The following is a 57,671-nucleotide window of genomic DNA, read 5'->3' as shown; positions in this document are numbered from 1 at the left end:
TCTGAATTATTCAAAGAAGTGGATTTGGTTAAGCCATATATTGATGACTTGGTTAATGTTATCGACATGCAAGCCATTCAAAATGCAAATATTAAGATCGGAGTGGATCCTCTCGGGGGATCTGGGATTGATTATTGGCGTCAAATCGCTAAAGAGTACGCATTAGATCTTACCCTAGTGAGTGAGTCCATCGATCCTTCTTTCCAGTTCATGTCACTTGATAAAGATGGCGTGATTCGAATGGATTGTTCATCGCCGTATGCGATGTCTAGCTTATTAGCGCTAAAAAATGATTATGACCTCGCGTTTGGTAATGACCCTGACTACGATCGGCATGGAATTGTGACGCCTAAAGGGCTCATGAATCCAAACCATTTCCTTGCTGTGTGTATTGATTACTTATACCGTCACCGTGAGGGGTGGGGTAAGGATGTTGCAGTAGGGAAAACATTGGTTTCCAGTGCATTGATTGATCGTGTTGTTGCCGACTTAGGTCGCACACTATGCGAAGTGCCTGTTGGGTTCAAATGGTTTGTTGATGGTTTGTATTCTGGTGAGTTTGGCTTTGGTGGTGAAGAAAGTGCGGGGGCATCTTTCCTTCGTAAGGATGGCACACCTTGGTCCACAGACAAAGATGGCATTATTCTTTGCTTGCTTGCCGCTGAGATTACAGCGGTAACGGGGAAGAACCCTCAGGAGTATTATGAAGAACTGGCTGCGAAACATGGTGAATCCCAATACAATAGGATTCAAGCCGTTGCCAATACTGAGCAAAAAAATATTCTGAAGAAACTGTCACCTGAAATGGTATCGGCCAAAACATTGGCTGGTGATGAAATTACGGCGCGTTTGACTCATGCACCTGGTAACGGTGCGGCAATTGGTGGTTTAAAAGTGACCACAGAAAATGGTTGGTTTGCTGCTCGTCCATCAGGCACCGAAGATATTTACAAGATTTACTGTGAGAGCTTCAAAGGTGAAGAGCACCTAAAAGCCATTGAAGAAGAGGCTCAGGAAATCGTAAACCAAGTGTTTAAAAGCGCAGGTTTATAATTCACTGAAGTATGTTTTGAAAAGGTGGTGAAAGCCACCTTGTTTGATGCAATAAGCAAAAAATAAATCAGTTGTTAGGCCATTGGTTGTGAACAATAAACCAGTACTGTCCTTTCTCCGATTGGCAATGCACAAACTTATTGATCTCCCCTGTAAACAACAACGATTCATCACGCCTGCCCGTCGCCCAATCTTTTTTTTCCAAGACATAAAGTTTGTCAGTAATAAGGTGTTTTTGATGGTCATAGCACCAATAACCTTTAATACGTGATGGATTGATCGGATGGTCGAGACAATTTTGCGGAATGTCTTCATCATGAAATGGGTTTATATAAAGTCTACCTTGCATAAGCAAGTGCTCACTACTATCTTTCCATTTTGGACATTGGAGCTGGAATGCCTGAGAAGACGACATTTTCAGTTGGTGGCTCAGCATTCTATCGAGTTTTAAATCAAGCCTGTCTTTCGCGTTGGGACCATACCAAAACGTGTTATGAAGCAAATAAAATTTGATAGCGACTTCCCAATGTTCAATGGTTTGGCTTTCTCTATTTTCAAGGATAAAGTCGATGGAACCCAGTGTGCGCCCATCTTGCTGCAGTTGAATTTCTTCTCCTAACAGCTTGTATTTGCTGCTTGTTTGGAACAAACAGCGACAAGCATATTGATAGACAAAGCCAAGGCGTTGATTCCCAGTATAAACGTTCATACGGGAAGGTATATCTTGCGAGAATGGAGAATTTTCACATACAGGTGGACTTAGATTGAACAGAGTTGGGGTAGAGGCTACCCAATGAAGGAGTTTGTTGAGTTCGGGTTTAGATAGCATTGATTTTTCTCCATTTCGTTTCGACATTCTAACCTTAAATTGCTATAAACGCGCTAAAAGCAGATAAATCAGCGGATGAATAAAATGAACAATTTTCAGCTCGAATCGATTCTCAACGAGAAGCTGTCACCTCACTTGCTCAAAGACTACAGCCCGAATGGTATGCAGGTGGAAGGGACACCTGAAGTAAAGCGCATCGTGACTGGTGTGACGGCTTCTCAAGCGTTGATTGAAAAGGCGATCGCATTAAAAGCCGATGCTTTACTCGTTCATCATGGATACTTTTGGAAAGGGGAGCCCGAGCCTATCAAAGGCATGAAAGGCAAACGCATCCGAAGCTTAATTAAGTCCGACATTAACTTATATGGTTATCATCTACCGTTGGATATTCATCCAGAGCTTGGGAACAACGCTCGCCTTGCTGAACTCTTGGATATAGACGTTCAAGGTGGCTTAGAAGGACATGCTCAATCGGTGGCTATGTTCGGGAAATTGCGTACCCCTATGTCTGGTAAAGCGTTTTCCCAAAAAATAGAGCACGCCCTAAATCGTGCGCCTCTCCATATCTCGCCAGATGATGAAGATAAAATAATAGAAACTATTGGATGGTGTACTGGGGGAGGACAAGATTTTATCGAATTGGCCGTCGCACACAGCTTAGATGCCTTTGTTTCTGGGGAAGTATCGGAAAGAACCACCTATACAGCCCGTGAACAAAATATTCATTACTTTGCCGCTGGGCATCATGCGACCGAGAGATATGGTGTCAAAGCGCTAGGGGAGTGGTTAGCTTCTGAACATGGGTTGGATGTTACGTTTATCGATATCGATAATCCCGTTTAAAGTAACTTGGCGTTAGGTTTATACAATCAAAAAGGTCGAAGTGAGTACTTCGACCTTTTGTTTTTATTCAATCATTATAAAAATCAATGAATTGAATACTATTCTCTTTCATGAAGAGGTTGGAAATCACGCGATTTCTTACCTGTGTACAACTGACGAGGACGACCGATACGGTTGTTAGGATCGCTGTGCATTTCATTCCAATGTGCAATCCAGCCAATTGTACGCGACATCGCGAAGATAACCGTGAACATAGAGATTGGAATGCCAATGGCTTTCAGGATGATACCTGAGTAGAAATCGACATTAGGGTACAGTTTCTTCTCAACAAAGTACTCATCAGACAAGGCGATACGCTCTAGTTCCATTGCTACGTCGAGCAGAGGATCTTGAATGTTTAACTCCTCAAGCACTTCGTGGCATGCTTCGCGCATAACGGTTGCACGTGGATCGTAGTTTTTGTAAACACGGTGACCAAAGCCCATTAGGCGGAACGGGTCATCTTTGTCTTTCGCACGATCAATGTATTCAGGGATATTGTCGACACTGCCGATTTCTTCCAGCATACGCAAACAGGCTTCATTAGCACCACCGTGAGCAGGTCCCCAAAGAGAAGCGATACCTGCAGCGATACATGCAAATGGGTTTGCCCCCGAGGAACCAGACAAACGAACCGTAGAGGTTGACGCGTTTTGCTCATGATCCGCGTGTAGTGTAAAGATCTTGTCCATTGCGCGAGCAACAACAGGGTTAACACTGTACTCTTCACATGGGTTCGCAAACATCATATGCAAGAAGTTTTCTGCATAGCTCAGTTCGTTACGCGGGTAGATAAACGGTTGACCGATTGAATACTTGTAACACATTGCTGCCAGTGTTGGCATTTTTGAAAGCAATCGGTATGCCGCGATTTCGCGGTGCTTATCATTGTTGATGTCTAGAGAGTCGTGGTAGAAAGCAGCCAGTGCGCCAACTACACCACACATTACGGCCATTGGGTGAGCGTCTCTACGGAATCCGTGGAAGAAACTTGCGATCTGCTCATGAACCATGGTGTGACGCGTTACGGTCTCTTTGAATTGTTCATATTGTTTACGATTTGGGGCTTCGCCATACAGAAGGATGTAACACACTTCCAAGTAATCTGCGTTATTGGCAAGTTGGTCGATAGGGAAACCTCTGTGAAGGAGGATACCTTTCGCACCGTCAATATAAGTGATTTGGGATTCACAAGATGCAGTGGCAAGAAAACCGGGGTCAAAAGTAAAGTAACCATTGGCTCCTAGTTTACGAACATCGATTACTTCAGGTCCAATAGTACCTTCCATAATCGGCAGCTCGATTGGCGCTTTACCTTCAATATGAAGGGTCGCTTTCTTATCTGCCATAACATTCTCCTTTGTTTATTATTAATCCATCCAGGATATTTTGTGTGCCGTTTTTTTACTGAGTATCTAAAGTAAAGTCAATTTTTCTCCTCTTTTGTGTGCACTCGTTTTGATTTTTCATATGAAAAAAGTTAAAAATCTGTTCTGTGTAGCATTATTTGTTACGTCAATTGTATTAATATGTTACCGCCCGTATAGTGGCGCAGAAAATTTTTGTGGAAACCTTATAAATTCAAGGCTAGACAGAAAATCTAACCTATAATAACAGATATAAACATAACAAGTTATTTACATTTATCTCGCTCAATATGAGCTGAATGAGTTAGTTAAATGTTAATTTTTATCGGTTTCCTACTAAAATTTGGTTTATAACTATAAATGCTCTAAGGAGCTGAGTGAGCAAGCCCGTGAAAGAAAGAAAGTCTAGACCTGTTAATTTAGATTTACAGACAGTCCACTTTCCAATTTCTGCAATCGCATCCATCCTGCATCGAATTTCAGGTGTTATTACGTTTGTAGCAATTGGAATTTTACTCTGGTTACTATCCATTTCCCTCTCTTCTCCCCTAGGATTCGCTAAAGCAGCTGATATCGTTGACGGCTTTTTCGTGTCGTTCATCCTTTGGGGTATTCTTACTGCACTCGCATATCATATAGTAGGTGGTATTCGTCACTTATTCATGGATATGGGGTATTTTGAAGAGTTAGATACGGGTACGTTGAGCGCAAAAGTCTCTTTTGTCGTAACAGCAGTATTATCGCTACTTGCGGGGGTAATGGTATGGTAAAGCATGTATCATCGCTAGGGCGCAATGGCGTTCATGATTTTCTATTGATCCGCGCAAGTGCGATCATATTAACCCTATACACAATCTATCTTGTTGGCTTCTGTGCCTTCAACGAAATTACTTACATGTCTTGGACCGCGTTTTTTGGCGGTACGTTTACTAAAGTCTTTACTATGCTTGCATTAGTTTGTGTGCTTGTTCATGCATGGATTGGCTTGTGGCAGGTTTTAACGGATTACATCAAGCACGTCTTATTGCGTGGTGTCATTCAAGTCGCCATTATTGCCGTTTTGATCGCCTATTTCTTCTCTGGCCTGTTTGTATTGTGGGGTGTGTAAGTGACTATTCCAGTTCGTGAATTTGATACCGTTGTAATCGGTGCTGGCGGTGCAGGCATGCGTGCTGCTCTGCAAATTTCGGAGCAAGGCCTAACATGTGCTTTGCTTTCCAAAGTATTTCCTACTCGTTCACATACCGTTTCCGCTCAGGGCGGTATTACAGTAGCTCTTGGTAACTCTCATAAAGATGATTGGCAATGGCACATGTACGATACGGTAAAAGGTTCCGATTATATCGGAGACCAGAATGCTATCGAGTACATGTGTAAAACAGGTCCAGAATCGGTTATTGAACTAGAGAAAATGGGGTTACCTTTCTCCCGTTTTGAAAACGGAAGCATTTATCAACGTCCATTTGGCGGTCAATCCAAAGAGTTTGGCGGCGAGCAAGCGGCTCGTACTGCCGCCGCGGCTGACCGAACAGGTCATGCGCTACTTCATACGTTGTATCAACAAAACATCAAACACAAAACCACCATTTTCTCTGAATGGTATGCTCTTGATTTGGTGAAAAACCAAGATGGTGTCATTCTAGGTTGTACTGCGATTTGCATGGAAACCGGTGAAATGTGCTACTTCAAGTCAAAAGCAACCGTACTGGCGACGGGAGGAGCAGGGCGTATTTATGCATCGACAACCAATGCGCACATCAACACAGGTGATGGTGTTGGTATGGCACTTCGTGCTGGTGTGCCAATGCAAGACATGGAGATGTGGCAGTTCCACCCAACGGGCATCGCTGGAGCGGGCGTACTGGTTACCGAAGGTTGCCGTGGTGAAGGTGGTTACCTACTTAATAAAGATGGTGAGCGCTTTATGGAGCGTTATGCACCTAATGCGAAAGACCTTGCTGGCCGTGATGTTGTTGCGCGTTCAATGATGATTGAGATCCGTGAAGGTCGTGGTTGTGATGGTCCTTGGGGACCTCATATCAAACTTAAAATGGACCACCTCGGTAAGGAAGTCCTTGAATCTCGTCTTCCTGGTATTTGCGAACTTTCCCGAACGTTTGCGCATGTCGATCCTGTCCATGAACCCATTCCAGTTATCCCAACTTGTCACTATATGATGGGGGGGATACCAACACAGGTGTCGGGTCAAGCAATTAAACAAAACGCTGACGGAAGTGAGCAGGAAATCCAAGGCTTATTTGCGTGTGGTGAAATTGCATCTGTATCTGTACACGGTGCCAACCGCCTAGGTGGTAATTCACTGCTAGACTTAGTTGTGTTCGGTCGTGCGACGGGGCTGCATCTGGGCGAAACATTGGCGGCACAAGTTGAAGCGCGCCCAGCAACGGAATCCGACATTGAAGAATCTTTATCTCGCACCATGCGTTGGGAAAACAGCACAAGTGGCGAAAACCCAGCTCAAATCCGTAAAGATCTTCAAAGCTGCATGCAGAACAGCTTTTCGGTATTCCGAGAAGGTGAGGCAATGGCTACCGGGTTAGAAGAGTTAAAAGTGATTCGTGAGCGTTTGAAAGACGCACACTTGGCTGACAAGTCAACCGAGTTTAATACAGAACGAATTGAGTGTTTGGAGCTGGATAACTTGATGGAAACTGCGTTCTCAACAGCTGTAGCAGCGAACTATCGTACTGAAAGCCGTGGTGCACATGCTCGCTTCGATTTTCCTGATCGTGATGATGAAAATTGGCTATGCCACTCCATCTACAATCCGGAAACGGAAGCAATGACTAAGCGTGATGTGAACATGAATCCAGTTCATCGTGACGCATTTCCGCCAAAAGCACGTACATACTAAAGGGAGGTACATATAATGAAACTGAATTTCTCTCTTTATCGTTACAATCCGGATACAGATAAAAAGCCTTATATGAAGGACTATGTCCTTGAAGTAGAAGAAGGTTCAGACATGATGGTGCTTGATGCACTCATCTTGCTGAAAGAGCAAGACCCATCAATCTCATTCAGACGTTCATGCCGAGAAGGTGTGTGTGGTTCAGATGGTCTGAACATGAATGGGAAAAATGGCTTGGCTTGTATCACACCTCTTTCTGCTTTAATGGACAAAAATACGATCATCATTCGTCCGTTACCGGGTTTGCCTGTTGTGCGAGACTTGATTGTTGATATGACACAATTCTACGACAACTACGCGAAAGTGAAGCCGTTCCTGATTTCGGATGGTAACTTGCCACCGTCGCGTGAAAACTTACAGCTACCGGAAGATCGTGCTCATTTAGACGGTCTGTATGAATGCATCATGTGTGCATGTTGTACGACGTCATGCCCATCATTTTGGTGGAACCCAGATAAGTTTATCGGTCCAGCAGGTCTGTTAGCTGCTTACCGTTGGTTAATTGATAGCCGTGATACGGCTACAGACGAACGTTTATCTAATCTTGATGATGCTTTTAGCGTTTTTCGTTGCCATAGCATTATGAATTGTGTAAGTGTTTGTCCTAAGGGATTAAATCCTACGAAGGCGATTGGTCATATCAAGACCATGTTATTGAATCGTTCGGTTTAATGGATTCAAAATTGCCGACCCTTATGTAAAGCCTTTGGGTCGGCTTTATTAATAGCTCGGCATAAGACCGATGCGAACGTGAAACCTACTGGTTAAGGGAAAATATGCACAACGGCGTGATGAAGGCATGGCTCGAGTCTTCACACTTGGCTGGCGCCAATGCAACTTATGTAGAAGAACTCTACGAACTGTATCTTAGTGATCCCGATCTGGTGAGTGAGGAATGGAAACGAGTATTTGAAGGGTTGCCTACGCAGTCCGACGCGGTCGATCAACCGCATTCTCGTGTCCGTGATTACTTCCGTCGATTAGCGAAAGAAACAAAGCATTACAATGTCCAAGTTAGTGATCCCGATGTCGATGCTAAACAAGTAAAAGTACTACAGCTTATTAATGCCTACCGTTTCCGCGGGCATGAAGCTGCCAACCTCGACCCTCTTGGTCTTTGGGAAAGAGATCCAGTCGCTGAACTGAACCCTACTTTCCATGCCCTCACTGAAGAAGATTTAGATGAAACTTTCAACGTAGGTTCTTTTGCCAACGGGCAAGAAACGATGGTGTTGAGAGATCTTCATAAAGCCCTCAAGCAAACTTACTGTGGCTCCGTCGGTGCCGAATATATGCACATGACAAACACAGAGCAAAAACGTTGGATTCAGCAGCGTTTGGAATCTGTGTCTGGTCAGGTGTCGTTTAGTCATGAAGAGAAAAAAACCTTCCTTCACGAACTGACTGCGGCAGAAGGCTTAGAGCGTTATCTCGGGGCTAAATTCCCTGGTGCGAAACGTTTCTCCCTAGAAGGTGGCGATGCAATGATTCCTATGACTAAGGAAATCATTCGTAGTGCTGGTTCTCAAGGTATCCGAGAAGTGGTTATCGGCATGGCCCACCGTGGTCGCTTGAATATGCTGGTCAACGTACTGGGTAAGAAGCCACAAGATTTGTTCGATGAATTCGCGGGCAAACACGATGAAACCTGGGGTACCGGTGATGTTAAATATCACCAAGGCTTTTCTGCCGATTTTGCAACGCCAGGTGGCGATGTACACTTAGCGCTCGCATTTAACCCGTCTCACCTAGAAATTGTTAACCCTGTTGTCATCGGTTCGGTTCGAGCTCGTCAGGATCGTCTTGGGGATAAAGATGGCAGCAGCGTTCTGCCTATTACCATTCATGGAGACTCTGCTATAGCCGGACAGGGCGTTGTTCAAGAAACGTTCAATATGTCTCAAGCTCGCGGTTTCTGTGTGGGGGGGACGGTACGAATTGTTGTAAATAACCAAGTTGGTTTTACGACGTCGAACCCTCGTGATACTCGATCAACGATGTACTGTACCGATATTGCCAAGATGGTACAGGCGCCGATATTCCATGTGAACGCTGATGATCCTGAAGCTGTGGCTTTTGTTGCTCGCTTAGCTGTTGATTACCGTAATACGTTCAAACGTGATGTTGTGATTGATTTGGTTTGTTACCGTCGTCACGGTCACAACGAAGCGGATGAGCCGAATGCGACTCAACCATTGATGTATCAAAAAATCAAAAAGCACCCAACTCCTCGTAAGCTTTACGCAGACGTTCTCATAGAGCGCGGTGAATTCGATATTGAAACAGCGACACTGTTAGTGAACGAGTACCGAGATGCACTTGATCACGGTGAAGTTGTGGTGAAAGAATGGCGCCCAATGGCATTGCATTCCGTAGATTGGTCACCCTATATTGGTCACGATTGGGATACGGATTGGGATTCGAATTTCGACATCAAGCGCTTGAAAGAACTAGGGCAGCGTTTGTGCCAATATCCGGAAAGCCACAAGCTGCATAGTCGTGTCAATAAGCTTTACAACGATCGTATCTCCATGATTAATGGTGAGAAACAACTCGATTGGGGTATGGCTGAAACATTGGCGTACGCAACTCTGGTTGATGATGGCAAACGCATTCGTATTTCTGGTCAAGATTCAGGGCGTGGTACTTTCTTCCACCGTCATTCTGTATTGCATAACCAAACGGATGCGAGCACCTATGTTCCATTAGCGAATATCCATGATAAACAGGGACCTTTCCAAGTCTTTGACTCAGTTCTATCTGAAGAGGCGGTGTTGGCATTTGAGTACGGTTACGCGACGGCAGAACCAGGTGGTTTAACCTTATGGGAAGCCCAGTTTGGTGATTTCGCGAACGGTGCGCAGGTTGTCATCGACCAGTTTATCTCTTCAGGAGAGCAAAAGTGGGCTCGTCTGTGTGGTTTGACGATGCTTCTGCCTCACGGCTATGAAGGTCAAGGTCCAGAGCACTCCTCGGCGCGTTTGGAGCGTTACTTGCAATTGTGTGCTGAACAAAACATGCAAGTTGTTGTGCCTTCTACACCTGCGCAGGTTTATCACATGCTCCGCCGTCAAGTGGTACGTCCAATGCGTCGTCCACTGATTGTTATGTCGCCTAAGTCTTTGTTGCGTCATCCGCTTTGTACGTCTTCTTTAGAAGAGTTGGCGGAGGGTACGTTCCAAGCTGCGATTGGTGAAATCGATACACTGGAAGCGTCTAAAGTTAAGCGTGTTGTTTTTTGTTCTGGCAAGGTTTATTACGACCTACTTGAGCAGCGTCGCAACAACGAACAAGATGATGTGGCGATCATTCGTATTGAACAGTTGTACCCATTCCCGTTGGAAGAAGTACAAGCTACGATTGCGCAATACACAAATGCAGTGGATTATGTTTGGTGTCAGGAAGAACCTCAAAACCAAGGTGCTTGGTATTCTAGCCAACATAACTTCCGTGCCGCGATTCCAGCTGGTGCTGATTTGAAATACGCAGGTCGTCCGGCTTCGGCATCACCTGCAGTTGGATACATGTCAGTACACATGAAACAACAGAAAGCGTTGATTAGCGACGCACTTACCCTAGATTAAGAACTAGAAGAAAAAGGACGAAACAGACATGACAATTGAAATTCTGGTTCCAGACTTACCTGAATCTGTAGCGGATGCGACAGTTGCAACGTGGCATAAGAAACCAGGCGATGCAATCGAGCGTGACGAAGTCATTGTTGATATTGAGACAGATAAAGTGGTACTGGAAGTACCAGCTCCTGAGGCCGGTGTACTGGAAGCTATCCTTGAAGAAGAAGGTGCCACAGTACTGGGTCGCCAAGTTCTTGCAAAATTGAAACCTGGCGCTGTCGCTGGTGAACCAACAGCTGATCGTACGGATGGTACTGAAGCTTCTCCAGACAAACGCCATAAGGCTTCTTTGGTTGAAGAATCTAACGATGCGTTAAGCCCAGCGGTTCGCCGTTTACTTGCAGAGCACAACCTTGAAGCAAGCCAAGTGAAAGGAACAGGTGTTGGTGGTCGTATCACACGTGAAGATATTGATGCGCACCTAGCCGCCGCGAAATCTGCCCCTGCCGCCGCTGAGCAGCCAGAAATTGAAGCACCTGCCGCCGCTCGTACTCAGAAGCGCGTGCCAATGACGCGTCTGCGTAAAACGGTCGCGAAGCGTCTTCTTGAAGCGAAAAACAGCACAGCAATGCTGACCACGTTTAATGAAGTGAACATGAAGCCTATCATGGATCTTCGTAAGCAATACAAGGACCAGTTTGAAGAGCGCCACGGGACACGTTTAGGGTTCATGTCTTTCTACGTGAAAGCCGTGACAGAAGCATTGAAGCGTTACCCAGAAGTGAATGCATCGATTGATGGTGATGATATTGTCTATCACAACTATTTCGATATCAGCATGGCGGTTTCGACGCCACGCGGTTTGGTTACACCAGTATTGAAAGATTGTGATACGTTGGGTTTTGCTGAAATTGAAAAGGGCATCAAGGAGTTGGCAATCAAAGGTCGTGATGGCAAGCTAACCGTTGATGAGCTAATGGGGGGGAACTTTACCATCACTAACGGTGGTGTATTCGGTTCATTGATGTCTACCCCTATCATCAACCCGCCTCAATCAGCGATTCTTGGTATGCATAAGATTCAAGATCGTCCAATGGCGGTTGATGGCAAGGTCGAGATTCTTCCGATGATGTACTTGGCTCTTTCTTACGATCACCGTTTGATTGATGGTCGTGAGTCGGTTGGTTTCTTAGTAACGATTAAAGAGTTGCTAGAAGACCCAGCTCGTCTATTGTTAGACGTATAGTCCGCTAAGCAAAAGCATAAAAATTGAGCCAGGCTCTTAGTGTCTGGCTCTTTGTTGCGAGATCGTCTCGCGTGCTCAAGACTAAACCCCTACATACGTGCGTCGTCTATCAGAAGTGATAACGCGTCGATGGAAATAATAAATCCCCAGAGGGATAAACAAACGGAATAACACAATGAATTTGCATGAATACCAAGCCAAACAGCTGTTTGCAGAATTCGGTTTGCCTGTACCAGAAGGTTTCGCATGTGATACAGCACAAGAAGCTTTTGAAGCTGCTGGTCGCATCAGTACAGCGAAGAAAGTCGTCAAATGTCAGGTACACGCTGGTGGTCGCGGTAAAGCGGGCGGCGTTGAACTGCACGATACCAAAGAAGGTGTAAAAGAGTTTGCACAAAAGTGGCTAGGTAAAAACCTTGTTACTTACCAAACAGACGCTAACGGTCAGCCAGTTACGAAAATCCTAGTCGAAGAAGCATCGAATATTGCTAATGAGCTGTACCTAGGTGCCGTTGTTGACCGTGCAAGCCGTAAAATTGTATTCATGGCCTCAACAGAAGGCGGTGTGGACATTGAGAAAATTGCTGAAGAAACACCAGAGTTGATCCATAAAGCGGCAATCGACCCACTCGTTGGTCCTCAAGCATACCAAGGTCGTGAACTGGCGTTCAAACTTGGTCTCGCTGGCGATCAAATCAAACAATTTGTTAAGATCTTTATGGGTCTTGGCAACATGTTCTCTCAGTATGATCTGGCTCTTCTAGAAATTAACCCTCTTGTTGTGACAGGGGAAGGCAACCTTTTATGCCTAGATGGTAAAATCAACATCGATTCAAACGCGATGTACCGTCAGCCTAAGCTTCGCGAAATGCACGATCCATCTCAAGAAGATGAGCGTGAAGCGCACGCTGCACAGTGGGAACTGAACTACGTAGCACTGGATGGTAACGTTGGCTGTATGGTTAACGGTGCAGGTCTCGCTATGGGGACAATGGACATCGTCAACCTGCATGGCGGTAAGCCTGCTAACTTCCTAGATGTAGGTGGCGGCGCAACAAAAGAGCGCGTAGCAGAAGCATTCAAAATCATTCTTTCTGATGACAATGTGAAAGCGGTTCTTGTAAACATCTTCGGGGGTATTGTTCGCTGTGACATGATTGCTGAAGGTATTATCGGTGCAGTGAAAGAAGTGGGCGTAACCGTCCCAGTTATTGTTCGTCTTGAAGGTACTAACGCCGATCTCGGTCGTGAAGTGCTTGCTAATTCTGATGTTGATATCATTGCTGCTGAGTCGTTATCAGATGCTGCTCAGAAAGTTGTTGCTGCTGCGGAGGCTAAATAATGTCTGTACTAATTAACAAAGACACCAAAGTAATCTGTCAGGGCTTCACTGGTGGTCAGGGTACATTCCACTCCGACCAAGCGATTGCTTACGGCACGCAAATGGTTGGTGGTGTTTCTCCTGGTAAAGGCGGTCAAACTCATCTCGGTCTACCGGTGTTTAATACTGTCCGTGAAGCAGTAGAAGCGACGGGCGCAACTGCTACCGTTATCTACGTACCCGCTCCATTCTGTAAAGATGCGATTCTAGAAGCGATCGATGCTGGTATTGAACTTATCGTTACTATCACAGAAGGCATTCCGACAACGGATATGATTGATGTGAAAGTGAAGTTAGAAGAAACAGGCGTTCGCATGATCGGTCCTAACTGTCCAGGCGTGATTACGCCGGATGAGTGTAAGATTGGTATTATGCCGGGTCACATCCACAAGAAAGGTAAAGTGGGTATCGTATCGCGTTCAGGTACGCTAACTTATGAAGCTGTTAAACAAACGACGGACGAAGGTTTTGGTCAGTCGACTTGTGTCGGTATTGGCGGTGACCCAATTCCAGGATCAAACTTCATTGATATTCTGAAGTTATTCCAAGAAGATCCAGAAACAGAAGCTATCGTTATGATCGGTGAGATCGGCGGAACAGCGGAAGAAGAAGCGGCAGCGTTCATCAAAGAGAACGTAACCAAACCAGTGGTTTCTTACATCGCAGGTGTCACGGCTCCTCCTGGTAAGCGTATGGGGCACGCAGGTGCAATCATCTCTGGTGGTAAAGGTACTGCGGAAGACAAATTTGCAGCGTTAGAAGCCGCTGGCGTGAAGACGACGAAGTCTCTCGCTGAAATCGGTAAAGCACTTCGTGAAGTGACTGGCTGGTAAGAAAGCTCAATGAATACAAAACCGGAGCCAATGTGCTCCGGTTTTTTTGTGCTTTCTGTTTCGGCTTCTGTTGCTACCACATCTTCAAAATCATCAAAGCTTAAAGCATCATCAAAGTCTAAAGCACCATCAAAATGGGATTTTAAGCGACTTTAGAATTTGTGCCGCATTTAGGTCATCTAAACCATCAACATTGACGGTATTAGTTCCTAGCAAGCCGTATCGCTCTATCGATGTATGAGTGTAGAGCCCAATACAGTTTGCACCAGCGGCATCCGCCAAATGCAAAGGTCCGGTATCGCAACAAATAAACCCATCCATTTGTTTGAGTACGGCAGCAAGAATGCGCATGTCTTTTGATTGATAGGTTTGCGTTTCGATGTTGAGTGGGGCTGGAATATCTGGGCTCAATATTTCGATCCAGTTAATTTGCTTCCCAGTTACCTCGTCAAACTGAGTTAACACGGTTTGCCAAGTCGCTTCATCAAGTTGCTTTTCTCCACGTGCTCCACGAAAGTACGCCAACGTAATAGGCTTCTTTCCTTGTCGTAATTGCTGAGAAATTTGCTGTGCCTTTTCTGTCTCTTCTTGAGAAAACGCCATTGTATGATCGTATTCGGTATCGAGCTTGATTCCCATGCCTTTTAGCACATCCAAACTTTCTAAGGCAGCATGTGGGTGTCTGATGGGCAGTGGCGTTGAATGAGGTGCCGCAGGTAATCTGTTTTCTGCGTACTCCGAGACCTTATTCCGAGCATCTAGCATCGATGACATCATGCTGTCCGTTACCGATGAGTAGGGCACGAGAACCAAGTCGTATGTGTTTTTTCTTAAACGGACAATACATCGCAACCAGCTAATAATGTGTTTGAAAGAGAAACTGGAGTAGTCAAATCTGCCCAGCCCCATATTTTGGAAAAATTGCCCCTGCCATGGCTCGCGCAGTAGCAAGTCTATGGTTGCCTCTGGGTATTGCTTTTTAAGTTCGCGAATAAAGGGCAACATAAAAAACATGTTGCCGATGCGCTTATTGTTACGAATCAGTAAGATATGTTTGACATCCGCACTGGCTAAAAGCTCTGGTTCAAGTGACTTATTATTACGGAGTAATTGGTACAGTACTATTTCAGATGAATTCATTTTGTCACGGCGGTAGCTGTCAAACCGACGCAATGCATTTCGTATGGTCATAAATAAATTTTGATTCTCATTTGGCAACTGTCGCGCACAGAAATGAGGGACTTTATCAAGCATTCTCCAGCAAATCCAGCAGCAGTTTTGATGACAAAAATACAATACACTGATGGAATTAATGGTAACCTAGCGCAAAAATTTTCACGAAACCCTTATGACTGTCATTAAAGATAAGAAAAGTATCGAACAATTTAAGCGATTACTTCCCTACATCAGTGTTTATAAACTGGCGATAGGCGGAGCAATTGTGGCATTGGCGATTAACGCCTTAAGTGACATCTATATGCTGTCTTTACTCAAACCCATTTTGGATGAAGGTTTTGGTGATCTCGAATCCAATTACCTCAAGATACTCCCATTCATCATATTAGGTACGGCACTTTTACGCGGATGCAGCGGGTTTGTCTACGGCTACCTACTCAGTTGGGTTTCAAGCAACATTGTCATGACGTTGCGCCGAGAACTTTTCAACCATTTGATGAAAATGCCTGTTTCGTATTTCAGCAAAGAGTCCACAGGTACGTTGCTTTCTAAGATTACTTACGATACCGAACAGGTTGCCGGAGCAACCAGCAGCACTTTGATCACTCTTGTTCGAGAAATCGTGACCATTTTCGGTTTGCTTGGGCTCATGTTTTGGACCAGTTGGCAGCTCTCTTCTGTTCTTCTTATTGTTTGTCCCGTTATTGGTGTATTAATCAGTGTCATTTCCAAACGCCTGAAAAAAGTCAGCCACAGTATTCAAAATGAAATGGGTAATTTGGCGACGAGTTCGGAGCAAATGTTGAAAGGGCACAAAGAAGTCTTGAGCTTCGGCGGGCAAAAAAAAGAAGTGAGCCGCTTTGAGGGTGTAACCAATCAAGTTCGCCAGCAAAACATGAAATTGATAATTGCACAGCAAGTCTCTAGCCCTGTTATTCAAACCATTGCGTCATTTGCGTTAGTGGCGGTGTTGTACATTGCGAGTATGGACAACGTTCATAATCAGCTTTCGGCTGGTACATTTACGGTTGTATTTGCGTCGATGTATAGCCTTCTTCGTCCTTTGCGCGGTCTAACCAATGTGCTTTCAGAGTTTCAACGAGGTATGGCCGCGTGCGAATCTCTGTTTGAAATATTGGATAAGCCCACTGAGCGCAATGTGGGAAAACACACTCAGGACTCTACAGAAGGAAACATCCGTTTCGATGGTGTGAGTTTTAGCTACGAAGGCGCATCAGGTAAAGCGTTAGACAATGTTTCTGTCGATATCCCGACGAATAAAATGACCGCGATAGTGGGCCGCTCTGGGTCGGGGAAAAGTACGTTGGTTCAGCTCCTTCCAAGGCTGTATTCCGTTGATTCTGGTTCCGTATTACTTGATGGTGTGAATGTGGAGGATTACGAGCTTTCTAACCTGCGCACGCACATTAGCTCAGTGTCTCAAGATATTCATTTATTCAGCGATAGCATCGCCAATAACATTGCCTATCCTGCATTAGAGAACGCGAAACGCTCAGACATAGAGAACGCAGCCAAATTGGCGAATGCCCATGAATTTATTGTTCAGTTACCAGAGGGTTACGATACTGAAATTGGTCAAAATGGGGTGACCCTTTCTGGAGGGCAGCGCCAGCGCCTGGCGATTGCAAGAGCTTTGTTGAAAAAATCGAAGGTTCTGATTCTGGATGAAGCGACGTCCGCTCTTGATACGGAATCGGAAAGAGCAATACAGAAAGCTTTGGTGAATATTCAAAAAGAGAAGACATTAGTGGTGATTGCGCATCGCTTATCAACGATAGAGCATGCCGATAACATTATTGTTATTGATCAAGGGAAGGTGTCTGGTCAAGGGGCTCACCAAGACCTTTTAAACTCCGATCCTGTCTACTCAAAGCTTTACCAAAGCCTCAAATCAAAAGAACAGAAGACGCAGGCATCGCCTGATTCCTTAGTCTGAAGACGCTACTGAATGCAAAAAAGGGAAGCGAGGCTTCCCTTTTGTGATCTTCAATTGAGGTTGTTGTTTAGTGCACTACTTTTTTGAATTGAGACAATATAAAAATAATGGCGGCACTAATCACAACAGAAGGACCAGCGGGCGTATCCAAATTCCAGGAAAATGATAGACCACACAATACTGCAATCACGCCAAACACCGAAGATAGCATCGCCATTTGCTCTGGTGTGCGTGAAAACCGACGAGCGGCGGCAGCAGGGATAATCATAAGTGACGTGATCAGAAGGGCGCCGACAAATTTCATTCCGACCGCAATCACCACACCAACCAATAACATCAAGACAAGTCGCATGAGATCAGTATTGATCCCCTCAATACTTGCCAATTCTTCATTGACGCTGCTCGACAGCAGAGGGTGCCAAAAATACATAAGTGTCGCGACAATGAATGTTCCACCAGCAAATATAAAGATTAAGTCTTGCGGCGATACTGCCAGCAGATCGCCAAACAAATACCCCATTAAATCGACACGCACATTATCGAAAAAGCTGATTGCCACCAATCCGAGTGATAGTGAGCTATGAGCCAAAATACCTAATAGCGTGTCGGTTGCAACAACTTCTTGTTTTTGAAGGGTGACAAGAATAGCGGCAAGGGCAATACAGCAAATAACCAAAGCCAAGTAGATATTAATATCGAGCAAAAACCCCAAAGATAAACCCAGTAACGAAGCGTGCGCTAGGGTATCGCCAAAGTAGGCCATTTTGCGCCAAACGACAAAAGAGCCCAACGGTCCAGCAATCAGCGCGATAGCAATGCCAGCAAGAATAGAAGGAAGAAGAAACTCAATCATGTTTGTGACCGTGTTGAATATGTTGGCACGCATCTGCGTCTCCAGCGACGGGGTCGCCGGATAGGTCATGATGGTGGTGATGATCGTGTTGATAAAAAGCCAAAGATTCACGGCTACGATGACCAAACAGCTCAATATAAGAGGGATGTTCGCTGACGGCAGCAGGGGTACCGGAACAACACACATGGTGATGTAAACAGACCACATAATCTGTTTTTGCCATGACGAGATGCAGATCGTGTGACACCATCAATACAGCGCAATGAAATCGATGCCTCAAATGGTCGATTAAGTTATAAAGGTCTATTTGACCTTGTACATCAACGCCTTGTGCTGGCTCATCCAATACAAGCAGATCAGGTCGCTGAAGCAATGCTCTTGCGAGCAAAACACGCTGATTTTCACCACCGGACAGCCGATGCATATTGTTATCCAGTAGATGGGCAGCACCGACCAGTTTTAAAGCTTCGAGTCGTTCTTGTTTGCTGTATTTTCCTGCAAGTTTGAGAAATCGTTCGACACTAAGAGGAAGAGTGTCATTTAACCTGAGTTTTTGTGGAACGTACCCTATTTTGGGTTTGCCTATAAATGATAATGTGCCATCAAATCGTTTGTTTAGCCCAAGAAGTACTTTTACTAACGTTGATTTTCCTGCCCCATTGGGACCAATCAACGTAGTAATATGACCTTTATGTAGGTCTAGATTGATGTTGTCGAGAACAGGCTTATCACCAAATTGTACCCGTATCGATTTGAGAGAAACGAGAAGAGTCATTATAAACCGCTATTGCAATACTGATGTGTTATAAAGTAACATTTACCCCTGTTTACGCCAAGTATTGAATACCCCGAGGATAAAATGCCACGTTTTGGTCATGTATTTTTGTTGTTAGGTCTGATGCCTTCTATTGTCAGCGCTGCCAACGTTCTAAGCTCTATCAAGCCGATTCAACTCATTACGAATGAAATTACGCAGGGAGTATCTACGTCAGACGTTCTGCTGTCTACAAATACTTCACCTCATGATTACGCGTTGAAGCCATCTGACATAAAAAAAATCAAGGAAGCCGATTTAGTGGTTTGGATCGGTGAAGACATGGAAACTTTCCTTACTGGCGTAATGGACAATCATTCCGGTGCGTTCGCATTGCAAGAACAACCGGAAATTCAGTTAAGAGAATACGGTGATTGTGGATGTGATGAAGATGAATCGCATCACAGCGAAAATAAACATCATGACGAAGAGTCCAATCATCAAAATGGGCATGAAGAACACAAACATGGTGTGTACGATATGCATTTATGGCTAGGTCCAGATTATGCGCTTCAGGCAGCTATCGCAATCGCAAACAGGCTATCTAAGATTGATCCAGATAATGCAAAACATTACCAAGATAATTTGGCGGCATTTAAAGTTAACTTAAATAAAACAAACGCAGAGATAGAAGCGCAATTACTACCAGTGCGCGACAATGGGTATTTTGTTTTTCATGATGCGTATGGTTATTTCGAAAATCATTTTAAATTAAATAACTTAGGTCACTTTACTGTGAGTCCGGAGCGTAAGCCTGGCGCAAAAACCTTAAACAAAATACGTAAAAAACTTGAATCTGAAGAGGCATATTGCGTATTCTCTGAACCTCAGTTTACCCCAGCTGTAGTCAGCTCCGTAACGCGTGGAACAAGTGTGAATAAAGGCGAACTTGATCCACTTGCGGTGAACATTAAAGTGCAGTCTGGGGCATATTTCGACTTTTTAAAGTCATTAGGCTCCCAATTCGCTAGCTGTTTATCTGAATGAAAAATATCAATGTCGCTGCCAAAAATTGGCAGCGATTACCCAAAAAGCACAAACTCACCATTCTAAGTCTAACGATATTTACTATTGGTGTATCGTTTTGGCGGCCAAGTTCCGTTTCCATTCCCTCACAACCCGTTGCAACACCTCCTGAAAGAGTGGACATTGATCTTCAAAGTGAGCAAACCATGGCACTTTCTGATCAAAATAGTGAACCCTTAGGTGTTCAAATCGACTCTAATGCCCCTGAATTTTCCGCTCCAAAAGACGAACTTGAAGAAGAGTTGGCGAATGCAATTGAACCGACTCATTCCCATGTCGTGGCTAAAGGGGAGTTGCTGAGCACGGTATTTGAGCAGTACGGTCTAAAATTAAATGATATGTATGCGCTTATTCATACGAATAAGGCTGCTGAACGTCTTCGTCCAGGGATGACGTTAACGTGGACGTTGGATGCGGATGGTCGACTTGATGAGTTTCGTATTGATAGAAACGCCAAAGAATACGATCTTTATACTCTTGGTGATTCTGGGTATCAATATCAAAGGTTGGAAAACGCCGGAGAGTTGAAACCTGTCTTAGTGACGGGGCAGATATCTGGAAGCTTTTATCAATCAGCGCTGAATGCGGGATTATCGCCAGGGCAGATCACAACCATTGTTAAATCAATGCAATGGAAGTTTGATTTTGGGCGACTGGCGCGTAAAGGTGACAAATTTGCTGTTCAGCTTGAGCAGGAGTTTATTGATGGTAAGGCTGTTGGTCGGGGGGATGTAAAAGCCTTGCTTTATGTGAATGGTGGAAGAGAATACACCGCAGTAAAATTTGATGATAACCGTTTTTACGATGCGTCAGGTCAAAGTTTGGAACAGGCATTTGATCGCTTGCCAATCAATAAGCGATATCGAGTTAGCTCCCGTTTTAACCCCCACCGAAAGCACCCAGTGACAGGGCGAGTGTCTCCCCACAATGGAACCGATTTTGCGACTCCAATTGGAACCCCTATCTACTCTATTGGCGATGGGAAAGTGGTGAAAGCTCGCAGTCATCCTTTAGCGGGTAACTATGTGGTCATCAAGCATGGTCGAGAGTACATGACAAGGTATTTACACTTACATCGAATTCTCGTTAAAGTGGGGGATACCGTAACTCGCGGACAAAAAATCGCTTTAAGCGGGAATACGGGGCGCTCTACAGGACCCCACCTTCACTATGAATTTATCAAAAATTCACGTCCAGTCGATGCAATGAAGGTACAACTACCCAAAGCATCGGATGTTCCCAAGCCTAAGTTGCCGGAATTTAAAGAAAATGCCGGCAGTGTCATACAAATTTTACGTGATCAGATCTAGATAAATGAAAGGTGCGGCGAGACGCACCTTTTTTATTCACCATAATTCGTATAACGTATCAAGCTACTCAAAATGACCAGTATCTGAAATTGGTGATGGAGTGTTTCCGGTTTAGAAAAAGGAAAGGATTTGATTACGCGATTCGTACTGATATTGATATTGCTTATTGTCAGTCAAAGCTTGCGAGCGCACGAAAGCAATTCCATTTTCTACCCCTTGCCATTTCAAATGCAAGGGCAGTCTCTCACCGCACAAAATCTGATATCAGGTCCAGATGGCGGACTTTGGATTCATGATATTCATGGGCAGTTGAGGTTTTTTGACGGTCAGCACATTCTTCCCCGTTCGGGCAGTGTCTTTGAACGTAAACTCTCTCAGGTCGCGTACAGTCGGCAATATTTCTGGTTCTCAGAAAACAACAAGATATTCCGGTTCAAACCCAACTTCCCACAAGAACAAATTACAGCGCTTCCTGCCAATCGTCGAATATTGAAATTGGGCGTGAGTAACAAGTTTGTCTGGGCGGCAACGGCTGAAAACTTTTATACGCTAGACTTGGATGACAACTCACTAACTGAATACCCCCTTTCTTTTGTTTACAAAAGCAACAGTCAGAAGCGTGTGATTGTCAACGATGCAAAATATGTTTCTGACCGATGGATTTTGGGCACGTCCTCTGGTGTTTACTTTAATCAAGGTAAGAAATTTTATCATATCCGCTCATCTGGTAAGCATCACATTGAGTCTCTCCATTTTTCCCAAAAGCGTAGGGAGCTCATAGTTGGTTCACTTCAAGGTGCTCGAATCATTACCATCGACAATGAATCGAGAGATTTTAAGGTGATTGGCAGCTCTCATGTATTAGCGATTGAAGAAACGGATACGTCCTACTGGCTAGGTACGGAAAATGGAATATACATATATCACTTCCTTACGGGTGAAACAGATCATATTTCGTCCAATTACCAAGATGATTATGCCCTGCCCGGTGATCATGTGTACGACTTATATAACGACGGTCAGGGTGGTGTTTGGGTGGCGACAAACAAAGGGATTAATTATTACTCTCTTTACAGTCGATTGTTTGAACGTATTCGTTTTGGCAATTCATCCCAACACCTAGGGTTAGGGAACATCAGACAAATATTCACGTCCTCAAATGGTGCGCATTGGATCGGAACAGACCAAGGTTTTTATCTTTTAAACCCTAAGAATATGCACTACCCCAAGCTCCTGCTTAAAGGGGGGGTGAATGACTTGGTGCAGCAGGGAAAATTTTTGTGGTTGGCAATGTCTGATGGATTAAGAAAGTTTAATCTAGAGACATTAGCGCTAGAGAGCGAGATGTTACCCAGCCAATTGAATCAAAGGGTAATCAATCGAATTACTATCGACAAAAACGGTATGCTATGGGTTGCAACCGCTGAGGGGCTTATTCGCTATCAACCTGATAGTAAAGTCACTGAGAATTTTGGATTTGATTGGGTGGTCAAGCAATACTTTCCAACGCAAATTACACACCTGTATACGTCTTCTACTGGAACCGTCTGGATAGGGACTGACCATGGTCTCTATTATTATGATAATGGGCGCTTACAGTTTGAACGCGGTGTGGAAACATTGCTCGCGAGAACGCTCGATATGTCTGAAACGGTTGATGGCAAAACCTGGCGAATTAGCAGTAGAGGGCTCAGCCTTTATGATCCCGAGACGCTTTCGCCGCAAATTGTGCCATTGTTTGAAGCGGATATTAAACCACTGTGCAGTGTGACGACGGCTAATGGTATGTGGCTTTCAACATCCAAAGGGCTCAGTTTTTACTCTAATGACGGTCAATTGCGTCAGCACTATGGTGCGCCTTTTGGGGTCATAAATAATGAGTTTTTGCCCGATGTATGCTCTGTTGGTCCTAATGGCGACAACTTAATATTTGGTTCCAAACTTGGGATTATCATGACATCAGAGAGGGCGTTGAAAGCCACACAATTACCTCTGAGTAGAGTGAAATTTGGTCAGGTTCTTTTAGACAGAAAGCCGTTTGAGTTTGCCCCCGATAGCAGCAAGCAGTATCAAGTACCGCATGGTAAAAACCTTTCATTCGTAGTAGGTGTCTTACCTGACTTTGATGTTTGGAGTTTAGAATATCGGCTTTTAGGAAGTCGGAACGAAAACTGGATATCTCTTCAAGGTTCGCAACTCACATTTGATTATCTATTACCCGGTGAATACGAATTGGAAGTTCGTACATCTTCGCAGTCCGAGCTCGAAGTTGAAGGATCCAGTTTTTCTTTTGTTGTTTCAACGCCTTGGTACATGTCCGGTTGGTTTATCGCCTATGTCATTGTCTGTTTGATGGTCTTTGCTGGGTTAATTGTCTTGTGGCGTTCACGTCAAATTCGTCGAATTAACAAAGCATTGAGAGACAAGGTTGAATTAAGAACGAGCCAGTTAAAACACCAAAGTGATATGTTGGTGAATAGTAATAAGTTATTGAAAAGGCAGATTAATATTCGTCAATCCTATATTGATAGCCTTGCAGGTAAGACAAAAAGTGTTTTTGAAGATATATGTCAGTCTGGTGCCGAGCCCGGTCAATTCAAGAAAGCCTTTTATCTATTACAACAAATCGTTGATCTCAGTGTTAAATCTCAGGGAGAGTCTAAAGCGAGCCATGAACTCAATGCCGTGTGTGATGCCGTGGTTGTGCACTGGGATAAAGAATTGGCTAAGCAAGGTGTTCAGTTAAATGTGCATCGTTCTCCAGCTTCGATTTCCGTTTATGTGGAGCAATTTAATTTGGACTATGTGCTCCACGGGATGTTGGCGAACGTTTCCAGAAGAAGCCGGCGAGGTGATCAAATTGAATTGGTTGTGGTTAATCATGCTGAACAATGTGGGTTCAGGATTCAAGATACGGGTAATCCAATTTCTCAACAGGAAGTGCTGGGTTACAACGCCTTTAATCACAAATACAGTGGTGAAGAGTGGAGTGCGTTAACCGACACCAGCCTGCAAGGATTACGCCGATACGTTGAATACAGTGGCGGTGAGTGTATTTTTAGGAAAAAAGACAACAACGCGAACATTATTGATGTCTTATGGTCGAATGCGCCAGTGGAAGAGCTTGATATACCCATTAGACGCACATTGATGACATCAACTAAAGAAGACACCATCGTTTCAGAAGAGCAAGCACCACTTACCGAAGAAGAGCAATGGTTATCTAGAGTCTTTGAAATCGTGGAAACTCACTATCACGACCCTGACTTTGGTACGGCACCTATGTCGAAAATGATTTACACATCGGAACGAAGCCTACAACGTAAATTTAAATCTCAAACAGGGAAGACATTTAAAGAGTATCTAAACGAAATTCGATTAGAGAAAGCGTGTCAGCGTTTAATCAGCGGTGAGAAAGTATCCGATGTCGCCCACGAGACAGGCTTTAATGACCCTTCCTATTTTAGCCAACGATTTAAACACCATTATGGCATTTCACCTTCCAAATTCATTGAAGCCAATCAAGGCGCTTGATCGAGCTACTTATTCCGTCTATTTCACACACCCAACTAAGTCTTTCTAGGCGTTTACGGCGCTCAAATCGCTTAGCGGTTATTCTTGTTGTGACCCCTTTCAATGAATTGTGCTGCTGAGCGCAAGCGCTGTAGGTTGCACTGGAAAGTCATCGGCTTACCCGCTTACTGCGTACGTTAAATTATTGGATTTTGCTTCTCTACGCTCATTTAAAGCAACAGTAAACTATTTTCGTTTAGTGAAAGAAAGAGGCTGGTGCATAACAACATGCTCTTCGGGTCATTAGATGAGGTTATGAACGGGCAGTCTTCGGTGGCGAGACGAAAGCTAACCAACTGAAATATAAATGTGATAAACCAATGTTTTTATGGAAAAAATAGAATAGGGTGAGCCAAAAAAGGATGAAATTTTCGTTCTGATATACGTGAAGAGGTATCGGGAAGATAAGAAAAAAATATCGTGGTATAGCCGGGGGGACTATACCACGGGTGTCAATGACACCTTCGCTTGCTGCCGGAGTGATATAGCTAGGCTATATCACCTCTGGAATTCTTATCTAAGGCAGTGCCTTTGGATGACGTAACTATAGCCTTGCTCCACTTAATTTCCTTATTGAATTAACGACATATTTACATAAGAAATCCGACAACCTGTAATTTTCACTCTTAAGTCATTGTAATTAAATGGGTTTTGTTTTTGGCTCCAGTAATAAAATATTCATGATGGCGGTCGATTTGGTTAACTGTTAATCAAAGTTATGCTTTTTTTAACGATATTAACGGAGTTTAAAGTGACGTTTTTAACGTTGTCTTATGGGGGAAGAACAGTAAAATTGGCAACACTGGTTAGGTGTAATATTCTGTTACATTGTTCGATGATTGTCACTTATAAAATAACAACGTTTCCCCTTCAAAATGATGTCGAGGTTATTTGATGACGTTTTGAGTGAATAAAGGCGAAATACGAAGGATAAATAGTGTCGAGGTGAAAGCGTGTCAAGGTCAAATCGTACCAAGATCAAAAGTATTAAGGTGATGCGCAGAAAGGGAGCATGTGGCTATAAGCCGCTGTTGGATAAGCCACTGTTGGATGTCTTGGCTAATAGGTTATCGGTATGTCCTTTTCTTATTTCGGTTCGGATTTCTTCATGCTAATGCGATAGAGAAAATATCGGATTTAGAAAGATAGCTTTGTATCAGATTGACCATCTCTAATTGCGATTTATCGTCCCTAAATTCACCCGAAGTATTACCCCAGATCGGTTTTGGCCAAACCGCATCACTTTTAAATCGAGCGATGTGATGGAGGTGTAATTGCGGTACTCTATTTCCAAGCGCTCCCGTGTTTAATTTATCTGGCGTGAACAATGTTTCAAGCGCCTCGCAAATCACTTGAGATTCAACAAGGTATTGATGCTGTTTTGGCACTGGCAGATGATGAAACTCGGTTAGGTTGTCTAGCCTTGGAACAAGAATGACCCAAGGCACCGCAGAATCTTTGTGTAAAAGTATGCGACATAGTGGAAAATCGCCAAGGTAGCTGGTGTCTATGTCGAGTTGAGGATGCAGTGAAAAAGCCATGGTTATCTGTCGTTTGTTTTGAATTGCCTTTGTTATATCATATCGCGCCTAATCCAAAGATAGATTTAATGGTCGAATGAGCGATAACATCGAAAAACAGTGGTACGATCCTAAATTTCAATGGTCATTTCTGCATCCTAAATACTGGCCAACATGGCTCGGTGTCGGATTTGCCGTATTGCTTGCTTTTGTACCACATCGCCCACGCGACAAATTTGCGGCTTGGCTATCTCGCTTTTTTTCAAAGCGCAATTCAGGTGCATTGCGCCGAGCCAAGAAAAATATCGAGCTTTGTTACCCTGAAAAATCAGCAGATGAAAGGCAAAAGCTGCTAGAGAAAATGTATGAAGTCGCCGCGCAATTTTTCTTAGGCTACGCAGAGCTCACAGTACGCAGTAAAAAATACAATCAGAGCCGTGGAGAAGTGCTTGGCGGGGAGCATCTTTTCCCAAGATTGGAAAACGGTGAGAAAGTGATCGCATTGGTTCCTCACTGTTGGGCAATTGACTACACAGGAATGTATTTCTCTTCTTATGGTCATGATGTGGTGATTATGATCCGACCTCAGAAAAACCCCATTGGCGATTGGTTGATGAATGTTCAACGTATGCGCTACGGGGGGCGTATTGTGCCTCGTCATTCTGGGATTAAGCCATACCTACGTTCAATTAAAGAAGGCTACATGGCTTACTATCTCCCCGATGAGGATCACGGCGCAGACAATTCCGTCTTCGTCCCCTTCTTTGGTACAGAAAAAGCAACCCTAAAAGGGTTTGGTAAACTGGCGAAATTGAGCCGCGCCAAGGTTGTCCCCATGATTCCTACGTACAATGCTGAAAAAGGAAAGTTCGAGCTTTTCATTTTACCAGCATTGGAAAACTTCCCAACCGGGGATGAAGAGCAAGATGCCAGAATGATGAACCAAGCATTGGAAGCGCTTTTGCGTGATCGCCCAGAACAATACATGTGGATCCTCAATCTGCTTCGTACTCGACCAGACGGAACCGAGCTCTATTAGTCGAGCCGAACTTCCATTCCTCCCTTAAATAGCCTGTCGATTTCGCCGAAATGGACAGGCTTTTTTATACAGTAATTTTTTTGTTATGCCGTAATTTTTGTTGTGTAGTGATTTTTGCTGTGCAGTGATGGTAGAAATTAAGCCTGCTGGTATTTTAATCAATCCTGTTTTAGGTTAGTAAGTAATCAATCACTCACTCAATAGTGAGTTTGAGTGGTTGTGCCATTTACGGACCGAAAGTTGGAAAAATGTACAAAAGGAAATCGTTGTTATACAAGCTCAGGGACATAGAGCTTCCCATTGTGTTGATAAGTGGTTTTCCCGGCAGTGGGAAAACTCGTACTCTCGAAATGTTCTCTCAACTTTTGGACGTTGAGGTACAAGGTCGTTTTCAAGGTGCAGACGAACTGAGAGAAGGAGAGCGGGTGGTAATAGACTCGGGGCACGAAGAAGACACGCTTCAATTGGATCTAATACTCAAACAACTGCCCAAGATCAAACGCAAAAAAGCAAAGATCTATCTCGGTGTGGGCTTACTGGCTCACCCTCCCTCCCTCAGTGTTCATTTGCTTTACAAGAATGTCGCGATTCTCACTAGTCAGGATTTGTTTTTCTCTATCGAGGAAATCCGCGCTCTCGGCGTAACGGATGCGGAAACCCTTTATGAACAAACGGCCGGTTGGCCGATTTTGGTTGATTACGCTGAGCGGTTAGACGAACCCTTGTTCCTGTCTCAATGGCAACACTTTGTTGCGGTCAATCTGCTGTCAGTTTTTCCGTTTAAAGTGGTTCGGGCGCTGGTTGCGTTGGCATTTTCTGAAGGCATACCCCAAGAAAGAAGTGGTTTATCTGAATCCGAAATCGACGCTTTATCCCCCATAGTGCAAGTTGAGCTAGGTGGAAAGTTACGGCTTGGTATCCCTATGCTTAAAGAGCCGTTGCGCAAATTTGCTCGAAGAAACGGTCGTTACCACCAACAAGCGATGCGTATCGTGGCAAAAAGTCATCACGACTCTGAAAGAATAATACTCGCGATTACAGAAGCCGCACAGTCGAGCAATTACGATCTTGCTATTCGATGGTTTGAAGAAAACGGCAATAGCATGTTTGGCTGTTTGCACGGATATGCCGCATTGAATAGCGTACTGGCTGTGATGCCTGCCCCGCTCATTGAGGGCAATATCTACCTCTGTTGGGCGGTGATGCTATCTAAACTGAAATCAGGAGATAACGCTGATGCCATTGACATGTTTGAGGCGATAAAATCGAAACACGCTAATCAACAGCCCATCCTTGGTTTGATGCAATCCATGCTGGACCCGTTCAGAAGTACCAAGCCAACGGAAATCTCATGTAGGCAGTTAGAAAAACTCCACCCCGTTTTTCTCAATGAAGCAATGTATCTTGGTGTGTTGCATAACGAATTATGTGCCAATTACATCGATTTAGAACGGTACGAAAAAGCCCGTATTTCAGGAAAAATCGCCTATCGTGCTTATCGCGATGCAGGTGCACCGTATCTGCAATTCTTTATCTGTCTGCACATGTCCAATATCTATATTGAATTGGGAAAACTGGACGAAGCACAACGACAAGTAGATCTAGGTCGGAACTGTTTGAAAATGGTTAGTTTTGCTGATGAACTCTATAACGAAAAGGACATGCTTTACCTCGAAGAGGCAAGAATTGCGCTACTGAAAGGAAATTTGCTTCTGGCGCACGATCTTTGGAAGAGCGCAGGGCTAAACGAAGGCGGTCGCGAAATGTGGACCAGCATGATGAAGGACTACTGCTGGAGCGGTGTGTTCATTGACAGCCTGTCTGCTGGAAGTGCGCATGCCGCAAAAAAACTAGATGCATTAAAAGCGGATTATTGGCAGGTAATGGGGAATTCATACTCGCAAGAATTTGAATTAATCCAAGCTTATCTGTTACAGCAACAAGGGCACTGGCATCAGGCCGCGCAATCGCTCGATAACTATCAATCACCGTCGTCAAAGCAGCCTTCTGGTAAGGACAAACTGTTTAAGCTGATCCACTTACGAAATCAGGTGGCGAGTATTGCCCGAAAAAATAGACCTTCAGGTAAGGAGGTTCACCAGCTTATTGATCAGATCGAGCATGAATCAAAGCAGCAAAATGACGGGTTGAGTTCTGTGTTTATGCAGCTTCATGTTTGCCGCTTGCATATGGCGATGAGGAATGACGGTTTGGCGCAGACGGCGTTAAAAGAGGCCGTGATTCTTGCCATACAAACTGGCATCCGACTGCCGTTTTTAATGGAATCGGAATGGGTATTGTCACCTCTTAAACACGTGCAGTCGATTCGCTTAGAAGGTTCCCAAGTGGCTGCTGAAGTGCAAAGCATCATCCCCTTAGTGGCAAAAGCGCATGAAGCAGAACACATGGTGCGCTGTGCGGGACCTTTTAGTACAAAAGAGACGTTGATTTTGTCTAGATTAAACGAAGGGATGACCAACAAACAAATTGCCCGCTATCAGGGGATCAGTGAAAACACGGTAAAGTACCATTTAAAGCAAATGTACTTGCGAGCAGGGTGCCACAGCCGACAGCAATTGCTGCATCTTGCGCGTGAGCAAAGTTGGGTATAGTGCCTGTTGGGTATGGTATCTGTGGGTATAGCATCTATTGGATATAGCACCTGTTGGATATAGTGTCTGGCTACCTTAAAAAAGACAATAACTACCCAATTCAAAGTGCCACTTTTCTTTGGATGACGTTTGTAGAACTTAGTTGCCCAATAATCCCCCTAATATCCTAATGTGAGCGACCTTTTCCCACCCGAATAAATAGAAAAACTACCCAGTAGCGTGCTTGTAGAAGCTTCTCCACGACTGTTAAGTTGTAAGGACTGTACAAAAAACACTCGGCAGGACGCTTGGTGTTGCATGGAGTCAGCACATGGAAGTATTCAGGATGCTGACAAAACGGGTGGCAGGGTTTGCGCTTGTTTTGTTTGGTCTCTCAGTCATTATATTTACCGTTGCCCGTCTTATTCCGGGGGATCCCGCTCGGATTGCGTTGGGGCCGCTTGCCAGCGCAGAGCAGGTCATGTCTTTGCGTCAGGAAATGGGGTTGGATCAGCCCGCAATCGTTCAATACTTCAATTATATTTCCGGTGTATTACAAGGAGACATGGGAGACTCGTTGCTGACAGGGCAACCTGTCGCCCGAGACATCTTTAATGCGTTACCCGCCACACTTGAACTTGTGATTTGCACTGTATTCTTGATGACGGTGATCGCCATTCCTCTAGGGGTGCTTGCTGCATACCGACAAAATTCATGGATAGATCAATGCTCGCGATTGCTGTCCTTGATGGGGGTCGTTACCCCAGCCTTCCTCTTAGCCATAATCTTTCAGTTGCTTGCCAGTGTTGGGGTGATTGACCTACCTGTATTGGAACGGCTGGATGCGAGCCTTTCTTTTGAAGCCAATACCACGGGGCTTATTCTTATCGACAGTCTTTTGGCGGGCAGAACGGATGTGTTTTTCGATGGGCTTTCTCATTTATTGTTGCCAAGCCTAGCGCTTTCAGCGGCGGGTATTGCGCAAGTTATGCGGATCACCCGATCCAGCGTGATCGAGTTTGCGCACCGAGAGCATGTTGACACATTACGAGCCGCGGGCGTCCCGAAAACCTTGATTACTTTCAAATATCTTTGGCGGCTCAGTGCGTCAGCGCCATTGACTATTTTAGGGTTAGAGTTTGCTTCATTGATTGGGAACGCATTTGTCGTGGAGATGGTGTTTGCCTGGCCGGGCATTGCAAGTTACGGCGTTAGAACCATATTACACAACGATTTCAATGCAGTGATGGGCGTCGTATTAGTGTCGGGGGTGATCTTTATTTTGGCGAATTTAACCATCGATATTCTGGTTTCCATTGTAGACCCTCGGTTAAGACTAAAGGGAGCCCGCTAGTATGGATCGCAACTCCAACTCTCTCACCACATTGCCAAATGGATCAGAGGAAGTGTCTGTCAACGAATACAGTCAGGCTATCACATCGTTTCAAAAATACTGGCGTCGATTTTCCGCTAATCCAATGGCCATTATTGGTGCGCTGATGGTACTCAGCGTGGTGTTATCGGCACTGCTGGCGCCGTGGATATCGCCCTATGCCGATCAAGTTGGCAGTTACGTTAATTTTCGAGCCCGCCACCTCGCCCCTTCCTCTGAGTATTGGTTTGGTACCGACAATGTGGGCAGGGACATTTTTACCCGCGTCATCTTTGGGTATCAAGTCAGCTTAAAGTTGGTATTGGGAGTACTTGGTATTGCCATTCCCATCGGAGTGACGCTGGGGTTATTGGCTGCGTACGCGGGTGGCTGGGTGGAATTCACCATCATGCGATTGAATGACATGTTATTAGCGGTTCCGCCTTTGGCGCTGGCGTTAGCGATCACCGCAGTGTTAGAGCCAAATTTAACGAATGCGATGATTGCGATTTCCTTTTTGTGGTGGAACTGGCATTGGCGACTGGTGTATCGCCTAGCGAAGAGCCTGATGACCGAAGAGTTTATTGAAGCCGCGAAAATGGCGGGTGCCAGCCCGTATCACATCTTAGTGAAAGAACTGCTGCCCAACTGCATGGGGGCGATCACGGTTAAAGCGACTCTTGATGCAGGGTTCGTAATTTTGTTTGGCGCAACCCTCAGCTTCTTAGGGTTGGGTGTGCAGCCACCCACGCCAGATCTCGGCACCATGGTGGCGTCCGGTGCTGAATACTTACCGGAATATTGGTGGGAAGCATTGCTTCCGGGCGCCGCAGTGTTGTACGCCATTTTTGGGTTTAACCTGCTCGGTGATGGTCTTCGTGACATGTTGGATGTGGAGGTGTGATGATGAAAAACCACGCATTGGTCGACATCCGAAACTTGAATGTCAGCTTTGAAAACTACGGCGTTGCAAAGCAAGTTTTGCATAACGTCTCCATCCAAATTCAACCTGGTCAACGTGTTGCGTTGGTGGGCGAAACCGGATCGGGCAAGAGTATTACGAGCAAAGCCTTGATAGGCAATTTACCCGAGCGAACAGCCAGAGTCATCAGTGGAGACATCGACGTTGAAGGGCGCTCTGTTTTCACGTTAGGCAAAGAGGAAAGAGAAGGGCTGAAGGGGACAGTCATGTCGATGATTCAGCAAGATCCGTTGTCTTCATTTAATCCAGTCTTTCGTATCGGGACCCACCTCGACGATGTCCTTAAGTATGTTGATAAGCGAGAGGGCGTGTCACGCAGCAAAGCGCAGCGTCGGCTTGCCATCTACGACGCGCTGAAAAAAGTGCGGCTCAATGACGTAGAAAGAGTGTATAAAAGTTTCCCCTTCCAGCTTTCTGGCGGTATGCGTCAGCGAGTGCTAATTGCGTTGGCTCTACTGCATCCAACCAAGCTCCTTATTGCCGACGAACCGGGCACCGCGCTGGATGTGACCACTCAAGCGGAAATTATCCGCTTGATCAACACACTGGTAGAAGAAGACAATCTGGCTCTGCTTCTTATAAGCCACAATCTCGGGGTGGTTCGTCAGGCTTCAGACTACGTCTATGTTATGCAGCACGGCCGAATCGTCGAACATGGCAAGGTCGAGGATTTATTCACCTCCCCCTGTCACCCCTATACCCAACGGTTGTTTGCGGCCATCCCCCCTTTATATGGCTCGAACGTGCATTCCACCCCCAGACCCGATACGCCCACACTGTTGAACCTTCAGGCTCTGAATAAGGTGTTTGTGACGGAGCGAAACATATTATACCGCCCAATTCACACCAATCATGCTGTTCAGGATGTCTGTTTAACGGTCAGAGATGGGGATATTTTCGGGTTAGCGGGCGAGTCGGGTTCAGGGAAAACCACGGTTGCCAGAATGGTGCTCGGATTAGACTCGCCAACCTCGGGCACATTGAATTTTGGCGAACAAAGTTTGAGTGATTACCAAGCGGAGCATGGTTCTCATGCCGTGCAGATGGTTTATCAGAATCCCGGCGGTTCCCTCAACCCCAAACGCAGCGTGCGACAAATCTTAGAAGTGCCGCTCAAGTTTATCGCAGGGTTAAAAGAGGACGCTCTGAATCAACGCATCCGAGAGATGTTACACATGGTTGAGCTTTCAGAGCACCACGCGGATCTCTACCCAGGCAATCTTTCGGGTGGTCAAAAACAAAGGGTCGCCATCGCGAGGGCGCTGGCAGCTAACCCGAAGATATTGGTATTAGACGAGCCGACCTCTGCACTGGATGTGTCGGTACAAAAAAGCGTGATTGAGTTACTCAGGCGTCTGCATCAAGAGTTAGGTCTCACCTACATTTTTATCTCTCATGACTTAAGCCTAATGCGAAATTTTTGCACCCAGATAGCGGTAATGCTGCGTGGGAAAGTGGTGGAAGAAGGTGCGCCCGCTGACGTATTCGAATCGCCAAACCATCCTTATACCCGGAAGCTGATTCGAGCCATTCCGGTGTTGAGCGAAGAAGAACAGAACAGCAAGCCTTCTCTTGAGTGAGGCAAAGGAAAATAAAACGGAGTGTTTCATGTCTGTAGATTTACGAGTCGGTATCGACGTTGGCGGAACCAATACGGATGCCGTCATCATGAAAGGAAGTGAACTGCTTGCGTCGGTGAAAATGAACACCACCAAGGACGTGACCAGCGGAGTAAAAGAGGCGCTTAATCAGGTTCTGAATATCGGAAAGGTCGATAAGAAAGACCTCAGTGCCGTCATGATAGGGACAACGCATTTTACGAATGCCGTTGTGGAGCAAACTCGGTTGACCCAAACCGCGGTGATCCGATTAGCCTTACCAAGCTCTTCCGCCATTCCTCCTATGGCTCAATGGCCCGAAGGGTTAGTGAATGCGATTGGGCGGCACCACTATGAGATTGAAGGTGGCTATAACTTTGATGGGCGAGCCATTAACCCATTGAATGAAAATGCCTTAATCGATATTGCCAATGAACTTAAGAACAAAGGTATTCGCAATGTCGTGGTGAACTGCGTGTTCGGTCCGGTGAATGACGATATGGAGCGCAAAGCGGCGTCGATTCTGAGTACCGTTTGGGAAGAATTCGATATTGTCTGCTCTGTTGATGTTGGTCGGATAGGCTTTTTAGAAAGGGAAAATGCGGCCATCTTAAATGCCAGCCTTCGACAGTTGAGTGAAAAAACAATCAAAGCCTTCGAACATGCCTTGAATGAATGTGGTGTGTATTGCCCATTCTATATTACGCAAAACGACGGCACATTAATGAGTGCTTCCTACGTTAAAAAATTCCCCGTACTGACCTTTGCCAGCGGGCCTACAAACTCGATGCGCGGCGCCGCATTTCTGTCTGGATTGAAAGACGCCATTGTGGTCGATGTCGGTGGCACCACCAGTGATGTCGGTCTACTGCAAAATGGCTTTCCGAGGCAAGCGAACTCTCATGTGGATATCTGTGGTGTTCGAACCAATTTTCGCATGCCAGACATGGTCAGTATTGGTCTCGGTGGCGGGACTCGAATTCATCAAGAAAATGGCGTGATTCATGTCGGTCCAGACAGTGTGGGTTACCAATTGAGTAAAGAAGCGCTTGTGTTTGGTGGGAATACGCTGACAGCCTCCGATATTGCGGTTGCGTTGGGGCAGCTTGAATTGGGCGATCATTCTGCCGTGGCCAATTTGCCAGAGGAATTGCTTGAAGAGTGCAGTAAGCAGATTGATGAACTCATTTTTGATGCGGTGGAGAGCAACCGATTATCCAAAACGCCCATTCCAGTACTGGCGGTCGGTGGAGGCAGTGTATTGGTCAAAGATCATATTGGTGATCTTAAGGTGATTCGCCCTCCTCATTTTCACGTGGCCAATGCTGTTGGCGCGGCCATCGCTCAGGTGAGCGGGGAAGTCGATAGAGTTTATAGCCTTGCAGAGATAAGCCGAGAAGAGGCGTTTTCTCACGCAGAGCAAGAGGCGATGGAAAGAGCCATCAGTGCAGGTGCAATACCGGAGTCTATCGAGGTGGTGGAAAAAGAAGATGTGCCGCTGGCGTATTTACCCGGAAACGCGACTCGAGTGCGCTTAAAAGTCGTAGGCGATTTAAAGGTGGGATCATGAAAGAACTGACAGTACAAGATATTGAAGCGATAGAAATTGGCGCCGCGATCCTTGGTACCGGAGGAGGAGGAAACCCTTACTACGGCAAGCTCGAAGTGCTAGAACAATTACGCCGAGGGCGTCGGATACGGCTGATGTCGATGGAAGAATTACCGGATGACGCGTTGGTCGTTTCGATCGGCGAGATAGGCGCACCAGCGGTGTCGGTCGAAAAAATTAACGAAGGCGAGGAGCTAAAACGGGTTGTTGAAATCCTTGAGCGCGAAACGGGCAAAAAAGTGGATGCCATCATCTCTGTTGAAATTGGCGGTGCGAACGGTATTAAACCCATGACCGCCGCGGCTCAATTCGACCTGCCAGTGGTTGATGGCGATGGCATGGGGCGTGCGTTTCCCGAAATGCAGATGACCACATTCAGCATCTATGGTCATTGCAGCATGCCCGCCGCGATGTCCGATTGCCATGGCAACAATGTGGTGTTTCAGAAGCTTAAGGATGAATACTGGCTTGAAAACCTTGCCCGAACCACGGTGGTCGAAATGGGCGGTAGCGCCGCGATGGCAGAAGCGCCTATGAAAGGGGCATTTGTGAAAAAATACGCCATCCCCGGCACGGTCAGCCAAGCCTTACGGCTTGGTCGTGCGGTGATGGATGCCAACAAAGCCAAACGAAACCCCATCGATGTCATTATGAATTCCGAAAACGGTTTCCTGTTATTTAAAGGAAAAATCGTGGATTTAGAGCGACGTATGCGCTCGGGGTTTACCGTTGGGCAACTGTCTCTGCAAGGGTTACACGAATATCAAGGTGAGGAAGCCAACATTGATATTCAAAATGAAAATCTGGTGTTTCGAATGAACGGCAAAACCATGGTCAGCGTACCGGACTTGATCGTCGTTCTGAACATCGATACGGGTCATGCTATCACCACAGATGTATTGCGGTATGGGCAAAAGGTTGCCGTGGTTGGGATCCCTTGCCATCCTTTGCTCTGCACACCGCGAGCATTGGAAGTGGTGGGGCCAGCGGCCTTTGGCTACCCAGAAATAGAATACCGCCCCCTAATCGATCAGGGGCAATAGGGAAAGACGTAAAAAATTACAGGGAGTAAAGGTTATGAAGAAAGCAATACAAATGCTGGTTCTTGCTGGTATCTTGTCTGCGCCTTTTGCCGTCGCAGACAATAAACCGATCGCAGACAATAAACCGGTTGAAATCACCGTAAGTATGGTTCAAATCATCGGTACGATAGACCCAGCGAAAATTACCGACTACACCGAGTATATGGGGGCAGTCAATTTGTATGATGGTCTGACTACCGTCAATACTGCCGGTGATATCGCCCCATTGCTTGCCGAAAGTTGGGAAGTGTCTGAAGACGGCAAAACGTATTTGTTCCGCCTAAAACAAGGCGCGACATTTCATGACGGAAGCGTCATTGAAGCAAAAGACGTGGTCTATTCTATCCAGCGTTTATTGACCTTAAACGAAGGACCGGCAGGCTTTTTCTCAAAAAGTATCGACTTAACAAAATTGAAAGCCATCGATACTCAAACCGTTCAGATAGGCTTAACGGAGCCTTCCTCTGCTTTTTTAGCCACGACGCCGCTGCTGTTTGTTGTCAACAGCGACAAGGCGATGGAAATGGGCAAAGGCGACAAATGGGCTGAAGACTACATTGCCGAGAATGTATTGGGTGCCGGGCCGTATAAAAAAGTCAGTTGGCAGCGAGGCAGCCGCATGATGCTTGAACGTTACACGGGCTATCATGGCACCTTTGGCGACAAACCCATCGATAAAGTGCGCTTGTTGGTCACAAACGATGAAGCGACGGTAAAAGCGTTGGCGAACAAGGGGGAATTACACCTAACCAGCGTTTACCAAGCTGAAGAGACGTATAACGCACTGGCGAAACTGGAAAACTACGAGATAGTCAAACAGAAAACGGCGACTGGCTTTTACATCAAACTCAACAATAAAGTCGCGCCGACAGACGATGTGAATATCCGTAAAGCCATCGCTTACGCTGTGGATTATGCCACTATCAATGACGTGATTTATGAAGGCGAGTCGTTAGCCGGACCTTTACCGCCCGCTTTTAAATCCGCTTATCTTGATTCCCTAACGCTACCCGAGTTTGATTTAGAGAAAGCCAAGCAATACGTCGAACAATCAAAATACGCGGGAAAAGGCAACATCCCTTTAGTGCTGGGTTACGTGGCGGGTGCGGCGTTTGAAGAAGAAATCGCGCTACTATTGCAGTCGACACTTGAAACCATTGGTTTTAAAACCACCCTTCAAAAAGACCCTTGGAATAGAGTAACGGAGATCGCTTCGAAACCGGAAACCACACCAAACGTAAACCAGATCTTTTACGAGCCAGTCTACCCGTCACCTGATGCGGTATTCTTTAATCAATACCATTCGGATGCATCAGGGAGTTGGGCTTCGATGTCTTGGTTGCAAGATAAAAAAGTGGATGGTTGGATTGAACAAGCGAGGCTAGAAAACGATCCGGCTGCCCGCAACGATATTTACAAGCAGGTTCAGCAATATTTGGTGGATAATCAAGTGGATATTTTTCTGCAAAACTCAGTCGATAAGCTTGGTGTTCACAAATGCTTGAAAGGCTTGAATTACATACCCATGCAAAGTTTCTATTTTGACTTTTCTCGTATGAATTGGGCATGTGAGTGAGACTGGCTTCTTGAACGCTACAAATAAAACAACCCCTCGCACTTGTCGAGGGGTTGTCGTTTTAAGTCAGCGAATGGCCGATGGGTTACATGCGCTCTAGCGTTTCGATACCCAACAGTGACAAACCTTGCTTGATGGTTTTCGCCGTCAACGCCGCCAATTTCAAGCGGCTTTGTTTTACGGCTTCGTCATCTGCGACTAGGATAGGGCACGCTTCATAGAAGCTAGAGAATTGACCTGCTAGTTCAAATAAGTAGCTACACATGATGTGAGGCTGACCTTCGCGAGCCACAGACTGAACGGCTTCTTCGAACTGAAGTAATTTAGCGATCAATGCTTTTTCTTTTTCTTCCGTCACTTTGATTTCGCCTTGAAGCGAATCCATCGACACGCCGGCTTTGGCGAAAACAGAGGCGACACGCGTGTAGGCGTATTGCATGTATGGCGCAGTGTTGCCTTCGAATGCCAGCATGTTATCCCAATCAAACACGTAGTCTGTTGTGCGGTGTTTGGATAAGTCGGCGTATTTCACAGCCGCCATCGCGACGGTATTGGCTATCTTAGTTTTCTCTTCTGAATCTAACCCTGGGTTTTTGGATTCAATCAGTTTTTCAGCACGTTGCTCTGCTTCGTCCAGGAGATCGGTGAGTTTTACCGATCCCCCTGCACGGGTTTTGAAAGGGCGACCATCTTTACCCAGCATCATGCCGAACGCATGGTGTTCCAGTGACACGTCTTCAGGAAGGTAACCGGCTTTACGGACGATCGTCCAAGCTTGCATAAGGTGCTGATGCTGACGCGAATCGATGAAGTACAGCACGCGGTCTGCACCAAGCTTTTCGTAGCGGTATTTCGCACACGCAATATCGGTGGTGGTGTATAGGAAGCCACCATCGCGCTTTTGCACAATAACGCCCATCGGTTCGCCATCTTTGTTTTTGTATTCATCGAGGAAAACAACTTGAGCGCCGTCATCTTCTTGCGCCAACCCTTTTTCTTTAAGGTCAGCGACAATTTCTGGCAGCATGTTGTTGTACATGCTTTCGCCCATCACATCGTTCAGGGTGAGCGATACATTTAAACGGTCGTAGTTGCGTTGGTTTTGAACCATCGTGATGTCGACAAGCTTTTTCCACATTTCTGCGCAGTACTCATCGCCACTTTGTAACTTAACCACGTAGTTACGCGCTTTTTCAGCGAAGGTTTCATCTTCATCGTACAGCTTTTTCGATTCGCGGTAGAAAGCTTCTAAGTCGGAAAGCTCCATCGACACTTCGCCAGATTCCTTCTGAACACGCTCTAGGTTTGCGATGAGCATACCGAATTGCGTTCCCCAATCACCAATGTGGTTGGCACGAATGACTTTGTGCCCTAAGAATTCAAGCGTGCGAGTCACCGCGTCACCAATAACGGTTGAACGAATGTGGTGAACCGCCATTTCTTTAGCAACGTTAGGAGCCGAATAATCGGTAACGATGGTTTTTGGTTCGTCCTTTGCCACACCTAGGCGATCATCAGCCAATGCGGCGTCGGCCTGTTTGGCTAAAAATTCTTCACTTAGGAAGATGTTGATGAAGCCTGGACCCGCAATCTCGGTTTTGCTTGCGATGCCGTCTAGGTCTAAAACATCCAGTACTTTTTGCGCAAATTCTCTAGGATTAGTGCCTAGCTTTTTGGCGACACCCATTACACCGTTTGCTTGGTAGTCACCAAACTGTGCTTTTGCAGATTGGCGAACAGCGGCAGGGCTTCCTGCAGGTGCGCCAGCGGCTTCAAGAGCCTGAGATACTTTGTCGTTAATAAGTGCTTGGATATTCACACGAGTTTCCTTCAATTCTAAGAATTGCTTTGATGCATTCCCGTGGTGTTTGGAGTGGGGGAATGGATACTTGTTCTAGTTCACAAAATGGCGTTAATCATATCAACTTTCTTCATCGTCTAGTAGTCAGAAAAAAGCGATTTTTACTACTTTTCCACGTGATCTTGCTAGTATGGCGAGAAAATAGAACTTTTAGTGAGAACACCATGCCCCAAGTGACGCCACATGCTCATCTTCTACCCGAAAATATGTTGCTTCAGCTACCCGAATTTATGGCAAAAATTCAGACTCTTTCTGAGCTTATCGGAATAGAGTTAGCCGATTATCAAGCCGATCACATAGCGATAAGAGTGAACGATCCGGAGGCTGCTCGATTCGCGCACAAAGAATGGCTGAAATGGGGAAACGAAATCTCTTGTGCTCACATTAATGGGCGACCCATTATCGTGTTGGCGTTTACGCAACCGCTTATGGCAAATGGCTGGTCATTCGAGTGTTTAGAGTTGCCCTATCCCGCCGCAGGGAAACGTTACCCTGTTGAATCATGGGAGCACGTGGAGTTTGTGATTCCATCCCAAGCAGAGACAGCCGCCGACTATTTGGCTTTTTTAACATCGACGTTTCCAAACTTTCAAGAAAAGTCCGCTGAATTTGAAGAAATAGGTATCAAAGTGAAAGTTTCTTGTCCTAAGGGAGAAGGGGAAAGGTTGCCAAACCCGACGGTCGCATTCCAACACAAAGGGGTATGCATCAAGCTCCACCCTCACTCTCTTAAACGTGTTATTGCATCTGAGCAAGGTTAATCTAGCTGGAGATAAGGATAATCCTATCCTGACACCATGAACGGCGAGAAAACACTCACCGTTTTTTGCGCCGTTCACTTTTTGTATCAGGATTGGGTTAGCAGACGGTGTTGGCCTTAACGCTACAAAATCACGGTCTTATTGCCATAAACAAACACATGGTCATTGACGACTTTGTTGATGGCTTTACTGAGTACATTTTTCTCTACGTCACGGCCCGCTTGCGCCATATCGGCAGCACTGAAGTTATGATCCACGGGGATCACGTCTTGCTTGATGATGGGGCCTTCATCCAAATCATTTGTTACGAAATGAGCCGTAGCACCAATGATCTTCACGCCACGATCAAACGCTTGCTGATAAGGTTTGGCACCGATAAACGCGGGTAAAAAGCTGTGGTGGATATTGATGATTTTATGGTGGTACTTTTCAACAAATGCAGGGGTGAGTACACGCATATACTTGGCAAGGATGAGGTAATCGACCTCATAGCCATCAATGACCTCTAACATCTTTTGCTCATGCTCTTCACGAGTTAAATCGACGTGAGACACATGGTGGTATGGAATGTCGAATTTTTCCGTCAAATTTTGCAAGGTGTCGTAGTTACCCACAACCGCTGCAATATCGATATTCAAGCTGCCGTCGTAGTTTTTCATCAGAATATCTCCGATGCAGTGTGCTTCTTTGGTAACAAGAATCACCACTTTCTTCCGTTCGGAGCTTATTAGCCTTTTCTTCGCACCTGATGGCAGCGCTTGATCCAAATCCAGCAAAAGCGTTTCATCATTAAAGTAACCTTCTAGCTCTGTTCGCATAAAAAAATGGCCGCTAGAGTTATCAACATATTCATTGTTATGAATAATATTGAGCTGATGTTTATAGCAAATATTGGTGATTTTTGAGATCAATCCGGGGGCATCACTGCAATGCGTAAGTAGCGTTTTTCTTTCCATTATTTGGGTTACTTCCTGTAGTATTTTTTTGAATTTCGAATAAATTATTTTGAGACGAGAGTGGGCTTTATAAAAAAGAATTCGCAGTATGAGCCTCAATATGTTGTCTATAATTAATCTATTATGGCGGTGGTTTCAACAAAATACGCACGTTCGGGAGTCGGCTATGGAGCTGGTTGATTTTTACTCCCGCATATCAGAGAGGTGTTTGCTATGGATAAAGAACTGTTAGCCCGTAGATTGTATGTAGAACGAGTCACAACCCTTGTTGGCGATCATGATATTGATGAAGAGATACTCAACCAACTTTGGGAAGAAAAAGCCACACCATCTGAAGCGGTGCACGCTCTGCTTGCCGATGACACGTTCCAAGGTCCAGCTTGGTTGGAGCGATACTTATATCGAAAGTGATAAGAGTTTCTTAACCCAGTTATGGTGACTTCTTTAAGGCGCAAATGTCTCTCCAAATTTGCGCCTTTGTTTTTCTTCCGAATCTCCGACGAAACTTCTCTTTCAGGAGTCGCATCTTGAGGTTGATTGAGTATAATTCTTTCTTTGTTTTCAACCCGCAGAATCTATGATCGATAAAACCTTTTCCGCTAATGGTGCGTTAGGCAAAGCCATTAAAGGGTTTCAGCCCCGACAAGCACAGTTAGATATGGCTCGCGCCGTCGAAAAATCGATCAAAGATCAATCTCAGCTGGTGGTCGAGGCGGGGACGGGCACAGGGAAAACCTTTGCCTATTTAGTGCCTGCATTGTTGAGTGGTAAAAAAACCATCATCAGTACCGGCTCAAAGAACCTTCAAGAACAACTGTTTCATCGTGATTTACCGCTAATGGTCGATGCCCTTGGCTATTATGGCAGTGTCGCCTTGCTAAAAGGGCGCTCCAATTACCTGTGTTTGGATAGACTGAGTCGGCAAATGGTGGAAAGCCATGGTATTGAGGCAGACTCAACGCTACTGACCCAGCTTGTGAAGGTACGCCGTTGGTCATCCGAAACCAAAAGTGGTGATCTAGGGGAATGCGATGATATCGCCGAAGATAGCCCCATCATCCCCGATATTACCTCAACCAATGACAATTGCTTGGGCAAAGAATGCCCGAGTTATCAAGACTGCTTTGTACTTAAAGCGCGTAAGAAAGCCATGGATTCCGATGTCGTTGTCGTGAATCACCACTTATTTCTTGCGGATCTTGCCATCAAGGAAACCGGCTTTGGAGAATTGATTCCTGAAGCGGAAGTGTTTGTATTTGATGAAGCGCACCAAATTCCAGACATTGCGAGCCAATACTTCGGTTCGTCCATTTCCAGCCGTCAAATTCAAGAACTGTCGAAAGACATTGAGATCGGGTATCGAACCGAAGCCAAGGACATGCGCCAGTTGCAGAAGGTAGCCGATCGTTTGATTCAGTCTGCGATGGAAATGAGGCTTGTCTTAGGAGATCCTGGTTTTCGAGGGAATTGGCGAGAAGCCATGAAATCATCGTCTATAGAGCGGGAGACCACCCGTTTACTTGATGCGTTAGAGCTGGCGATTGAGGTACTCAAAGTCGCGCTGGGGCGAAGTGAATTACTGGATGCCGCGTTTGAGCGAGCGAACGCAATCAAAGCCAGAATTGCTCGGGTTTGCGAGGTTGATATTACTGGCTACTCGTATTGGTTTGAATGCACCCCTCGCCATTTTTCATTACACATTACCCCTTTGTCTGTCGCCGAGAAATTCCGTGAACAGGTCGAAATGAAACCGGGCGCGTGGATATTCACGTCTGCCACACTGGCGGTGCAGGACGATTTTAGCCACTTCACTCATCGTTTAGGCTTGGAGCCTCCGCGGCAGTTTTCACTGCCCAGTCCGTTCGATTATCAGGCACAAGCGAGACTGTGTGTCCCCCGATACCTTCCAGAACCAAACAGCCCTGGAATGTCTGAACGTTTAGCCAGAATGCTCGGCCCCGTTATAGAAAAGAATGGTGGGCGGTGCTTTTTTCTTTGTACTTCTCACAGTATGATGCGCGACTTAGCGGAACGGTTCCGAGAACAACTCTCGATTCCAGTACTTATGCAAGGGGAAACCACCAAGCAGAAATTACTGGCAGAATACCTAGAATTGGGCAATGCCCTGTTAGTGGCAACGGGCGCGTTTTGGGAGGGGATCGACGTTAGAGGTGATGCGTTGAGCTGTGTTATTATTGATAAACTTCCTTTTACCGCACCCGATGATCCCTTACTCAAAGCGCGTATAGAAGATTGTCGTCTGAATGGGGGCGAACCATTCAGTCAGGTACAAATACCCGATGCCGTGATTACTCTTAAACAAGGGGTGGGGCGTTTAATTCGAGATAAAAAAGACCAAGGTGCACTGATCATCTGTGATAACCGATTGGTCACACGTGATTATGGGGCCGTCTTTTTGCAAAGTTTGCCGCCAATACCAAGAACACGGGATTTGGATGTTGTTAACCAATTTTTGAGTCAAAAGGCACGTTCTGAATGAGAAGACGTGTTTTGATGTGGGTTGGTTAAGTCTTTTCAGCCAACCCCCCAGAATAGATAAATGAATAACTGAGGCGTAAATGAGCGCAAAAATCTTAGCTATAGATACCGCGACAGAAAATTGCTCTGTTGCATTGATTGTGGATGGAAAACTGTACGCACGAAGTGAAGTAGCGCCTCGCGATCACACTAAGAAAGTGCTACCCATGGTTGATGAAGTTCTCAAAGAAGCCAATATTGCTTTGCAAGATTTGGACGCGTTGGCCTTTGGACGTGGACCGGGAAGCTTCACTGGTGTTCGTATTGGCATCGGTATTGCGCAAGGCCTAGCATTTGGTGCCGATTTGCCCATGATAGGTGTCTCTACCATGGAAGCCATGGCACAAGCCTGTTACCGCCTGTATGGCAAAAGGCAGGTAGCCAGTGCAATAGATGCTAGAATGAGTGAAATTTATTGGGGGCGTTATGTGCGTCAAGAAAGCGGCGAATGGCTAACGCAAGAGCCTGAATGTGTCGTACCGCCCACAGTATTGGCGGAAAACTTGGTGCGCGATGAACACGTTTGGACTCAAGCCGGAACGGGTTGGGATGCGTATTCAGAGGGATTGGCGTCTTTACCGATTCATACCGAAGGTAGCGACGTACTCTACCCAGACGCACAGGATATGGTGGTTTTGGCTCAGTTCGAGTTTGCGAAAGGTAAGGCCGTGGCAGTGGAAGATTCCAGCCCAGTATACCTGCGTGACAATGTGACTTGGAAAAAACTACCTGGTAAGGAATAAACGAAAGACTCTGCTAATCTTTAGATTGTCAGGTTCTAAAAAGGACACCTATGGCTTCCATTAATGGATTACCCCTTGTTGTTGTCCCTCATACCAATAAGGCTCAAAAGCAGTCTAAGGTAAAGAAAGAGCAGGGAAAACACTCCGTCAGCCAACCGACTAAGGTGGCTAATGCTGTTGCTCAAACCATCAGGCATGTCGACGAGTCAGAGATACACCGCGCGCAGATTGAATATGATTTGCCGGAAGGGCGTTCTCGTAAAGCGATGGAAGAATACATGGGTGTCATGAATCAAGCGAAAAAAGAAGAACTTGCACAGCTTCTTGGCGTCGATATTTATATCTAAAATGGCGCCCCAATGACGCTCATTTTTCCTCGTAACGTATGCTTTAAAGTTTAAGGTGAATGGTCGTTCAAGTCGAATGAGCTCAAGCCGAGCTAAAGTGATTCAAGAAGTGAAATAATGAACACGAGTCAATATGTGTTAGGCAATGATTCAATGGTTGCCTCGCTCGAATTAGGTGAAGCAAAAACGGCCGCTAAGACGGTCGTTTTTGTTCATGGTTGGATGGATAATGCGGAAAGTTTTTCCGGTGTGATGAAAGCACTGAATCAGAAGGATCCCACGCTGCATTTAGTGGCTATCGATTTGCCCGGTCATGGATTATCTTCTGATAAAGGGACGGACAATTTTTACCCATTTCACGATTATATCGACGATCTTCACAGCGTTTTACCGAAATTCTCATCAAATAAAACCATTTTGGTCGGGCATTCTCTTGGTGCATTGATTACGAGTTGCTATAGTGCCGCGTTTCCTGAAAAGGTGGCGGCTTTGGTGGAAATTGAGGGTTATGGTCCGCTTGCCGAATCCCCTGAAAATTCAACCAAGCGGCTACGCACTGGTGTATTAAGCCGAAAGAAATATCGTGAGAAAAAGCCGAAAAGCCTATCCGATCCGGAAGATGCCGTTCGTATTCGTGCGATTCGTACCCAAGTGGCGCAAGCGCTTATCAGACCCATGACCTACCGCGCTTTAGAGCAAAAAGATGGGCAATGGTATTGGCGACACGATGAAAAGCTCAAATGTGATTCTTTGTACAGAATGAGCGATCAGCAGCGAAAGGACATTCTCGAAAACATTACATGTCCGCATCTCGTTATTTTGGGCGAAAAGGGGTTTTCGTCGTTGAAAGATCATCACCCATTAAAGAGGGGTGAGCACGACGAAAAAAGACCGCACAACAATGAAAAATGGGAGTCTATTCCCGGAGGTCACCACTGCCATTTAGAGCATCCAGAGAAGGTCAGCGAACTGATTATGGATTTGGTTAACAAAATTTAAACAAGTGTTTGATTATTTCGTGTCACGGCACGAATGGCTGTGCTGTAATAGTGGCGATGTATGTGTTTACAGAACAGTCGAATTTGAGGAGTTTATTTGTGGATAAAGTTTGGCTAACACGTTACCCAAGTGATGTACCAGAAACCATTGACCCAGACTGCTACCCGTCGTTGGTGGAAATGTTTGAGCAATCGGTACATAAGTTTGCCGACCAGCCTGCCTTCATGAACATGGGCTCTGTCATGACGTTCCGAAAATTAGAGGAACGCAGTCGAGCATTTGCCGCTTATTTACAAAATGAACTGAAATTAGAAAAAGGCGATCGCGTGGCGATCATGATGCCGAACTTACTGCAATACCCGATTGCTTTATTCGGTATTTTACGAGCGGGTTTAATTGCAGTAAATGTCAATCCGCTTTATACCCCACGTGAACTGGAACATCAGTTAAATGATTCTGGTGCCAAAGCCATTGTGATTGTCTCTAACTTTGCGAACACACTTGAGCAAGTTGTTGATAACACGCCAATCAAACACGTCATTTTGACCAGCCTTGGGCAGATGCTGCCACGTGCGAAAGGAACCTTGGTCGATTTCGTGGTGAAATACGTGAAAGGGATGGTGCCAAAGTACAATTTGCCTAATGCCATTTCTTTTCGTAAAGCGATTCGAAAAGGTCGCCGTGAGCAATACGTGAAGCCATTTATGTCTGGAGACGATATTGCCTTTTTACAATACACCGGTGGCACCACAGGGGTGGCAAAGGGCGCGGTACTGACCCACCGCAATATGCTCGCAAACGTCATGCAAGCCAAAGGGGCTTATGGTCCCGTGTTAACCGAAGGGCGTGAACTGGTCGTGACCGCACTGCCGCTTTACCACATTTTTGCACTTACTGTGAACTGCTTATTGTTCATTGAGTTGGGGGGACGAAACCTCATGATCACAAACCCGCGTGATATTCCGGGGTTTGTAAAAGAGCTGCAAAAGTATCCGTTCACAGCCATTACTGGCGTCAATACGTTATTTAATGCGTTAGTCAATAATGAAGATTTTAAAGAATTGGATTTCAGCCGAATGAACATTGCCGTTGGCGGCGGTATGGCGGTGCAACGTGCCGTGGCGGATAAGTGGAAAAGCATCACTGGGGGTTTTCTGTTGGAAGGGTATGGTTTAACCGAATGTGCCCCGTTGGTCGCCGCTAACCCGCACGACTCAACGGAATATTCAGGCGCAATTGGTCTGCCTGTTCCCTCCACTGATGTTCGAATTATTGATGATGAAGGGAACGTATTACCGAATGATCAAGTGGGTGAGCTTCAAGTTCGAGGACCGCAAGTTATGCAGGGGTACTGGCAACGTCCTGAAGCGACGAAGGACGTGATCGATCACGATGGGTGGCTTTCCACTGGCGATATTGTGAAGTTTGATGAACAAGGCTTCCTTCATATCGTCGACCGCAAAAAAGACATGATTCTGGTTTCTGGGTTCAACGTCTACCCAAATGAAATAGAAGATGTGGTTTCGTTGCACGGAAAAGTGCTTGAAGTTGCCGCCATTGGTGAACCGCATGATGTCTCTGGTGAAGTGGTGAAGATCTGCGTAGTTAAACGGGATCCGAGCCTAACCAAAGACGAATTGATCAGCCACTGCCGTGAACATCTCACGGGATATAAGATCCCTAAGATTGTTGAATTCCGAGATGATCTCCCCAAAACCAACGTAGGCAAAATCTTAAGACGTGCACTTCGCGAAGAAAGCACGATGAATGAAACGGCATAAATGAGAGATTGTATGCTGTAAAACGGGGTGAAAGACCAGCATAACTTATCCCAGAATGTTAAAGTGTCGGCAACTGCCGGCATTTTTTATGCTTATTCCATTTTTACGCATATAAAAGAGTGACTCGGTTATTCTTCCAGAGAGGGGCAGGTCGCATTATTGATTTTTTACTTAGAAGTATGAGATCGTCAAATGAATGCCTTGTTTGAAAATCAAACAACTCATTACTGATGAACCTAGCCCCTTCACTGGAGTGAGCACCTTGAGGTTGCTTGACCATAAGATAACTTGGGTTTAACCCTGAATATAGAACGAATAACAATGAAGAGATTCAAGTGAACTATCAGATAGTTGATACAAAAGAAGCATTAGAAGTGGTTTGCCTGTCCGCCCGCGAAGTTGATACCGTGATGCTGGATACAGAATTTGTTAGAACTCGCACCTTCTACCCTCAGTTAGGTCTCATTCAACTCTTCGATGGTTCGACGCTGTCTTTGATAGATCCTACCGTTATTGATGACATGAGTGCATTCAAAGCGTTGTTGAAAGATACCTCGGTACTGAAAGTTCTGCATGCGTGTGGAGAAGATCTCGAAGTATTTGCTCATGTTTTTGGCACCATCCCTGTTCCCATGATGGACACACAAATTATGGCTGCATTTCTGGGGCATGGTTTGTCTACGGGCTTTGCGGCGTTGGTAAACGAATACTTGGGCGTAGAGCTCGACAAAAGCGAAGCGCGTACAGACTGGTTAGCAAGACCACTTACTCACAAACAGTTGGAATACGCCGCCGCCGATGTGCACTACCTTCTCCCTATGTTTGAAAAACTGGAAGTAGCAGTACGAGAAGCGGGCTGGTGGGAAGCAGCCCAACAGGAATCCGATCTTATCGCTTCTAAGCGTGTTGTCACACACATTCCAGAAAAGGCTTACCAAGACGTTAAAGGGGCTTGGCAGCTTCGTCCGAACCAACTCGCGATTCTTAAAATTCTTGCTCAATGGCGTTTGGAAGAAGCTCTTAAGCGTGATATCGCATTGAACTTTGTTTTCCGCGAGCAAAATTTGTGGGCAGCAGCGCGATTCGGCATCAAGAGCTTGAAACGTATGGAACAAGAAGGGTTTGACCACCGTGAAATCCGCCGACATGGTAATACTGTTATTGCCATGGTGAAAAAAGGCGAGCAAGTCCCTGAAGACGAGTACCCGGATGCAGTTGAAAGGTTGATGGACAAGCCTGAATACAAACAATTGTTCAAACAGCTTAAAGATGAAGTAAAGAGAGCGTCGCAGAGGAGTGGTTTGGCGACGGAATTCCTCGCTTCTAAAAAACAGTTAAATCAATTGATCAGCTGGGTATGGAAAAAGGATCGTAACCCCGCCAATTTACCCGACGTGATGACAAGTTGGCGTAAAGAGTTGTTTGGCCAGCAGCTGAATAAACTGCTTTAGCCGTCATCAATGTTTACTGTTCTAAGGCTCAGTATCCCCTGAGCCTCTTTTCTTCTGTCTTCATCTTCTGCTTTTATTTTCTGTTATCTTCCCTTTCACGTTTCGCTATTTTGATTGTTTATCAAGGTTTCAATGGTGGGCAGCAACGTTTTGAGTTGGGTCAATGTATTGAGTAACTCGGGTTTCGCTTCAAGCTTGGAATGATGTTCGATTTCTTGTGTCAGTTGGTACAGCTCGTCTAGCCCAATTGTGGCTGCCGACGATTTCAGTTTGTGGGCAATGTTCGTCATAACGCTCATTTCAAACTCATCGCTTTCTGCTTCGGCTAAAGCTTGGTATTGCGGTAAGCTGAATTGCAGGAAATCATTCACGCTCTGTTTGTAGGCATTCATATCACCACCAAATATGGTATCCACGACATCGAGGTTCATTGCTACCCCTGAGCTGGTCGTCGTGTTTGAATTTGGCATCCAGTTGTGGAGCATCCGCTTAAGCTTTTCCAGTTCAATCGGTTTTGGCAGGTAGTCGTCCATACCCGCTGTTAAGCATTTTTTAGCCTCACCAATCATGGCGTTGGCAGTCACGGCGATAATAGGAATTCTTCGTCCTTTTTCAATTTGCTTTTGGCGCAGAGCGGAGGTGAGCTCATAGCCATCACACTCCGGCATATGGCAATCCGTTAACACCAAATCGAAGTCATATTGTTCGTACATTGCCTGCGCATGTAAGCCTTCATCGGCGAGTTTACATTCGTAGCCTAAAGTCTTGAGCTGTTTTTTGATGACTTCTTGGTTTACCGGGTTATCTTCTGCCACCAGAATGAGACCTTTCGACTCCCCTGGGTTTATCTCTTCTATCTCATCAGCGTCGTCGGTGTGTGGTGCAATATCGAACGGGCTTTCCATCCCTGTTACAACACGCAAGCCGTATCTGAGGTTTGAAAGCTTGAGAGGCTGCGCAGAAATAGAGAACGTTCGATCGCTAATTTGCGATGAAATGTTAGCTTGTGGTAACAATTCCAAATACTTAATGGAATTGTGTAATGCGGCGGGCTCTAACGCGATTAAGTCGGAAAGATTGTCCGTAATGATGATGCAGTGAGGATCTGAAAGCTTCAAACTAGGGAATAAATGACGATCCAGTTTTTTCCAAGGAACACATAGAGCTTTGAGGTAGCTAGGAATATGATTGTGCAGCCACTCAGAAGATAAGTCGATATAGACCTGAGTTTCAGAAATATGAACAGGTTTAATACGGTTGCCCGGGCTTTGTGTAAATGGGAAGGTAAGATGAATACTGAATGTGGTTCCGATGCCAACTTTGCTGCTTACCGAGATTTTCCCCCCCATCAATTCAGTTAAGTGTTTCGATATCGATAAACCTAATCCTGTTCCACCAAAGCGACGTGTGGTATCCGACTCGGCTTGTGTAAACGGAGTAAAGAGGGTATCTATTTGATCTTGATGAATACCGATTCCATTATCTTTAATATCGAATTGAATGGTGATCTGATTAATATCAATGAAATAAGCGTGCACTTCGAGTGACACCTCTCCGCGCCTTGACAGTTTTGATGAGAACTTAATGGCATTGCCAATAATGTTAAATAGTATTTGGCGCAAACGTACTGGATCGCCCAACACTTCCTCTGGAAGTTCAGGGTCAATATAGAGCTGAAATGCTATGCCAGCATTTTCTGCGCTAGGTGAGAGGGTCGAGATAACGTTTTCCAGAGTTTCTCGGAGTGGGAGTGCTGTCTTCTCTACATCGAGCTTGCCTGCCTCAATTTTAGAGAAATCGAGAATATCGTTAATGATATTAAGTAATGAGAAAGACGACTCTCGAACGGTTTTCAGCATTCTTTGCTGTTCGCGATTGACTCTCGTCGTATTGAGTAAGTCAATCATGCCAATAATCCCATTCATTGGCGTACGGATTTCGTGGCTCATAGTGGCAAGGAAGTTTGCCTTCGCCTTTGTTGCCGATTCGGCTTTGTCGCGCGCAATGATCACTTCTTGTTGATACTGGTTTCGCTCTATTTGATTTTGACGAAATGCTTCCAGCATTCGGGCCATTTCCCCCACTTCATCGTTGCGATATCGATATGGTACGGTGATACTGGTGTCGCCTTTTAAGAGCTCTTTCATCTGTTGGTTGATGGCGAGGAGAGGCGCACTGATAGAGCGATAGATATAAAGGGTGACGACAGTACAGAATACCAAAACGGTAAAAATAGAGCCGAATAAGAAATAGTTATAATCATTGGTCAGGTCATCCAGAACGGTGAGTCGTTCTGTCATTTGATTATCTAGGCGCGTAATCAATAAACTGATGGTATCTGAAAGCTGCTTGTATTCTTGACCTGTCACTTCTTCCGCAATTTTAAGGACACCTCGTTTGTCATTATTGTTATAGCGCTCAAACACTTCAAAGCCGCCATTTCGCATAACCCGTAGTTCAGCTCGAAGTGTTTCAATGACCTCATAGGAAGAAGGTTCGTTAAGGAGATATTTTAGCCAAGTGAGTAAGAATTCGGCTCTTTGAATAGACGCTGAAAACTTTTCCTTCACGCCCTGATCACCTAATACATACACTCTCATTTGCTGGTTAAGATCATTAATCAGCTCAAATAACTCATCGCTTTGAAGCGAAAGTTTAGAAGTGTGAGCGTTAGATTCCAGTTGTTGAACTTTTTCGGCAAGGTTGAGCAGTGATTGCCCGGTGGTATTAACCAACGAATTGACTTGGGTTCTTGCCCAAATTTCATCGTTGGGGTCGTAGAAAGAAAAAATATCGAGCTTCACGCGATTTTCGAATTGAAAAAAAAGGCTTCCTAATTCTTGGACAGTATTAATATCGATGGATTGGGAATTTTCAAGCACATCAAGGTAGTTAAAAAACTGCTCTCGGTTTTTATCGAACGATTCAGTACGTGTGGCATCGCCAAGAATGTAGTGCAACATATCGGCGTTCATATCGCCAATCTCATCCAGCATGCTTACAGCGGCAAGCCCACCGGGAATACTTTGTTTGCTAATTGTTGCATTATTTTCCTGAACTTGAGAATAAATTTGAAAACTAAGGATCGCCTTAGTGACAACGATTGTCGCAATAGCCAACATTGCAATCGTTATTTTTCCGGAGATCATCTGCCATTTGGTTCTGAAATAACTCACTGATCGACCACTGTAAATGCGAAATGTAACTTTTTGTAACATATTTTGTATGTTAAAGTAAGAGAAATATCAGCATAAAATCGACATAAAACCATGTGAACTTACTGGAGGCAGGAATCCGAAAATGACAGAGCAATCGTTTGAGCAACTGCATGTTCTGGTAATTGATGACGACCCGTTTATTTTGAATATGCTCGAGAGAGCACTCAACTCTATGGGGATTGTTCAGGTTACCTTAACCACTAATTCTGTCGAGGGAGCGGAGGCTATTTCTTGTCAGCTCAATCCAGTCAGTGTGGTTATTTCTGATTTGAACATGCCGTCTATGGATGGTGTGGAGTTAATCCGTCATATGGAAGCGTTGCGTCATAGTGCTTCTCTGATTTTAATCAGTGGTGAAGACGATCGTATTTTGCAAACCGCCGTTAAGATCGCTCAGGAAAGAGGGATCCCAGTACTCGGTGCTCTGTCCAAACCGATTAATACTGAAGAATTGAAACGCATGTTCAGTTCTTCTGGCTTGATGGGGGACAATCAAGGATACCAAGTTAATCTCACGGCGATTGGCGCTGAATTAAGACAGGCGATATTGAAAGGCGATATTGTTCCCCACTATCAGCCTCAGCTTTGCATTCAAAGTCGAAAAGTGGTTGGTGTGGAAGCACTTGCCCGTTGGAATCACCCTGAAAGAGGCACTATTCCACCAAATGTCTTTATTCCTATTGCGGAAAAATTGGGCTTAATCAGCCACTTAACGGATTTGATTTTCAGGCAAGGTATCGCGGACTTAGCCCGTTGGAAAGCGAACGGCTGGGACTTAACGTTGTCCGTGAATTTTTCGCATTATTGTTTATCAAACTTAGAAATTCCTAGACAGGTTAAAGAATTGGTGATGGAACACGATATTCCCGCTCGCCACATTGTGATCGAAATTACGGAGTCGTTGTTAAGCAAAGATGCAACAACCAGCTTGGATATTTTAACTCGCTTTCGTTTGAAGGGATTTGGTTTGTCTATCGATGACTTTGGCACAGGCTTTTCCACGATGGAGCAATTGCAGCGGGTTCCGTTTACAGAACTTAAATTGGATCGCTCTTTTGTTCATGCGGCAGAAAACAGCAAAGTCAGCAAAGCCATTATTGAAACCAGCTTGTCCTTAGCAAGGAAATTGGAAATATCGACAGTAGCGGAAGGTGTAGAGACCTTCAAAGAACTTGAATTTGTCATGAATAATGGCTGCGATTTGGTACAAGGCTATTATATCTCTCCACCAATGAAAGCAGAAGATTTTGAGCAATGGCAGAGCCACAACCAAAACTTTGACCACTTGTTCCAACAGCCGCTTCCGGACTAGCTCATTCGGCTAACACTCCACATAAAAAACAGCGACTGAATTAAATTAGCCGCTGCTTTTTTATTTATCTTCGTCTGGTAATCTCACATTGAGCTCCAATACCGACAAATCATCGTCGCTTTGTTCAAGTGACACATTGACCATATCAGGATCGATGTCGACATACTTGCTGATGACTTTCAGAATATCCTCTTTCAGTTGCGGTAAGTAAGTTGGGGCATCTGACCCTTCCTTACGACGCTCTGCGACAATAATTTGCAGACGCTCTTTAGCAACGCTAGCGGATGTTTTCTTTTGCGGTCGGAAAAACTCCAATAAAGACATAATTAGCCTCCAAATAGTCGTTTAAAGATGCCTTTCTTTTGCTCCGTTAGGAAGCGGAACACTCTTTCGTTACCCAGTAAGCGTTCTACCGCATCGTCGTAGGCGAGACCTGCGTCAGAGTCGTTATCAAAAATGACCGGCACCCCTTTATTGGATGCGTTCAATACTGCTTGGCTTTCCGGGATAACGCCTAACAAGGAAATGTGCAGAATTTCTTCTACATCTTCCACGCTTAACATTTCGCCTTGTGTGACTCGTTCTGGGTTGTAGCGTGTCAGTAGGAGGTGCTGTTTTACCGGGTCTTTCCCTTCTTCCGCACGTCGGCTCTTAGAATCAAGAATGCCCAGAATACGGTCAGAATCTCGTACTGATGACACTTCAGGGTTGGTCGTAACAATGGCTTCATCTGCAAAGTATAGCGCCATGAGCGCACCTTGTTCGATGCCCGCTGGAGAATCACAAATGATAAAGTCGAAGCCCATTTCGTCCAACTCCGTCAAAATGCGTTCTACACCGTCTTTGGTGAGTGCGTCTTTGTCGCGGGTTTGTGAGGCAGGAAGAATAAACAAATTTTCAGTGCGCTTATCCTTAATCATGGCTTGATTCAGTGTTGCTTCACCATTGATCACATTGACGAAATCGTAAACCACTCGGCGTTCACAACCCATGATGAGATCGAGATTGCGTAAGCCAATATCAAAATCGATGACGGCTGTTTTCTTCCCTTTAAGTGCGAGCCCAGAGGCGATCGCAGCGCTAGAGGTGGTTTTACCAACGCCACCTTTACCTGATGTAACAACGATGATGCGTGCCATCAAACTTTCCTTTTTAAATCGTGAGAATATCGATTGTCAGTTGGTCTTCATGCATGCTTAGCATGATTTTTTTCTGCCAATATGTACTGTCAATTTGGTCACTGAGCCAATAATTCCCTGCAATGGAAATCAGCTCAGCCTGTAAATCGTGGCAAATGATCTTTGCGCCTTTTTGCCCGCTGGCTCCGGCAATGGCTCTGCCTCGTAACGTGCCATGGATATGAATACTGCCATCGGCAATCACTTCTGCGCCTGCACTCACATGGTTCAATATGACCAAGTCACCGTCTTTCGCGTAAATTTGCTGACCAGAGCGGATGGGCGTACGCACGATTTTAGTCGGTGTCATCTGGGCGGGCGCAGTGGTGGTCTTACTTGAAGACATAACGGCAAACCCCGCTTCCTTGGCTAAAGATTGTGCGCGTTTGTCTTTACAGCCAGTCACGCCAACAGGGATCATTCCGGTAGAAAGAACGCCTGTTTTTAACTGCTGAAAATCGACATCACCGGACATTTGTTCGATGTTAAGCACTACCGGAGCATGTTGGAAAAATGCAGGGGCTTGTTCGACTTTGTCGTGCAGAAAACGTACACTCTCACTCACGTCAGTGCCTGACAGGTGAAGGACAGATAACGTAAAACTGCTGCCTTTTAAATCCGTGGATGTTGTCATGGTGAAATTTCAAACAATTTGGCTTGGGTCCAGACCCTAAAATGGTAGCATGTTATATTTCTCCCCATTCCTCATCAAGCAACTTATTGTCAAATAGAGGCTTTACGTTCAAAATCTCTTAAACTTTACGAAAACTTCACTTTTTAGCGAAGAATAATACGCAAAAATAGGTCTCATATGTTGTGTTCTATCTACAAAAGCCCTAAAAAAGAGGGGGCATACCTGTACATACCTAAGAAAGATGATTTTTCTGAGGTTCCGCAGCCTTTAAAAGACATGTTTGGTAAGCCTGTCTTTGTTATGGTCATCAAAATAGAGGGTCGAAAATTGGCTCAGGTAGACGTAGAAAAAGTAAAAGAATCGATGGCAAGCAAAGGTTATTTCCTTCAGCTTCCACCGCCACCAGAAAACTTACTAGAAAAATACAAAGAGCAGAAGGCGAAGCAAAAATAATCACGCTAGCCGCTTAGGGAGAAAGGCTTGAAAAAACTACTCGTTGCTTTGTTAAGTTTGGGTTTAAGCCATGTGGCTGTCGCCCAGCCAGACTTTGATGAATATGTCATAGGGCTAAAAGCAGAGGCCTTAGAAAAAGGGATTTCTCAATCGATCATTGATAAGGCATTTGAAAACGTTACCTATAAACCAAGAGCTGTAAAAGCCGATCGAAACCAACCAGAAAAGAAACTGACCTTGGACGAATACATTCCAAGAGCCGTTCCTGATTGGAAAGTGAAGCAAGCTAGAGAGTTGTACAAACAGCACTATACGGAATTAAAACGCATAGGGGATGAATACGGTGTACAACCAAGATTCATTGTCGCTCTTTGGGGGGTCGAAAGTAATTTCGGGAAGCTGACGGGCGGTTACAGTGTGATAGATGCACTCACCACGCTTTCTTTCGATGGTCGCCGCGAAGCGTTTTTCCGCAAAGAGACTATGGCAGCGCTGACCATTCTGGATCAAGGGCACATTTCTCCTCAAAACATGAAAGGTTCTTGGGCAGGGGCAATGGGGCAGTGCCAATTTATGCCAAGTTCTTTTCTTGCGTATGCCGCCGATGGGAATAAGGATGGAAAGAAAGACATCTGGAATACTAAGGCAGACGTGTTTGCCTCTACTGCTAACTATTTAAGCCAGTCTGGGTGGGACGATAGATACACATGGGGTCGTCAGGTCACGGTGCCCACCGGCTTTGATATGAGCTTGGAAGGTCGTCAGAAAGCCAAAGCAAAAACATTGGCAGAGTGGAGCAAGTTGGGTGTGACTCGAATCAACGGCAAAGCGCTTCCTCAGCCTAAAGAAGATATCGATGCGTGGTTAATCATGCCCGATGATGAAAATGGTCGAGCTTATCTGATATACAATAATTATCAGGTACTGATGAAATGGAATCGCTCGTACTACTTTGGTATCGCCGTGAGCCATCTAGCCGATAAAATTAAGTTCAGTTTGTAGTGGAAAAGGCTTGAACATTGCCTACAAAAAAGCGAAGCATCAGTGCTTAATGCCGCTCGCTTAACAGCGTGCGGCTCTTTTCTTATGTGGATACCGGGGAGCCTTATACAGAACAACCCGAGGAAAAGGCTTCTTCTTTCTTTTCTTGGGTAAAATGAGTCGCTTACCACTTTCTCTTAGGTTCTGTAGTTTCTTTGGTACAGTTCCTGAGGTTCGTCCTGAACACCACAAAAACTCATCTTGAATCAGCCTTAACGCATT

General features: G+C 45.3%; 45 protein-coding genes (1 of these 45 running past the window's edge). 33 read left to right on the top strand and 12 right to left on the bottom strand.

Features of this window, described 5'->3' with window-relative positions:
* On the top strand, positions 1–1,053 hold the 3' portion of the coding sequence (gene pgm / locus HC752_RS19445; protein WP_190336862.1) for a phosphoglucomutase (alpha-D-glucose-1,6-bisphosphate-dependent). Its footprint begins 594 nt before the window's first position; 1,053 of the gene's 1,647 nt are visible here — the last part of the coding sequence; the start codon falls outside the window, past its left edge; the stop codon is at positions 1,051–1,053.
* Between the two features lie 67 nt (positions 1,054–1,120).
* Here pgm and HC752_RS19440 read toward each other — a convergent pair whose 3' ends face one another.
* Entirely contained in the window at positions 1,121–1,909 is a 789-nt protein-coding gene (locus HC752_RS19440) for a DUF1853 family protein (RefSeq protein WP_446751451.1), read from the bottom strand.
* Between the two features lie 57 nt (positions 1,910–1,966).
* On the opposite strand from HC752_RS19440, the gene HC752_RS19435 reads away from it, so the two are divergent.
* Positions 1,967–2,725, top strand: a complete 759-nt coding sequence (locus HC752_RS19435; protein WP_190336860.1) for a Nif3-like dinuclear metal center hexameric protein — start codon at positions 1,967–1,969, stop codon at positions 2,723–2,725.
* 98 nt (positions 2,726–2,823) lie between these two features.
* Here HC752_RS19435 and HC752_RS19430 read toward each other — a convergent pair whose 3' ends face one another.
* Positions 2,824–4,113 carry a citrate synthase gene (locus tag HC752_RS19430; protein WP_190336859.1) on the bottom strand — a complete coding sequence of 430 codons (1,290 nt, stop codon included), beginning with the start codon at positions 4,111–4,113 and terminating at the stop codon, positions 2,824–2,826.
* Between the two features lie 395 nt (positions 4,114–4,508).
* Between HC752_RS19430 and sdhC the strand changes: the two genes are divergently transcribed.
* The 8 genes from sdhC to sucD all read left to right on the top strand — a co-directional run bounded on the left by sdhC (position 4,509) and on the right by sucD (position 14,098).
* A complete protein-coding gene (gene sdhC, locus HC752_RS19425) occupies positions 4,509–4,901 on the top strand; it encodes a succinate dehydrogenase cytochrome b556 subunit (RefSeq protein ID WP_190336858.1) in 393 nt (130 codons plus the stop codon).
* Positions 4,895–5,239, top strand: coding sequence for a succinate dehydrogenase, hydrophobic membrane anchor protein (gene sdhD, locus HC752_RS19420; RefSeq protein ID WP_190336857.1), 345 nt, complete (start codon positions 4,895–4,897; stop codon positions 5,237–5,239). Before sdhC ends, sdhD begins: the two co-directional genes overlap by 7 nt.
* Complete coding sequence (sdhA, locus tag HC752_RS19415; RefSeq protein WP_190336856.1) at positions 5,240–7,006, top strand: succinate dehydrogenase flavoprotein subunit; 1,767 nt, start codon at positions 5,240–5,242, stop codon at positions 7,004–7,006.
* Between the two features lie 15 nt (positions 7,007–7,021).
* Positions 7,022–7,735 carry a succinate dehydrogenase iron-sulfur subunit gene (locus HC752_RS19410; RefSeq protein ID WP_190336855.1) on the top strand — a complete coding sequence of 238 codons (714 nt, stop codon included), beginning with the start codon at positions 7,022–7,024 and terminating at the stop codon, positions 7,733–7,735.
* A gap of 104 nt (positions 7,736–7,839) precedes the next feature.
* Positions 7,840–10,647 (top strand): 2-oxoglutarate dehydrogenase E1 component, encoded by a 2,808-nt coding sequence (sucA, locus tag HC752_RS19405; protein WP_190336854.1) that lies wholly within the window; start codon positions 7,840–7,842, stop codon positions 10,645–10,647.
* Between the two features lie 28 nt (positions 10,648–10,675).
* A complete protein-coding gene (odhB, locus tag HC752_RS19400) occupies positions 10,676–11,884 on the top strand; it encodes a 2-oxoglutarate dehydrogenase complex dihydrolipoyllysine-residue succinyltransferase (protein WP_190336853.1) in 1,209 nt (402 codons plus the stop codon).
* Between the two features lie 175 nt (positions 11,885–12,059).
* A complete protein-coding gene (gene sucC, locus HC752_RS19395) occupies positions 12,060–13,226 on the top strand; it encodes an ADP-forming succinate--CoA ligase subunit beta (protein WP_190336852.1) in 1,167 nt (388 codons plus the stop codon).
* Positions 13,226–14,098, top strand: coding sequence for a succinate--CoA ligase subunit alpha (gene sucD / locus HC752_RS19390; protein ID WP_190336851.1), 873 nt, complete (start codon positions 13,226–13,228; stop codon positions 14,096–14,098). The genes sucC and sucD overlap by 1 nt, the downstream gene beginning before the upstream one ends.
* 129 nt (positions 14,099–14,227) lie before the next feature.
* Here sucD and HC752_RS19385 read toward each other — a convergent pair whose 3' ends face one another.
* The gene (locus HC752_RS19385) at positions 14,228–15,352 is read right to left on the bottom strand and encodes a glycosyltransferase family 9 protein (RefSeq protein WP_238930573.1); all 1,125 of its coding nucleotides are present in this window, start codon (positions 15,350–15,352) and stop codon (positions 14,228–14,230) included.
* A gap of 94 nt (positions 15,353–15,446) precedes the next feature.
* Between HC752_RS19385 and msbA the strand changes: the two genes are divergently transcribed.
* Entirely contained in the window at positions 15,447–17,231 is a 1,785-nt protein-coding gene (gene msbA, locus HC752_RS19380) for a lipid A export permease/ATP-binding protein MsbA (protein WP_190336850.1), read from the top strand.
* Positions 17,232–17,298: 67 nt separating this feature from the next.
* Here msbA and znuB read toward each other — a convergent pair whose 3' ends face one another.
* Both znuB and znuC read right to left on the bottom strand, forming a co-directional pair.
* Positions 17,299–18,084: a zinc ABC transporter permease subunit ZnuB gene (gene znuB / locus HC752_RS19375; protein WP_190336901.1), complete on the bottom strand. Its 786-nt coding sequence runs from the start codon at positions 18,082–18,084 to the stop codon at positions 17,299–17,301.
* The gene (znuC, locus tag HC752_RS19370) at positions 18,077–18,859 is read right to left on the bottom strand and encodes a zinc ABC transporter ATP-binding protein ZnuC (protein WP_190336849.1); all 783 of its coding nucleotides are present in this window, start codon (positions 18,857–18,859) and stop codon (positions 18,077–18,079) included. Before znuC ends, znuB begins: the two co-directional genes overlap by 8 nt.
* A gap of 84 nt (positions 18,860–18,943) precedes the next feature.
* Here znuC and znuA point away from each other — a divergent pair, with 84 nt between their 5' ends.
* From znuA to HC752_RS19355, 3 genes are all read left to right on the top strand, one after another.
* Positions 18,944–19,885, top strand: coding sequence for a zinc ABC transporter substrate-binding protein ZnuA (znuA, locus tag HC752_RS19365; RefSeq protein ID WP_190336848.1), 942 nt, complete (start codon positions 18,944–18,946; stop codon positions 19,883–19,885).
* Complete coding sequence (gene mepM, locus HC752_RS19360) at positions 19,882–21,234, top strand: murein DD-endopeptidase MepM (RefSeq protein WP_190336847.1); 1,353 nt, start codon at positions 19,882–19,884, stop codon at positions 21,232–21,234. The genes znuA and mepM overlap by 4 nt, the downstream gene beginning before the upstream one ends.
* Before the next feature lie 129 nt (positions 21,235–21,363).
* Positions 21,364–24,768 (top strand): AraC family transcriptional regulator, encoded by a 3,405-nt coding sequence (locus HC752_RS19355; RefSeq protein WP_190336846.1) that lies wholly within the window; start codon positions 21,364–21,366, stop codon positions 24,766–24,768.
* 1,145 nt (positions 24,769–25,913) lie between these two features.
* Here the strand turns inward: HC752_RS19355 and HC752_RS19350 are convergent.
* Positions 25,914–26,348 (bottom strand): HIT domain-containing protein, encoded by a 435-nt coding sequence (locus tag HC752_RS19350; RefSeq protein WP_190336845.1) that lies wholly within the window; start codon positions 26,346–26,348, stop codon positions 25,914–25,916.
* Positions 26,349–26,424: 76 nt separating this feature from the next.
* Between HC752_RS19350 and lpxM the strand changes: the two genes are divergently transcribed.
* The 8 genes from lpxM to HC752_RS19310 all read left to right on the top strand — a co-directional run bounded on the left by lpxM (position 26,425) and on the right by HC752_RS19310 (position 38,176).
* A complete protein-coding gene (gene lpxM, locus HC752_RS19345) occupies positions 26,425–27,366 on the top strand; it encodes a lauroyl-Kdo(2)-lipid IV(A) myristoyltransferase (RefSeq protein ID WP_190336844.1) in 942 nt (313 codons plus the stop codon).
* A 248-nt stretch (positions 27,367–27,614) separates the two neighbouring features.
* Entirely contained in the window at positions 27,615–29,978 is a 2,364-nt protein-coding gene (locus HC752_RS19340) for a helix-turn-helix transcriptional regulator (protein WP_190336843.1), read from the top strand.
* 310 nt (positions 29,979–30,288) lie between these two features.
* Complete coding sequence (locus HC752_RS19335; protein ID WP_238930572.1) at positions 30,289–31,311, top strand: ABC transporter permease; 1,023 nt, start codon at positions 30,289–30,291, stop codon at positions 31,309–31,311.
* A gap of 1 nt (position 31,312) precedes the next feature.
* On the top strand, positions 31,313–32,233 hold the full coding sequence (locus HC752_RS19330) for an ABC transporter permease (protein WP_194717420.1): 921 nt from the start codon (positions 31,313–31,315) through the stop codon (positions 32,231–32,233).
* Positions 32,233–33,891 (top strand): dipeptide ABC transporter ATP-binding protein, encoded by a 1,659-nt coding sequence (locus HC752_RS19325; RefSeq protein WP_238930571.1) that lies wholly within the window; start codon positions 32,233–32,235, stop codon positions 33,889–33,891. Before HC752_RS19330 ends, HC752_RS19325 begins: the two co-directional genes overlap by 1 nt.
* Positions 33,892–33,919: 28 nt before the next feature.
* Positions 33,920–35,479, top strand: a complete 1,560-nt coding sequence (locus HC752_RS19320; protein WP_190336842.1) for a hydantoinase/oxoprolinase N-terminal domain-containing protein — start codon at positions 33,920–33,922, stop codon at positions 35,477–35,479.
* Positions 35,476–36,561 carry a DUF917 domain-containing protein gene (locus HC752_RS19315; protein ID WP_190336841.1) on the top strand — a complete coding sequence of 362 codons (1,086 nt, stop codon included), beginning with the start codon at positions 35,476–35,478 and terminating at the stop codon, positions 36,559–36,561. The genes HC752_RS19320 and HC752_RS19315 overlap by 4 nt, the downstream gene beginning before the upstream one ends.
* 34 nt (positions 36,562–36,595) lie before the next feature.
* Positions 36,596–38,176: an ABC transporter substrate-binding protein gene (locus HC752_RS19310; protein WP_190336840.1), complete on the top strand. Its 1,581-nt coding sequence runs from the start codon at positions 36,596–36,598 to the stop codon at positions 38,174–38,176.
* An 85-nt stretch (positions 38,177–38,261) separates the two neighbouring features.
* On the opposite strand, the gene argS is transcribed toward HC752_RS19310, so the two are convergent.
* Entirely contained in the window at positions 38,262–39,995 is a 1,734-nt protein-coding gene (gene argS / locus HC752_RS19305) for an arginine--tRNA ligase (RefSeq protein WP_190336839.1), read from the bottom strand.
* A 206-nt stretch (positions 39,996–40,201) separates the two neighbouring features.
* Here argS and HC752_RS19300 point away from each other — a divergent pair, with 206 nt between their 5' ends.
* Positions 40,202–40,798, top strand: a complete 597-nt coding sequence (locus HC752_RS19300) for a VOC family protein (protein ID WP_190336838.1) — start codon at positions 40,202–40,204, stop codon at positions 40,796–40,798.
* A gap of 122 nt (positions 40,799–40,920) precedes the next feature.
* Here HC752_RS19300 and purU read toward each other — a convergent pair whose 3' ends face one another.
* Positions 40,921–41,754, bottom strand: a complete 834-nt coding sequence (purU, locus tag HC752_RS19295) for a formyltetrahydrofolate deformylase (protein WP_190336837.1) — start codon at positions 41,752–41,754, stop codon at positions 40,921–40,923.
* 213 nt (positions 41,755–41,967) lie between these two features.
* Here purU and HC752_RS19290 point away from each other — a divergent pair, with 213 nt between their 5' ends.
* The 7 genes from HC752_RS19290 (at position 41,968) to rnd (ending at position 49,613) form a co-directional block, all read left to right on the top strand.
* Positions 41,968–42,165, top strand: coding sequence for a hypothetical protein (locus HC752_RS19290; protein WP_190336836.1), 198 nt, complete (start codon positions 41,968–41,970; stop codon positions 42,163–42,165).
* A gap of 166 nt (positions 42,166–42,331) precedes the next feature.
* Positions 42,332–44,254: an ATP-dependent DNA helicase gene (locus HC752_RS19285; protein ID WP_190336835.1), complete on the top strand. Its 1,923-nt coding sequence runs from the start codon at positions 42,332–42,334 to the stop codon at positions 44,252–44,254.
* Positions 44,255–44,333: 79 nt separating this feature from the next.
* Positions 44,334–45,035, top strand: coding sequence for a tRNA (adenosine(37)-N6)-threonylcarbamoyltransferase complex dimerization subunit type 1 TsaB (gene tsaB / locus HC752_RS19280; protein WP_190336834.1), 702 nt, complete (start codon positions 44,334–44,336; stop codon positions 45,033–45,035).
* 50 nt (positions 45,036–45,085) lie between these two features.
* Positions 45,086–45,382 carry a chromosome partitioning protein ParA gene (locus HC752_RS19275; RefSeq protein ID WP_190336833.1) on the top strand — a complete coding sequence of 99 codons (297 nt, stop codon included), beginning with the start codon at positions 45,086–45,088 and terminating at the stop codon, positions 45,380–45,382.
* Positions 45,383–45,499: 117 nt separating this feature from the next.
* Positions 45,500–46,381 (top strand): alpha/beta fold hydrolase, encoded by an 882-nt coding sequence (locus HC752_RS19270; protein WP_190336832.1) that lies wholly within the window; start codon positions 45,500–45,502, stop codon positions 46,379–46,381.
* 98 nt (positions 46,382–46,479) lie between these two features.
* Positions 46,480–48,162 carry a long-chain-fatty-acid--CoA ligase FadD gene (gene fadD, locus HC752_RS19265; RefSeq protein WP_190336831.1) on the top strand — a complete coding sequence of 561 codons (1,683 nt, stop codon included), beginning with the start codon at positions 46,480–46,482 and terminating at the stop codon, positions 48,160–48,162.
* A 335-nt stretch (positions 48,163–48,497) separates the two neighbouring features.
* Positions 48,498–49,613 carry a ribonuclease D gene (gene rnd / locus HC752_RS19260; RefSeq protein ID WP_190336830.1) on the top strand — a complete coding sequence of 372 codons (1,116 nt, stop codon included), beginning with the start codon at positions 48,498–48,500 and terminating at the stop codon, positions 49,611–49,613.
* A 95-nt stretch (positions 49,614–49,708) separates the two neighbouring features.
* Here the strand turns inward: rnd and HC752_RS19255 are convergent, their stop codons facing one another.
* Complete coding sequence (locus HC752_RS19255) at positions 49,709–52,789, bottom strand: ATP-binding protein (protein ID WP_190336829.1); 3,081 nt, start codon at positions 52,787–52,789, stop codon at positions 49,709–49,711.
* Between the two features lie 124 nt (positions 52,790–52,913).
* On the opposite strand from HC752_RS19255, the gene HC752_RS19250 reads away from it, so the two are divergent.
* Positions 52,914–54,143: an EAL domain-containing response regulator gene (locus HC752_RS19250; RefSeq protein ID WP_190336828.1), complete on the top strand. Its 1,230-nt coding sequence runs from the start codon at positions 52,914–52,916 to the stop codon at positions 54,141–54,143.
* A gap of 60 nt (positions 54,144–54,203) precedes the next feature.
* Here the strand turns inward: HC752_RS19250 and minE are convergent, their stop codons facing one another.
* The 3 genes from minE to minC are packed head-to-tail and all read right to left on the bottom strand — an operon-like array spanning position 54,204 to position 55,955.
* Complete coding sequence (minE, locus tag HC752_RS19245) at positions 54,204–54,467, bottom strand: cell division topological specificity factor MinE (RefSeq protein ID WP_190336827.1); 264 nt, start codon at positions 54,465–54,467, stop codon at positions 54,204–54,206.
* Between the two features lie 2 nt (positions 54,468–54,469).
* On the bottom strand, positions 54,470–55,282 hold the full coding sequence (gene minD / locus HC752_RS19240; RefSeq protein WP_190336826.1) for a septum site-determining protein MinD: 813 nt from the start codon (positions 55,280–55,282) through the stop codon (positions 54,470–54,472).
* A gap of 13 nt (positions 55,283–55,295) precedes the next feature.
* Positions 55,296–55,955 (bottom strand): septum site-determining protein MinC, encoded by a 660-nt coding sequence (gene minC / locus HC752_RS19235; protein WP_190336825.1) that lies wholly within the window; start codon positions 55,953–55,955, stop codon positions 55,296–55,298.
* Positions 55,956–56,132: 177 nt separating this feature from the next.
* Here minC and HC752_RS19230 point away from each other — a divergent pair, with 177 nt between their 5' ends.
* Complete coding sequence (locus tag HC752_RS19230) at positions 56,133–56,408, top strand: YcgL domain-containing protein (RefSeq protein ID WP_190336824.1); 276 nt, start codon at positions 56,133–56,135, stop codon at positions 56,406–56,408.
* Between the two features lie 27 nt (positions 56,409–56,435).
* The gene (locus HC752_RS19225) at positions 56,436–57,410 is read left to right on the top strand and encodes a lytic murein transglycosylase (RefSeq protein ID WP_190336823.1); all 975 of its coding nucleotides are present in this window, start codon (positions 56,436–56,438) and stop codon (positions 57,408–57,410) included.
* Positions 57,411–57,671 lie beyond the last annotated feature (261 nt).

This window comes from Vibrio sp. S9_S30, assembly GCF_014694455.1.
Classification (GTDB): domain Bacteria; phylum Pseudomonadota; class Gammaproteobacteria; order Enterobacterales; family Vibrionaceae; genus Vibrio.
This window is presented reverse-complemented; position numbering and strand designations above follow the sequence as displayed.

What these genes read in the sequence shown, in the direction of transcription:
- HC752_RS19440 (WP_446751451.1), bottom strand. Translation starts at nt 1,909, where the DNA reads ATGTCGAAACGAAATGGAGAAAAATCAATGCTATCTAAACCCGAACTC.
- HC752_RS19435 (WP_190336860.1), top strand. Translation starts at nt 1,967, where the DNA reads ATGAACAATTTTCAGCTCGAATCGATTCTCAACGAGAAGCTGTCACCT.
- HC752_RS19430 (WP_190336859.1), bottom strand. Translation starts at nt 4,113, where the DNA reads ATGGCAGATAAGAAAGCGACCCTTCATATTGAAGGTAAAGCGCCAATC.
- sdhD (WP_190336857.1), top strand. Translation starts at nt 4,895, where the DNA reads ATGGTAAAGCATGTATCATCGCTAGGGCGCAATGGCGTTCATGATTTT.
- HC752_RS19410 (WP_190336855.1), top strand. Translation starts at nt 7,022, where the DNA reads ATGAAACTGAATTTCTCTCTTTATCGTTACAATCCGGATACAGATAAA.
- sucA (WP_190336854.1), top strand. Translation starts at nt 7,840, where the DNA reads ATGCACAACGGCGTGATGAAGGCATGGCTCGAGTCTTCACACTTGGCT.
- odhB (WP_190336853.1), top strand. Translation starts at nt 10,676, where the DNA reads ATGACAATTGAAATTCTGGTTCCAGACTTACCTGAATCTGTAGCGGAT.
- sucC (WP_190336852.1), top strand. Translation starts at nt 12,060, where the DNA reads ATGAATTTGCATGAATACCAAGCCAAACAGCTGTTTGCAGAATTCGGT.
- sucD (WP_190336851.1), top strand. Translation starts at nt 13,226, where the DNA reads ATGTCTGTACTAATTAACAAAGACACCAAAGTAATCTGTCAGGGCTTC.
- HC752_RS19385 (WP_238930573.1), bottom strand. Translation starts at nt 15,352, where the DNA reads ATGCTTGATAAAGTCCCTCATTTCTGTGCGCGACAGTTGCCAAATGAG.
- msbA (WP_190336850.1), top strand. Translation starts at nt 15,447, where the DNA reads ATGACTGTCATTAAAGATAAGAAAAGTATCGAACAATTTAAGCGATTA.
- znuB (WP_190336901.1), bottom strand. Translation starts at nt 18,084, where the DNA reads ATGATTGAGTTTCTTCTTCCTTCTATTCTTGCTGGCATTGCTATCGCG.
- znuC (WP_190336849.1), bottom strand. Translation starts at nt 18,859, where the DNA reads ATGACTCTTCTCGTTTCTCTCAAATCGATACGGGTACAATTTGGTGAT.
- znuA (WP_190336848.1), top strand. Translation starts at nt 18,944, where the DNA reads ATGCCACGTTTTGGTCATGTATTTTTGTTGTTAGGTCTGATGCCTTCT.
- mepM (WP_190336847.1), top strand. Translation starts at nt 19,882, where the DNA reads ATGAAAAATATCAATGTCGCTGCCAAAAATTGGCAGCGATTACCCAAA.
- HC752_RS19350 (WP_190336845.1), bottom strand. Translation starts at nt 26,348, where the DNA reads ATGGCTTTTTCACTGCATCCTCAACTCGACATAGACACCAGCTACCTT.
- lpxM (WP_190336844.1), top strand. Translation starts at nt 26,425, where the DNA reads ATGAGCGATAACATCGAAAAACAGTGGTACGATCCTAAATTTCAATGG.
- HC752_RS19340 (WP_190336843.1), top strand. Translation starts at nt 27,615, where the DNA reads ATGTACAAAAGGAAATCGTTGTTATACAAGCTCAGGGACATAGAGCTT.
- HC752_RS19335 (WP_238930572.1), top strand. Translation starts at nt 30,289, where the DNA reads ATGGAAGTATTCAGGATGCTGACAAAACGGGTGGCAGGGTTTGCGCTT.
- HC752_RS19330 (WP_194717420.1), top strand. Translation starts at nt 31,313, where the DNA reads ATGGATCGCAACTCCAACTCTCTCACCACATTGCCAAATGGATCAGAG.
- HC752_RS19325 (WP_238930571.1), top strand. Translation starts at nt 32,233, where the DNA reads ATGATGAAAAACCACGCATTGGTCGACATCCGAAACTTGAATGTCAGC.
- HC752_RS19320 (WP_190336842.1), top strand. Translation starts at nt 33,920, where the DNA reads ATGTCTGTAGATTTACGAGTCGGTATCGACGTTGGCGGAACCAATACG.
- HC752_RS19315 (WP_190336841.1), top strand. Translation starts at nt 35,476, where the DNA reads ATGAAAGAACTGACAGTACAAGATATTGAAGCGATAGAAATTGGCGCC.
- HC752_RS19310 (WP_190336840.1), top strand. Translation starts at nt 36,596, where the DNA reads ATGAAGAAAGCAATACAAATGCTGGTTCTTGCTGGTATCTTGTCTGCG.
- HC752_RS19300 (WP_190336838.1), top strand. Translation starts at nt 40,202, where the DNA reads ATGCCCCAAGTGACGCCACATGCTCATCTTCTACCCGAAAATATGTTG.
- purU (WP_190336837.1), bottom strand. Translation starts at nt 41,754, where the DNA reads ATGGAAAGAAAAACGCTACTTACGCATTGCAGTGATGCCCCCGGATTG.
- HC752_RS19290 (WP_190336836.1), top strand. Translation starts at nt 41,968, where the DNA reads ATGGATAAAGAACTGTTAGCCCGTAGATTGTATGTAGAACGAGTCACA.
- HC752_RS19285 (WP_190336835.1), top strand. Translation starts at nt 42,332, where the DNA reads ATGATCGATAAAACCTTTTCCGCTAATGGTGCGTTAGGCAAAGCCATT.
- tsaB (WP_190336834.1), top strand. Translation starts at nt 44,334, where the DNA reads ATGAGCGCAAAAATCTTAGCTATAGATACCGCGACAGAAAATTGCTCT.
- HC752_RS19275 (WP_190336833.1), top strand. Translation starts at nt 45,086, where the DNA reads ATGGCTTCCATTAATGGATTACCCCTTGTTGTTGTCCCTCATACCAAT.
- HC752_RS19270 (WP_190336832.1), top strand. Translation starts at nt 45,500, where the DNA reads ATGAACACGAGTCAATATGTGTTAGGCAATGATTCAATGGTTGCCTCG.
- HC752_RS19250 (WP_190336828.1), top strand. Translation starts at nt 52,914, where the DNA reads ATGACAGAGCAATCGTTTGAGCAACTGCATGTTCTGGTAATTGATGAC.
- minE (WP_190336827.1), bottom strand. Translation starts at nt 54,467, where the DNA reads ATGTCTTTATTGGAGTTTTTCCGACCGCAAAAGAAAACATCCGCTAGC.
- minD (WP_190336826.1), bottom strand. Translation starts at nt 55,282, where the DNA reads ATGGCACGCATCATCGTTGTTACATCAGGTAAAGGTGGCGTTGGTAAA.
- minC (WP_190336825.1), bottom strand. Translation starts at nt 55,955, where the DNA reads ATGACAACATCCACGGATTTAAAAGGCAGCAGTTTTACGTTATCTGTC.
- HC752_RS19230 (WP_190336824.1), top strand. Translation starts at nt 56,133, where the DNA reads ATGTTGTGTTCTATCTACAAAAGCCCTAAAAAAGAGGGGGCATACCTG.